The 57,671-nt window shown below is 58.3% G+C and carries 47 protein-coding genes and 3 pseudogenes (1 of these 50 running past the window's edge); 33 read left to right on the top strand and 17 right to left on the bottom strand.

The genetic code is table 11. The annotated features are described in order from the left end of the window. A protein-coding gene (gene ccoN / locus F758_RS0135320) for a cytochrome-c oxidase, cbb3-type subunit I (protein WP_024512280.1) crosses the window boundary here: on the top strand, positions 1–1,294 show its 3' portion. The gene continues 353 nt to the left of window position 1, outside the view; 1,294 of the gene's 1,647 nt are visible here — the last part of the coding sequence; its start codon lies off the left edge, out of view; the stop codon is at positions 1,292–1,294. 326 nt (positions 1,295–1,620) lie between these two features. Then, positions 1,621–2,507 (top strand): annotated as a pseudogene (locus tag F758_RS45270) (5-methyltetrahydropteroyltriglutamate--homocysteine S-methyltransferase); the annotation flags it as partial. A gap of 1,206 nt (positions 2,508–3,713) precedes the next feature. Here F758_RS45270 and F758_RS0135310 read toward each other — a convergent pair. Continuing rightward, positions 3,714–4,565, bottom strand: a complete 852-nt coding sequence (locus F758_RS0135310) for a xanthine dehydrogenase (protein WP_024512278.1) — start codon at positions 4,563–4,565, stop codon at positions 3,714–3,716. A gap of 457 nt (positions 4,566–5,022) precedes the next feature. Here F758_RS0135310 and F758_RS48555 point away from each other — a divergent pair, with 457 nt between their 5' ends. The 12 genes from F758_RS48555 (at position 5,023) to F758_RS0135245 (ending at position 16,209) form a co-directional block, all read left to right on the top strand. Continuing rightward, the gene (locus F758_RS48555; RefSeq protein ID WP_084305908.1) at positions 5,023–5,217 is read left to right on the top strand and encodes a 4Fe-4S binding protein; all 195 of its coding nucleotides are present in this window, start codon (positions 5,023–5,025) and stop codon (positions 5,215–5,217) included. A gap of 705 nt (positions 5,218–5,922) precedes the next feature. Next, positions 5,923–6,138, top strand: coding sequence for a hypothetical protein (locus tag F758_RS46810; RefSeq protein ID WP_024512276.1), 216 nt, complete (start codon positions 5,923–5,925; stop codon positions 6,136–6,138). Positions 6,139–6,740: 602 nt separating this feature from the next. Continuing rightward, on the top strand, positions 6,741–8,243 hold the full coding sequence (nifD, locus tag F758_RS0135290) for a nitrogenase molybdenum-iron protein alpha chain (RefSeq protein WP_024512275.1): 1,503 nt from the start codon (positions 6,741–6,743) through the stop codon (positions 8,241–8,243). A gap of 62 nt (positions 8,244–8,305) precedes the next feature. Continuing rightward, on the top strand, positions 8,306–9,865 hold the full coding sequence (gene nifK / locus F758_RS0135285; RefSeq protein WP_024512274.1) for a nitrogenase molybdenum-iron protein subunit beta: 1,560 nt from the start codon (positions 8,306–8,308) through the stop codon (positions 9,863–9,865). A gap of 94 nt (positions 9,866–9,959) precedes the next feature. Further along, complete coding sequence (gene nifE / locus F758_RS0135280) at positions 9,960–11,627, top strand: nitrogenase iron-molybdenum cofactor biosynthesis protein NifE (protein ID WP_024512273.1); 1,668 nt, start codon at positions 9,960–9,962, stop codon at positions 11,625–11,627. A gap of 11 nt (positions 11,628–11,638) precedes the next feature. Then, positions 11,639–13,039 (top strand): nitrogenase iron-molybdenum cofactor biosynthesis protein NifN, encoded by a 1,401-nt coding sequence (gene nifN, locus F758_RS0135275; RefSeq protein WP_024512272.1) that lies wholly within the window; start codon positions 11,639–11,641, stop codon positions 13,037–13,039. Continuing rightward, positions 13,036–13,431 carry a nitrogen fixation protein NifX gene (gene nifX / locus F758_RS0135270; RefSeq protein WP_024512271.1) on the top strand — a complete coding sequence of 132 codons (396 nt, stop codon included), beginning with the start codon at positions 13,036–13,038 and terminating at the stop codon, positions 13,429–13,431. The genes nifN and nifX overlap by 4 nt, the downstream gene beginning before the upstream one ends. A 7-nt stretch (positions 13,432–13,438) precedes the next feature. Then, positions 13,439–13,909, top strand: coding sequence for a NifX-associated nitrogen fixation protein (locus F758_RS0135265; RefSeq protein ID WP_024512270.1), 471 nt, complete (start codon positions 13,439–13,441; stop codon positions 13,907–13,909). A 9-nt stretch (positions 13,910–13,918) separates the two neighbouring features. Beyond that, a complete protein-coding gene (locus F758_RS0135260) occupies positions 13,919–14,119 on the top strand; it encodes a CCE_0567 family metalloprotein (RefSeq protein WP_024512269.1) in 201 nt (66 codons plus the stop codon). A 13-nt stretch (positions 14,120–14,132) separates the two neighbouring features. Beyond that, complete coding sequence (gene fdxB, locus F758_RS0135255) at positions 14,133–14,432, top strand: ferredoxin III, nif-specific (RefSeq protein ID WP_024512268.1); 300 nt, start codon at positions 14,133–14,135, stop codon at positions 14,430–14,432. Positions 14,433–14,966: 534 nt separating this feature from the next. After that, positions 14,967–15,512 carry a GNAT family N-acetyltransferase gene (locus F758_RS0135250; RefSeq protein WP_157450314.1) on the top strand — a complete coding sequence of 182 codons (546 nt, stop codon included), beginning with the start codon at positions 14,967–14,969 and terminating at the stop codon, positions 15,510–15,512. A gap of 289 nt (positions 15,513–15,801) precedes the next feature. Further along, positions 15,802–16,209: a Rieske (2Fe-2S) protein gene (locus F758_RS0135245; protein ID WP_035724212.1), complete on the top strand. Its 408-nt coding sequence runs from the start codon at positions 15,802–15,804 to the stop codon at positions 16,207–16,209. Between the two features lie 9 nt (positions 16,210–16,218). Here F758_RS0135245 and F758_RS0135240 read toward each other — a convergent pair whose 3' ends face one another. After that, positions 16,219–16,809: a hypothetical protein gene (locus tag F758_RS0135240; RefSeq protein WP_024512265.1), complete on the bottom strand. Its 591-nt coding sequence runs from the start codon at positions 16,807–16,809 to the stop codon at positions 16,219–16,221. A 270-nt stretch (positions 16,810–17,079) separates the two neighbouring features. Between F758_RS0135240 and F758_RS0135235 the strand changes: the two genes are divergently transcribed. From F758_RS0135235 to F758_RS50180, 15 genes are all read left to right on the top strand, one after another. After that, entirely contained in the window at positions 17,080–17,400 is a 321-nt protein-coding gene (locus F758_RS0135235; RefSeq protein ID WP_024512264.1) for a HesB/IscA family protein, read from the top strand. Between the two features lie 19 nt (positions 17,401–17,419). Continuing rightward, positions 17,420–17,710, top strand: coding sequence for a NifU family protein (locus tag F758_RS0135230; RefSeq protein WP_024512263.1), 291 nt, complete (start codon positions 17,420–17,422; stop codon positions 17,708–17,710). A gap of 17 nt (positions 17,711–17,727) precedes the next feature. Then, positions 17,728–18,900, top strand: a complete 1,173-nt coding sequence (nifS, locus tag F758_RS0135225) for a cysteine desulfurase NifS (RefSeq protein ID WP_024512262.1) — start codon at positions 17,728–17,730, stop codon at positions 18,898–18,900. Positions 18,901–18,915: 15 nt separating this feature from the next. Beyond that, on the top strand, positions 18,916–19,140 hold the full coding sequence (gene nifT / locus F758_RS0135220; RefSeq protein WP_024512261.1) for a putative nitrogen fixation protein NifT: 225 nt from the start codon (positions 18,916–18,918) through the stop codon (positions 19,138–19,140). Further along, positions 19,137–19,988: an SIR2 family NAD-dependent protein deacylase gene (locus F758_RS0135215; RefSeq protein WP_024512260.1), complete on the top strand. Its 852-nt coding sequence runs from the start codon at positions 19,137–19,139 to the stop codon at positions 19,986–19,988. The genes nifT and F758_RS0135215 overlap by 4 nt, the downstream gene beginning before the upstream one ends. A 278-nt stretch (positions 19,989–20,266) precedes the next feature. Then, positions 20,267–21,817 carry a nitrogenase cofactor biosynthesis protein NifB gene (gene nifB / locus F758_RS0135210; RefSeq protein WP_024512259.1) on the top strand — a complete coding sequence of 517 codons (1,551 nt, stop codon included), beginning with the start codon at positions 20,267–20,269 and terminating at the stop codon, positions 21,815–21,817. Positions 21,818–21,827: 10 nt separating this feature from the next. Continuing rightward, positions 21,828–22,067 carry a 4Fe-4S binding protein gene (locus tag F758_RS45260; RefSeq protein WP_035724193.1) on the top strand — a complete coding sequence of 80 codons (240 nt, stop codon included), beginning with the start codon at positions 21,828–21,830 and terminating at the stop codon, positions 22,065–22,067. A 305-nt stretch (positions 22,068–22,372) separates the two neighbouring features. Beyond that, positions 22,373–23,275 carry a hypothetical protein gene (locus F758_RS51145; protein ID WP_024512258.1) on the top strand — a complete coding sequence of 301 codons (903 nt, stop codon included), beginning with the start codon at positions 22,373–22,375 and terminating at the stop codon, positions 23,273–23,275. Then, positions 23,272–23,589 (top strand): nitrogen fixation protein NifZ, encoded by a 318-nt coding sequence (locus F758_RS0135200; protein ID WP_024512257.1) that lies wholly within the window; start codon positions 23,272–23,274, stop codon positions 23,587–23,589. The genes F758_RS51145 and F758_RS0135200 overlap by 4 nt, the downstream gene beginning before the upstream one ends. Beyond that, positions 23,586–23,843: a nitrogen fixation protein NifZ gene (locus F758_RS0135195; RefSeq protein ID WP_024512256.1), complete on the top strand. Its 258-nt coding sequence runs from the start codon at positions 23,586–23,588 to the stop codon at positions 23,841–23,843. The genes F758_RS0135200 and F758_RS0135195 overlap by 4 nt, the downstream gene beginning before the upstream one ends. Then, complete coding sequence (locus F758_RS0135190; RefSeq protein ID WP_024512255.1) at positions 23,840–24,199, top strand: DUF3024 domain-containing protein; 360 nt, start codon at positions 23,840–23,842, stop codon at positions 24,197–24,199. Before F758_RS0135195 ends, F758_RS0135190 begins: the two co-directional genes overlap by 4 nt. 32 nt (positions 24,200–24,231) lie before the next feature. Then, positions 24,232–24,498: a DUF6129 family protein gene (locus tag F758_RS0135185; protein ID WP_024512254.1), complete on the top strand. Its 267-nt coding sequence runs from the start codon at positions 24,232–24,234 to the stop codon at positions 24,496–24,498. Beyond that, positions 24,495–25,691, top strand: coding sequence for a DegT/DnrJ/EryC1/StrS family aminotransferase (locus F758_RS0135180; RefSeq protein WP_024512253.1), 1,197 nt, complete (start codon positions 24,495–24,497; stop codon positions 25,689–25,691). Before F758_RS0135185 ends, F758_RS0135180 begins: the two co-directional genes overlap by 4 nt. A 38-nt stretch (positions 25,692–25,729) precedes the next feature. Further along, on the top strand, positions 25,730–26,038 hold the full coding sequence (locus tag F758_RS0135175; RefSeq protein ID WP_024512252.1) for a 2Fe-2S iron-sulfur cluster-binding protein: 309 nt from the start codon (positions 25,730–25,732) through the stop codon (positions 26,036–26,038). Between the two features lie 25 nt (positions 26,039–26,063). Further along, positions 26,064–26,765: a hypothetical protein gene (locus tag F758_RS50180; RefSeq protein WP_157450313.1), complete on the top strand. Its 702-nt coding sequence runs from the start codon at positions 26,064–26,066 to the stop codon at positions 26,763–26,765. Between the two features lie 69 nt (positions 26,766–26,834). Here the strand turns inward: F758_RS50180 and F758_RS0135165 are convergent, their stop codons facing one another. Next, positions 26,835–27,647 (bottom strand): hypothetical protein, encoded by an 813-nt coding sequence (locus F758_RS0135165; RefSeq protein WP_157450312.1) that lies wholly within the window; start codon positions 27,645–27,647, stop codon positions 26,835–26,837. A 12-nt stretch (positions 27,648–27,659) separates the two neighbouring features. Next, positions 27,660–32,900, bottom strand: coding sequence for an NACHT domain-containing protein (locus F758_RS0135160; RefSeq protein WP_157450311.1), 5,241 nt, complete (start codon positions 32,898–32,900; stop codon positions 27,660–27,662). A 215-nt stretch (positions 32,901–33,115) separates the two neighbouring features. On the opposite strand from F758_RS0135160, the gene F758_RS0135155 reads away from it, so the two are divergent. Both F758_RS0135155 and F758_RS0135150 read left to right on the top strand, forming a co-directional pair. Then, a complete protein-coding gene (locus F758_RS0135155; RefSeq protein WP_024512249.1) occupies positions 33,116–34,285 on the top strand; it encodes a type II toxin-antitoxin system HipA family toxin in 1,170 nt (389 codons plus the stop codon). A gap of 152 nt (positions 34,286–34,437) precedes the next feature. Beyond that, positions 34,438–35,283 carry a transcriptional regulator gene (locus F758_RS0135150; RefSeq protein ID WP_245286676.1) on the top strand — a complete coding sequence of 282 codons (846 nt, stop codon included), beginning with the start codon at positions 34,438–34,440 and terminating at the stop codon, positions 35,281–35,283. A gap of 61 nt (positions 35,284–35,344) precedes the next feature. On the opposite strand, the gene mdcG is transcribed toward F758_RS0135150, so the two are convergent. The 4 genes from mdcG to F758_RS0135120 all read right to left on the bottom strand — a co-directional run bounded on the left by mdcG (position 35,345) and on the right by F758_RS0135120 (position 42,149). After that, the gene (mdcG, locus tag F758_RS52300) at positions 35,345–36,697 is read right to left on the bottom strand and encodes a malonate decarboxylase holo-[acyl-carrier-protein] synthase (RefSeq protein WP_245286679.1); all 1,353 of its coding nucleotides are present in this window, start codon (positions 36,695–36,697) and stop codon (positions 35,345–35,347) included. Between the two features lie 226 nt (positions 36,698–36,923). Then, the gene (locus F758_RS0135130; RefSeq protein ID WP_157450310.1) at positions 36,924–38,171 is read right to left on the bottom strand and encodes a hypothetical protein; all 1,248 of its coding nucleotides are present in this window, start codon (positions 38,169–38,171) and stop codon (positions 36,924–36,926) included. 19 nt (positions 38,172–38,190) lie between these two features. Then, positions 38,191–39,753: a CHAT domain-containing protein gene (locus F758_RS0135125; RefSeq protein WP_024512244.1), complete on the bottom strand. Its 1,563-nt coding sequence runs from the start codon at positions 39,751–39,753 to the stop codon at positions 38,191–38,193. Further along, on the bottom strand, positions 39,750–42,149 hold the full coding sequence (locus tag F758_RS0135120; protein ID WP_024512243.1) for a GAF domain-containing protein: 2,400 nt from the start codon (positions 42,147–42,149) through the stop codon (positions 39,750–39,752). Before F758_RS0135120 ends, F758_RS0135125 begins: the two co-directional genes overlap by 4 nt. A gap of 429 nt (positions 42,150–42,578) precedes the next feature. Here F758_RS0135120 and F758_RS52295 point away from each other — a divergent pair. Next, positions 42,579–42,760: pseudogene (locus F758_RS52295) on the top strand (hypothetical protein); the annotation flags it as partial. A gap of 1,346 nt (positions 42,761–44,106) precedes the next feature. Here the strand turns inward: F758_RS52295 and F758_RS0135105 are convergent. From F758_RS0135105 to F758_RS0135055, 9 genes and pseudogenes are all read right to left on the bottom strand, one after another. Then, positions 44,107–44,397, bottom strand: a complete 291-nt coding sequence (locus tag F758_RS0135105) for a hypothetical protein (protein WP_157450309.1) — start codon at positions 44,395–44,397, stop codon at positions 44,107–44,109. Between the two features lie 46 nt (positions 44,398–44,443). Next, complete coding sequence (locus tag F758_RS0135100) at positions 44,444–44,917, bottom strand: helix-turn-helix domain-containing protein (protein WP_024512240.1); 474 nt, start codon at positions 44,915–44,917, stop codon at positions 44,444–44,446. Positions 44,918–45,194: 277 nt separating this feature from the next. Further along, positions 45,195–46,235 carry a DEAD/DEAH box helicase gene (locus tag F758_RS52290; RefSeq protein ID WP_245286675.1) on the bottom strand — a complete coding sequence of 347 codons (1,041 nt, stop codon included), beginning with the start codon at positions 46,233–46,235 and terminating at the stop codon, positions 45,195–45,197. A 58-nt stretch (positions 46,236–46,293) separates the two neighbouring features. Next, positions 46,294–47,067 (bottom strand): annotated as a pseudogene (locus tag F758_RS53525) (UvrD-helicase domain-containing protein); the annotation flags it as partial. Positions 47,068–47,665: 598 nt separating this feature from the next. Next, positions 47,666–47,881 carry a TOPRIM nucleotidyl transferase/hydrolase domain-containing protein gene (locus tag F758_RS51135; protein WP_198026640.1) on the bottom strand — a complete coding sequence of 72 codons (216 nt, stop codon included), beginning with the start codon at positions 47,879–47,881 and terminating at the stop codon, positions 47,666–47,668. A gap of 116 nt (positions 47,882–47,997) precedes the next feature. Further along, entirely contained in the window at positions 47,998–49,011 is a 1,014-nt protein-coding gene (locus tag F758_RS51130; protein WP_283805895.1) for an ATP-dependent nuclease, read from the bottom strand. A 66-nt stretch (positions 49,012–49,077) separates the two neighbouring features. After that, positions 49,078–53,325 carry a YCF48-related protein gene (locus tag F758_RS0135085; RefSeq protein ID WP_024512239.1) on the bottom strand — a complete coding sequence of 1,416 codons (4,248 nt, stop codon included), beginning with the start codon at positions 53,323–53,325 and terminating at the stop codon, positions 49,078–49,080. Positions 53,326–54,041: 716 nt separating this feature from the next. After that, complete coding sequence (locus F758_RS53520; RefSeq protein WP_157450308.1) at positions 54,042–54,209, bottom strand: hypothetical protein; 168 nt, start codon at positions 54,207–54,209, stop codon at positions 54,042–54,044. A 2,163-nt stretch (positions 54,210–56,372) separates the two neighbouring features. After that, complete coding sequence (locus F758_RS0135055; protein WP_024512237.1) at positions 56,373–56,786, bottom strand: thioredoxin domain-containing protein; 414 nt, start codon at positions 56,784–56,786, stop codon at positions 56,373–56,375. Between the two features lie 658 nt (positions 56,787–57,444). Between F758_RS0135055 and F758_RS45230 the strand changes: the two genes are divergently transcribed. Next, on the top strand, positions 57,445–57,671 hold a 227-nt coding region (locus F758_RS45230), incomplete at its 3' end, for an AAA family ATPase (RefSeq protein ID WP_157450114.1).

Here is a 57,671-nt window from a genome sequence, read left to right as displayed (position 1 = left end):
GCCGTGGCTGAACTTTGGCCGTCTTCGCCCGCTCCACACGTCGGCAGTGATCTTCGCCTTCGGCGGCAACGTGTTGATCGCCAGCTCCTTTTATGTGGTGCAGAAAACCTGCCGCGCCCGGCTCGCGGGCGATCTCGCGCCCTGGTTCGTCGTACTCGGCTACAACTTCTTCATTCTGATTGCCGGTACTGGCTATCTGCTCGGCGTCACGCAGAGCAAAGAATACGCTGAGCCGGAATGGTATGCGGACCTGTGGCTGACCATCGTCTGGGTCGCCTATCTGCTGGTGTTCCTGGTCACGGTCATCAAGCGCAAGGAGCCGCATATCTACGTTGCCAACTGGTTCTATCTCGCCTTCATCATCACCATCGCGGCGCTGCATCTCGGTAACAATCTCGCGTTGCCGGTGTCGATCGTGGGCTCGAAGTCCTATGTCGCCTGGGCCGGCGTGCAGGACGCCATGTTCCAGTGGTGGTACGGCCATAACGCGGTCGGCTTCTTCCTGACCGCAGGCTTCCTCGCCATCATGTACTACTTCATCCCAAAGCGCGCGGATCGGCCGGTCTATTCCTACCGGCTCTCCATCGTGCATTTCTGGGCGTTGATCTTCCTTTATATTTGGGCCGGCCCGCATCACCTGCACTACACGGCGCTGCCCGATTGGGCGCAGACGCTCGGCATGACCTTCTCGATCATGCTGTGGATGCCCTCCTGGGGCGGTATGATCAACGGCTTGATGACGCTCTCGGGCGCCTGGGACAAGCTGCGTACGGACCCGGTGTTGCGCATGCTGGTCGTATCGGTCGCCTTCTATGGCATGTCGACTTTCGAGGGTCCGATGATGTCGGTGAAGGCGGTGAACTCGCTCAGTCACTACACCGACTGGACCATCGGTCACGTCCACTCGGGCGCACTAGGTTGGGTCGGCTTCGTCTCCTTTGGCGCTATCTACTGCCTGGTGCCTTTGTTGTGGAACCGCAAGGGCCTCTATAGCCTCAAGCTCGTCAACTGGCATTTCTGGACCGCAACACTCGGCATCGTCCTCTACATCTCCGCGATGTGGGTGTCGGGGATCCTGCAGGGTCTGATGTGGCGGGCCTATACCTCGCTCGGCTTTCTCGAATACTCATTCATCGAGACCGTCGAGGCGATGCATCCCTTCTACATCATCCGTGCCGCGGGCGGCGCGCTGTTCCTGATCGGCGCGCTGATCATGGCCTATAATCTAGGGATGACCGTACGCCTCGGCGAGGCTGAAGTGCAGCGGCCGTCGAACCTGAAGGTTGCCAAATGAGGAGTTCGTTCAGGTGTTCCGGAGACTCGACCTCAAAAGTCAACCATCATGCTTCTCGGCGTGCTGAGGTGATCGCGATCGTGAGGCCGTTCGAGGGCGTTCACCCATTGGGCGCGCAGCCATGACCTTCATCAGCCAACCGGATCAAGCTCCAGGATCTATTTGATGAAATCCTCATCATCAAGCTGCGATTATGAGGAGCTCGATCACCGCATTCTCCAGCTATTCCACAGAGCGCGTGCCGCTAATGCGAGGAGCTTGACGGAGCGGCGCTTTTGCAGATAGTCGAGCGCGTCGTGGTTCTCCGGGCTGCACCTTGGCCCGATCTGGCGATATTTCCAACGACGACGATCGGATCGTTCCCGCAGACAGTGCATGTTCGCAATGCCCGGGCCGCCCATGCCAAGTGAACATTGAATGACGCGCAATATGAGGAGCTTTTGAAAGAAGAAACTGCGCGAGCAGTGTGCTGGCAAGAAGAGATCGGGCTCGACGTGCTCGTGCATGGTGAGTTTGAACGCAACGACATGGTGCAATGTTTCGGTGAGCAGCTGTCCGGCTTCAGGTTCACCAAATGCGGTTGGGTTCAATCTTATGGCTCGCGCTACGTCCGGCCGCCCATATTGTTTGGAGACGTGTCTCGGCCGAAGCCGATAACCGTCGAGTGGTGGCGCTATTCTCAATCGCTGACCAAAAAGCCGGTTGAGGCGATGCTAACAGGACCCGTGACGATCCTAAACTGGTCGTTCGTCCGCGACGACATCTCTCGCAAGGAAGTCTGCCGGCAGATCGCACTGGCTATTCGGGACGAGGTGCTCGACGTTGAGAAGGCGGGCGCCGCCATGATCCAGATCGATGAGGCCGCCCTGCGGGAAGGACTGCCGCTGCGCAAATCGCAGTGGAAGGGCTATCTGGATTGGGCGGTGGACAGTTTCCGCATTTGCTCGTCGGGCGTTGCCGACGAAACCCAGATTCACACCCACATGTGCTATTACGAGTTCAACGACATCATCGATGCGATCGCAGCGATGGATGCCGACGTCATCTCGATCGAAACGTCTCGGTCGAAGATGGCGTTGCTTGATGCTTTCAGAGCATACAAATACCCGATTGCGGCCTGAAAACACGCCAATGGGAGGAGGTGCGTCCCGCACTGGCGAACATGGTTGCCGCCGCCCGTCGATTGCGGGCTATCTTGACCCCGCAGACATAGCGCGGAGCCGAGTTCGTGCGGCATGATTGCGCTTCTCAAGTTGTGCGCTCTATGCTGTCAGCTAGGCACTCGCTTGATCGGCGCTGATACTGGGCAAAGCTCGGGGAGCATCCGCAGCAGAATGATAAGGCGGCCGAGCCTGATACAGCGCCGCACGTGCGCAGGTATGATTCGGTTGTACGTTGAGTAGTGTGCATCTAGGTTTGGGGCCGAGATCACAGACGGCCAAGCTGAGCGTGACATCCAAGGCTCTGCACCCGTATGATGGAACGAGTGTCTCAAAGGATGCGCGATCACGGCCGAGCTTCAACGATCTGATAAGGAGCCCAGCAGTATGCGCAATCGACGTCACTTGCGATCTCGGCGGGCGACAGCATGGGCAGGGCATGCCCGATCGCGCCGACCCCGTCAGAAGAATTCGAGCCCAGGGATACATGCCGATGACTCGGGCGTCGGCAATCTCCCGATATACCTTAGCGATGCATCATCAAGGTAGATCTGCCAGGGCAGGCGTTTACCTCTGCACCATGATGAGTTAACGCGGCATGAGCTCGCGTCTGGCTTAAGCACCACGTTGATGATCCGAGCTCACGATAGAAGTGATCCACTCCTCAGTTCGACGCGACTAGGTCCGTGCCGTCCGCCACAGCCATAACAAGTCGTACAGGCTTCCAGCATCGTCCGGACGGCGAGACGCGCTAAGGTAGTCGGGTTCGTCTCACCGGCTGCCGCCAAGGTTAGAATCTTTTCAGCAAGGCACGCCTTCAATGACGAACTGCACCGTGCTTCTGGTACCATCTGCACAGCATCTTCCAGGACCGCTCTCAAGAAAGCAGATTGACTGGCGCGCAAGGATTTTCGAGAGATCATGTGGGCTAATTCACGAAAAAGATGGAACCTACCCTTTTGTCGTTCGGCCTGCTCAGCCGGTCTATCCGGAAACAAAAGTCGATCAAGCTCGCCATCCCGACAGTCGATTTCGTTGCGCGAGCAGGGAAGTCACCGTTGCAGACCATCACACCGACGAATACAACAAATGTGCTTAGGTCATGTGACGCCGAGCCGTCGCAGTAAACTATTTTGACTTAATCCCCAGCCGTTCAAGTTGATGCGGCACGGAACGCGTCCGCTAGCGAAAAGTTGTAAGTGTTGCTTGGAAGATTACCGTGCATGCTAAGCAGCGCTGGAACGGCATGGCCAACGTTCTTAACGCAACCGATTGAGCTTCAGACGTTCCGCTCCTCGGCAAATTGCGCTTAGTGTTGCATTGGCGATTGCCCGGCCGCGGTTGTCGATGCCAGTCCATTGCGCCAACGGGCCGCGCGTATCAACCTCTAAGAGCTTGACTCCCGAAGGAACCTCGGTGCCATCACGTACGATGCCGCGCAGCGTACCATCGAGCGGCGCCGCTACCGGCACGCCCGACAAATGACCGATTACAAGACCTTTGTAGATCGGTGTGCCGATTGCGGCCGATGTCTGCCAGCGGCCGGCGATGTTTGAATAGACAAAGCGCTCTGCGCCGATGTCGCCCAGCCGGCTTGCAACTCCATCGGGGGCCTCGGTCCAACTGTCCTGGTCGGCGAGGCCGATCTTGCCCGGTCGGGTTTCGATCGCCACATCACAGTTTGAGCTTGCGGAAAAGCCGGGACCGACGCCGATTGACAGTGCCGCGAGGCGCCGCAGATCGGGGCTGATAGCGCGCTTGTGCAGACGCGCGTCGATGAGTACGTCAATAGGAGCAATTGGGAGCAGGTCGAGAAGACCGAGCCGAGACACAAGAACGGACGCTCTCCTGCTGGAATGCCCGCGAGCCGCTTTCAGGACTTGGATCCTATCGTCAACTCGTTCACCCAGGATCTCTTCGATCTGGGCGCTGCCGGCAAAGAGCGCGTCATGGAAGGCCATCTTTCGACGAAGCACGGGTCGATCTGGATCATACGAGAGCAACACACAATCCCCGGCGCGCGCGAGCTGGACGGCAATAGCGGACGCAATCTCGTTCGTGCCGAGAATGATATCGAAGCGCCTTTTTCGGCCATCAATTCCCAAAGACATTTGAGCCAACTCGCCTCATAATTGCGTGCTGTACTTGACATCCCGCAAAGCCTTCCCCCGTCAGGTTGCGATCGCAGCAAGAGACGGGCCAAATGAGCGCGTTCGGCAGGGCGGGCAGTCACTTCGATTCGGTCAGATTGGCGGTGCTGTCGCCCGTTGTGGTCACTGCGATGCCGAAGGCGCAAGTTGTCGATCCCGATCCTGCAGGGGACGAAGTTGAGAGGGTCCTAGGGGCAGTGCTTCATCCCGCTGTATGGTTGGGTACATGAAAGCGGTACTTGCTCGGATGAGGCTATCTTTGGCGTGAGGCACATCGGGACAGCGTGTCGAACACGACACGTGTTGGCCGACGACACCTTGCAAGATGAAAAAGCAACCGGCTTGTGCAGGCGCAGCCTCTGGCACGAGCCTTGAATGGAAGAGGCGGTTCCGCATCATTCTCAAGGAAGTGAACTGTATGGCTTACAAGATAATTGCGTCCCAGTGCACCGTCTGTGGCGCATGTGAATTCGAATGCCCGAACGCAGCAATCAGCCTCAAGAACGACATTTATATAATTGACCCGAAGAAGTGTACCCAATGCGAGGGGCAATCCGAGACGCCGCGATGCGCCGATGTCTGCCCAGTGCCGGACACGTGCGTGCAGGCATAAGGAGCGCCAAGAAAAAGGCGAGGGGTCCTAGCCGGATTGAAGGAGATACCTGCTGCCGGCGCCGCCTTTCTAGTTCACCGCGTGATTTGGGCGATTGTCGGATGCCGAGCTTACGAGCTGACCCCTCGCATTTCGCGAGAAAGCAGACAAGGGGCCCCTGACCTGAGATAGCAGCATTTTTCCTGGAGAGAGCGGAAGAGAAAGGCAAAATGATCAGGCGGGCGCTGCCGTCCGACCAGACCGAAGCCGACAACAAGCCGGAGCTGGAGATCTTGAGCTGCGCCTTGTGCCGCAATGTTGAGCGCAGTCTCAGTCTCCTTTCTGCGGGCCGCGCGGCCTACTCCAGAAGGAGGTGCAGGCGCGCTCCTGATACAGGCCTGGCTGGGGAAGCCGTCGCGCAGATGGCCGGGGACAACCTGCGCGGCTTGCTCGCCAGTCAGGCCGAGCGGCGAATGGAGGTGTGGCGATGAGCAACATCCGCCTGTTCTAAAGCGTGCTTACCATCTGATGCGCGTGCGCGAGGAGTTTCCGCGTGTCTACGGCACTGCCTGGTCCATCTTGATAATGCCGCTTAGGCCCAGAAACCGAGAGCGGTGCTCGATGAGTAAAGCAGGTCTATGCCAGCGAGTGTACCAATGTGCATCGCAGCCTACATTCCCTCGCCAATGGCGCGACCCAGGCCTATGAGGGTACGCGCAGGCGAAGGTGGCGCAGCACGTACAATGCCCGCCCAGTCAGGAAATCATCTTCGCCCGCAACCTCACCGATCCAACCAAGCTCGACTCCGAGCGCGAGCCAAATATCGGCGAGAGCGAGAGGGGCGTGCGCTCGATCATGGAGCACGATTCTAGCATCGTGCCGTGGCATTTCCGTAAGGAGCGCCATGGCGCGATGATCAAAGGAACGGTGTCGATGTGGTAGCATTGCGTCCTCGAGGAGTTCGAGAATCTTCTGACGCCCGCACCGAGCCGATCGCGATCGCCCAGACGTCGAATGCGCTCGGTACCGCAGCTCTTATTTCCCGCTTGCCCAGCCCCCGGAGGACGCTCTCCTGGCACTCGACGGTAGCAGCCTGGTCGAAACGCGGATTTAGACACAGCCGATGTCTTGCCCGCATTGGTGACGAGGTGAGGGCGCCCCGGCGGCACGGAAAAGGTTTGTCCGCGCGCAAGGTGAACATGCTCCTTCGGGTTCTGCAGGAAGATCTGCAGTATGGTCGGCTGCCACAGGTCCTGGAGGATCAACGTAAGCGCCAGTTCTCGCACCGCGGTCATGTCCGCTAGCATCAGGGCAAAATGATCGGGCGGGCCGCGTCGTCGTTTAGTTGCTGACAGACCAGGCGAGACGTTTTCCCGAGGCGGTCGGATGTCAGGTTTGCAACAACAGCCCCTCTGGGCCCGCGGTGGCGCGCTATCTGCTTCCGAATGCTCTCATTTTTGTGCGCTGACCCTGCTGGCATGCTCGTTGCAAAACTGCCGGGCGAAGGCCGTCATCGATAGCGGCAAACCTTTGAGGACATGAGAATGAGTCTCGCCAAAGCCCAGAGCATCGCGGAAATCAAGGCCCGGAACAAAGAGCTGATCCAGGAGGTGCTAAAGGTCTATCCGGAGAAGACGGCGAAACGGCGCGCCAAGCACCTCAACGTTCACGAGGCCGGCAAGTCGGATTGCGGAGTGAAGTCCAATATCAAATCTATTCCGGGGGTGATGACGATCCGCGGCTGTGCCTACGCCGGCTCCAAGGGTGTGGTCTGGGGACCAATCAAGGACATGATCCATATCAGCCATGGCCCGGTCGGTTGTGGACAGTACTCGTGGGGCTCGCGGCGCAATTACTACACGGGCGTGACCGGCATTGATAGCTTCGTGACGTTTCAGTTCACCTCCGACTTTCAGGAAAAGGATATTGTTTTCGGCGGCGACAAGAAGCTCGTAAAACTGATTGACGAGGTCCAGGAGCTGTTCCCTCTGAACAATGGCATTACTATCCAATCCGAATGCCCGATCGGTCTGATCGGCGACGACATCGAGGCTGTATCTCGAGCAAAATCGAAAGAATATGGCGGCAAGACCATTGTGCCAGTCCGCTGCGAGGGCTTCCGCGGCGTATCACAGTCGCTAGGCCACCACATTGCCAACGATGCTGTGCGCGATTGGATATTCGACAGGCTCACGCCAGAGAATAAGCCTAGGTTTGAACCGACACCATACGACGTTGCAATCATCGGTGACTACAATATCGGCGGCGACGCATGGTCGTCCCGAATCTTGCTGGAGGAAATGGGGCTTCGCGTAATCGCGCAGTGGTCGGGTGATGGCTCCCTGGCCGAACTCGAGGCCACGCCAAAGGCGAAGCTGAACGTGCTGCACTGTTACCGCTCCATGAACTACATTTCGCGTCACATGGAAGAGAAGTTCGGTATTCCCTGGTGCGAATACAACTTCTTCGGGCCAAGCAAGATCGTGGAATCACTGCGCAAGATCGCGGGGTATTTCGACGACAAGATTAAGGAAGGCGCCGAGCGGGTAATCGCGAAGTACCAGCCGCTTGTGGACTCGGTGATCGCAAAATATCGCCCGCGGTTGGAGGGCAAGAGTGTGATGCTGTACGTAGGCGGACTTCGTCCCCGGCACGTGATCGGTGCGTATGAAGACCTCGGTATGGAGGTGGTCGGGACTGGCTACGAGTTCGCGCATAACGATGACTATCAACGAACCGCACAACATTACGTGAAGGATGGCACGCTGATCTACGACGACGTCACTGGATACGAGTTCGAGCACTTCGTCGAAAAAATCCGGCCGGACCTGGTCGGCTCGGGCATCAAGGAAAAATACGTGTTCCAGAAGATGGGTGTGCCATTCCGGCAGATGCACTCTTGGGATTATTCGGGGCCTTATCACGGCTACGACGGCTTTGCGATCTTTGCCCGCGACATGGACATGGCCATCAACTCACCCATCTGGAAAAAGACCAAGGCGCCCTGGAAGGATGTCGCCAAGCCGAGGCTCTTGGCTGCGGAATAACTCGCCGGTGCTCTGCCGAGAGGCGAGCCGACATATCTCACGACATCTGAAAGGGCTAACCAATGGCGCAGAATGCAGAACGCGTGCTCGATCACTTTGAGCTATTTCGCGGTCCGGAATACCAGCAGATGCTGGAAAACAAAAAGAAGATGTTCGAAAATCCCCGCGATCCTGCGGAGGTCGAGCGTATTCGCGAGTGGACGAAGACGCGCGAATACCGCGACAAGAACTTTGCTCGAGAAGCGCTGACCATAAATCCAGCCAAGGCCTGCCAGCCACTCGGCGCGGTGTTCGCTTCCGTTGGGTTCGAAGGTACGCTGCCTTTCGTGCATGGCTCGCAAGGTTGCGTCGCCTATTATCGCAGTCATCTGTCAAGGCATTTTAAGGAGCCGACCTCGTGCGTCTCTTCGTCGATGACCGAGGATGCAGCAGTATTCGGCGGCCTGAACAATATGATCGACGGCCTCGCCAATAGCTACAACATGTACAAGCCAAAGATGATTGCGGTCTCCACCACCTGTATGGCGGAGGTCATCGGCGACGACCTCAACGCGTTCATTAAAACATCAAAGGAAAAGGGCTCCGTTCCGGCGGACCTCGATGTGCCATTCGCGCATACGCCAGCCTTCGTGGGCAGCCACGTCACGGGCTATGACAACGCAATCAAGGGAATCCTGGAGCATTTCTGGGACGGTAAGGCGGGTACCGCTCCAAAGCTCGAGCGCAAGCCCAATGACAAGGTCAACTTCATTGGCGGCTTCGACGGCTATGCCGTCGGCAATCTCCGTGAGATCAAGCGCATCTTCGAAGTGATGGGCATTCAGTACACCGTTCTGGCCGACAACGCCGACGTCTTCGATACGCCGACGGATGGCGAGTTCCGGATGTATGACGGGGGCACCAGTCTGGAAGACGCTGCGAACGCCATTCACGCCAAGGCGACAATCTCCATGCAGCAGTGGTGCACCGAGAAGACCCTGCCGTTCATCGCAGAACACGGTCAGGAAGTTGTATCATTCAATTACCCGTTGGGCGTATCCGCAACGGACGAGTTCCTCATGGCCTTGTCCCGCATCACGGGCAAGGAGATTCCGGATGAACTCGCGCGAGAGCGCGGCCGCTTGGTAGACGCGATCGCGGACTCGAACGCTCATATTCACGGCAAAAAATTCGCGATTTATGGCGATCCCGATGTCTGCCATGGGTTGGCGGCCTTCCTGCTCGAACTTGGCGCCGAACCGACCCATGTGCTCTCGACCAACGGCAACAAGGCCTGGCAAGAGAAAATGGAGGCCTTATTTGCGAGCTCGCCTTTTGGGCAGAACTGTCATGCCTATCCGGGCCGAGATCTCTGGCACCTGCGCTCGCTGCTGTTCACCGAACCCGTCGATTTCCTGATCGGCAACACTTATGGGAAATATCTGGAGCGTGACACCGGCACGCCGCTAATCCGGATCGGCTTCCCTGTGTTCGACAGACATCATCATCATCGCTCTCCCGTATGGGGCTATCAGGGCGGCTTGAACGTGTTGATCAAGATCCTCGACAAGATCTTCGATGAGTTCGACAAGAACGCCAATATTCCGGGTAAGACCGACTATAGCTTCGACATCATTCGTTGAGCAACGCGCGTGAGCCGTCGCCGGCCAGCACCGGCGATGGCTCGCGCAAGTTGGTATCGTGTTTCGCCCCAAGATCATCTGAGAGAAGAAACGGATGAGTTCGCTATCGGCCACGCTCCAGGACATCTTCAACGAGCCAGGTTGCGCGAAGAATGCCAACAAATCGGATGTCGAGCGCAAGAAGGGCTGCACCAAGCAGCCCCAGCCGGGCGCCGCCGCGGGCGGCTGCGCTTTCGACGGCGCCAAGATCGCGCTACAGCCGTTTACTGATGTGGCACATCTGATCCATGGTCCGATCGCCTGCGAAGGTAATTCATGGGACAACCGCGGTGCTGCTTCGTCTGGCGCCAGCATCTGGCGCACCAGCTTCACGACCGATATGACCGAAACCGACGTCGTATTCGGTGGCGAGAAGCGCCTTTATAACGCAATCAAGGAGATCATCGGAAAGTACAAGCCGGCCGCGGTCTTCGTCTATCAGACCTGCGTACCGGCGATGATTGGCGATGATATCGATATCGTCTGCAAGGCGGCTTCGCGGAAGTTCCGCAAGCCGGTCATTCCCATAAATGCGCCGGGGTTCGTCGGGTCGAAAAATCTTGGCAATAAGCTTGCCGGCGAAGCCTTGCTCGAGCACGTCATCGGAACGGAAGAGCCGGACTACACCACGCCGTACGACATCAACATGATCGGTGAATACAATCTGTCCGGCGAGCTTTGGCAGATCAAGCCATTATTGGACGAGCTCGGGATCCGAATCCTGTCCTGCATCTCGGGGGATGGCAGATATCACGAGGTGGCTTCGTCGCATCGGGCTCGCGCAGCGATGTTAGTATGTTCGAAGTCGATGATCAATGTGGCTCGCAGAATGGAGGAGCGGTACTGCATCCCCTTCTTTGAGGGCTCATTCTACGGCATCCAGGACTCTAGCGCATCATTGCGCGAGATTGCGCAACTTTTGGTCCGGCGCGGGGCACCGGAAGAACTTATCGGGCGCACCGAGGCGGTGATCGCGCGAGAGGAGGCGCGCGCCTGGGCCGCGATCAGGCAGTACAAGCCCCGCTTTGCCGGGAAGAGGGCGTTGTTGATCACCGGCGGGGTGAAGTCCTGGTCTGTTGTGGCTGCGCTCCAGGAGGCTGGGCTTGAGCTTGTTGGCACCAGCGTCAAGAAATCTACTGAGGAGGATAAGGAGCGCATCAAGGAGCTGATGGGGCTGGATGCCCACATGATCGAGGATATCTCGGCTCGCGAGATGTACAAAATGCTGAAGGACGCGCGGGCGGACATCATGCTGTCTGGCGGAAAGTCGCAGTTCGTGGCGCTGAAGGCGGCGATGCCCTGGCTCGACATCAACCAGGAGCGATCTCATGCCTATTTGGGTTATGTCGGCATAGTGAAGCTGGTCGAGGAGATCGATAAGGCACTATTTAACCCGATTTGGGAGCAACTGCGTCAACCTGCACCATGGGATACTGTGTGCAAGAACACGCACTCCGACCCGATGGGGCAGGCAGCTGAGAGCGCCTCGCATCCGACACCGGCGGAGAGGGCTCGTCGCTCAAAAAGGATCTGCTTCTGCAAAAGGGTCGACCTCGGCACGCTCGAGGATGCGATCCGCTCGCATGGCCTGACCACCGTGCGCGAGATCAGGCAAAAGACCAATGCGTCCGGCGGCTGCGGCGCGTGCAAGAGCCGGATCAGACACATTCTGGCAAGTAGCCGGGAGTCCTCGGCGCCTGCCGTGCTCGATGCAGCGGAGTAAGGCCGCCTCTCATGGCTACCGTAACCATGTCGAAGAAGGCCTGCGCGGTTAACCCGTTGAAAATGAGCCAGCCAATTGGCGGTGCATTCGCGTTCATGGGCCTGCGTGGCGCGATGCCTATTCTGCATGGCTCGCAAGGCTGCACATCGTTCGGGCTCACACTATTCGTACGCCATTTCAGAGAGCCGGTACCGCTACAGACAACCGCGATGAGTGAGGTCGCGACTGTGCTCGGAGGCTATGATAATGTCGAACAGGCCATTCTCAACATCTACAATCGTAACAAGCCGGAAATCATCGGGATCTGCTCGACAGGAGTGACCGAAACGAATGGCGAGGACGTCGACGCCTTCATCAAGCTCATTCGCGAAAAGCATCCGCAGCTCGCGGACTTTCCTCTTGTCTATGTGTCGACCCCCGATTTCAAGGACGCTTTCCAGGATGGCTGGGAAAAGACGGTCGCACGCTTGGTCGAGGTCCTGGTGGACGTGCCGCCGGCCGAGGCCGAGCGCGACCCCGCGCGAGTGAATGTCCTTCCGGGATGTCACCTAACGCCTGGCGACCTCGATGAACTCAGGACCATCTTGGAGGATTTCGGGCTGACGCCATCATTCCTTCCTGATCTGGCAGGGTCACTGGATGGACATATCCCCGACGAGTTTACGCAGACGACCATAGGTGGCGTCGGAGTTGACGAAATCGCGACCATGGGGCGGTCCAGCTGGACCATTGCCATCGGCGCACAGATGCGACAGGCCGCAGAAGCGATGCATTCCAAGACGGGAGTGCCATTTCGCCTATTCGAACGAATGTGTGGCCTGATGCCGAACGATGAATTCCTCGCATTCCTGAGCGAGATCAGCGGGCAACCCGTGCCATCAAAATATCGGCGCCAGCGCGGGCAGCTCGCCGATGCGATGCTGGACGCGCATTTCCATATCGGCGGCCGCAAGCTTGCGATCGGCGCCGAGCCTGACCTCTTATTCGACCTGTCCAATATGCTCCATGATATGGGAGCACACGTTAGCGCTGCAGTGACGACCACACACTCGCCGGTGCTTGAGCGGATCAAGACGAATGAGGTCGTGATCGGAGATCTCGAGGATCTGGAAGAGCTAGCCAAAAGAAGGGGATGCGATCTCCTGATTACGCATTCGCATGGCCGGCAAGCCGCGGGACGGCTCAACATTCCGTTTCATCGCGCGGGATTTCCAGTATTCGACCGGATCGGCGCGGGACATCAAGTATCGGTCGGCTATCGGGGTACGCGCGACCTCATCTTCAACATCGCAAATCTCGTGATTACCGATCGTGAAGTCAATCATCAGCCGACGCCCGATAGCTGGCGGCCGTCCAACTTGGCCTCACGGTCTCGCCGCATCGCCAACGCAACAGAGAGGTCGGTTGCATGAAGGTCGCATTCGCTACCCAGGATTTGAGGCGCGTCGATGCGCATTTCGGCTGGGCCAGAAACATTGTCATCTATGATGTTGGGCCAGGCGGGCACGTCTTTTTGAAGGCAATCGAGTTCGACGGCGATCTCAAGGAAGATGGCGACGAGGACAAGCTCGCGCCCAAGATCGAGGTCCTCAAGGATTGCGTCATCCTCTATGTCGCTGCCATCGGTGGGGCCGCCGCCGCGCGAGTTGTGGCGAGCAATATTCATCCCATTAAGGTGAACGAGCCCGAGAACATCTTGGCACTTTTGGGGAGGCTGGAGCGCGTACTGAAGGGTACGCCGCCGCCCTGGTTGCGCAAAGCGCTGAAGAAGGACCAGGCGCGCGCGGTCGAATTCGAGGAGTGAGGACGACATGGCCGAGGCCACAGAGATCGCGGGAGCTGAAGCAGCCGTCAATGCGCCCTTCGTGAGGGAGCTGGTCAATATCTGGCGCGCGCAGGACTCACATGGTGCCTGGGAGAACAAGAGCGATCTTGACTTGCTCGAACCCTATATCCTGGACGAGAATAAGCGGCGCGCGCTTCCGATCGTCGGCGATCCCGACCCTGACACGGTTTGGCGGCTCGAGCTGTTCTTCGATGCTGTCGCGCTGTCTATCGAGAAAGCCACCGGTGTGATGATCCAGCCGATGCTGAAGATGCACCATGAAGGGTTTGGCCGCATGGTGCTGATCGGGGGGCGGCTGATTGTGGTCAACAAGCAGCTGCGCGACGTGCACCGGTTCGGCTTCCTGAGCCTCATTAAGCTCGCGGCCGAGGGCGATAAACATGTCAGAGGCGGGATCGAGATGATCCAGAAGTATCCTGACGTGGCAAATTATTGAGGATAGCTCATGACCGAAGTCGATCAACTGAAAGCTGAGATCAAGAAACTTTCTTCCAAGGCGTCGCAAGCCAAGATGGACCTGCATGATCTGTCGGAGGAACTGCCCCTCAATTGGTCCTCAATCATGATGGTGGCGCAGAAGGCGTACGATGCTTTTGCCGAACTCGAGCGTAAGCGCCAGGACCTGAAGGCGATGGAAAAGGTCTAAGAGGTAGCCGATCATGTCATTTGCAACGCGTGACGGTCGCGCCTGGACGCCAGAGTTCTTGATCTCTATCGATCCCAACCATTGCATCGGGTGTGGCCGCTGCTTCAAGGTCTGCGGTCGGGACATCATGACGCTCAAGGGCCTCAACGAGGAGGGGGAGCTTGTTGATCTGGACGACGAGGGGGACGATGAAATCGAAAAGAAGGTCATGGTGATAAAAGACGAGGGGGCGTGCATCGGGTGTGGCGCCTGCGCCAGAGTGTGTCCCATAAACTGTCAGACCCACATGCCCGCTGAAGCGACAGCGGCGTGATTCTGCCCCTTCGTGATTTGATGACGCGCAGACGTGAAATTCGCGGGGAAGGGGAAACTCTAGATTGGTCTACACCTCCTCACCGCGGCCGCGCCTCAAGGGCGTATCTCCCAAGATCAGATAATGACGCGCCCGTGGCGTTCTACGAGTTGACTGCGGTATGAGGCGTGGCTTTCAGAGGCGACCCGGATCGCGGGCAGGTACAAATGAGGCCGGAGCAACGACACGCGGTTCACAGCGCGGACTTGTCGTGCAGACCCGGTCGTGTTGTGGTTGAGCTTATGGTGGAGCAGCAAGCGGGTCGAGCGATAGCGGAGGGCAATATACATTTCCAGAGATGTGATCTTCGCTGTTGCTGTTATGATGAAGTCGCCGCCGATGCGAAAGCGTCGAAAAGGTTGCTGCTCGAGTGAGCGGAAGCTGTAGTAGTTCCTTGTGGAACCAGCCGTGTTAGCAGCGAGTGACGAATTGGACAGGGCGACTGTTCGTTTGGTTGAGGCGTATGAGGGGGTAGGCGTCTTATGAGCTGTGAGAGTGCTGAAAGCGGATGGTGAGCGCCGGATGACGCTTGTAATGCGATGGTGCGATAGCTCGGTGAGCCCGCAGCTGCTGGCGCAATTCTTTGTTCGGCACGTAGGACCGGACTATGTCTCGCATGAAGAGATCCAGTCCGGACGCGCACATCCTGATGGAACTTGGAGCACCAAGCTCGCATCGGTTGTCGGGGACGAGTTTTCAGCAGCCCTTTTTCCGCAATCTGTGCAGTTGCCGCACCAGACTCGGGCTTTCGCGGGCTACGATGATAGCGAATTGGTGTGTGTCGGACTCATTAGATTCGAGTTCATCGAAAGTGGCCCCTATGCTGTGATCGAAGATCTGGTCGTTCATTCTGCGAAGCGTTCTGCCAAATATGGCACGCAAGCTTTGGCCTGGGTTGAGGGATCGATCAGCGAATTCGGAATTGCCACGCTTTTCTGTGAAACAGCGATCGGCAACCCAATGGCTCAAAAATTCTTCAGGCGGCGCGGCTTCCGACCAGTCTCTGTTGTTCTTCTAAAAAGGCTGCTTCCCTCGCGGTGATCGTAGATCTCCCAGAGATGGCGTAGGAGGGCGGGGCGGCTCAGCCGCCGTTAGGAAGAAACACGGGCCGGCGGCGGTCAAGCGCTGCTTGGGCCGGTGATTGTGGCGAAACCAGCGGAAGGCATTCAGAGCCAGCACAGGCGTGCATCCGTCGGTCCTGCTGCGATTGCCTCAGCCACGCTGGGATTCGCGCCGAGGCCAGACCAGCGTATGTCCAAAGAGCCTCGAAGATATCCGCTTGCGCGATTCTTGCAACGCTGAGCACGGGTGATCAATGACGGAGGCACGCATGCCTGAGCATGCCACTCAGCTGAATACCGCGTATGCCGTCTGCGGCTTCAATGATATTCCAACCCAGCGCGCCAAGGGCTTTGTCCTCGTGATTATCGACGAGGATGGCAGGCGCAGACCATGGCCCATTGTCGTGGTACGCTGGGGCAGGCGCGTGTTTGGTTATCTAAACAAATGTCCGCACAATCAGGTTCATCTCGACTGGGAACATGATCAATTTCTCGACCCTACTGGCACGCGACTGATGTGCGGGAAACATGGGTCGACGTTCGAGCTCAGTACTGGCCGTTGCGTGGACGGGCCGTGCAAGGGGCGCGAGCTCACGCCGGTCGCGCTGACGCTGGTGGACGGTGAGATCTGTGTGACCGGCGTGCCACTTGTGGAGGAGGGGGATGATGCCAGCTGAGGCCGGCGCTCACACTGGCCGGTTCTCGTTGCGGTTTTTCACGGGACCCATCCTCTTTAGCCCTTCTTCATAAGTGATCTCGTCATAGGACGCGTCGATGGTCCTGGCTGCGTCGAGCAGGTAGTCGAGCTTACCAGGCGCAGTGAGCTTTTTGATGTCGTCCTTGTTGACCCCTAGCAGATCCATCATTTCCTTCCAGACCGTGGATTCATCGCAGGGCAGCACGTAGAAAGGGATGGCGCCGACCTTGGTTCGATATTTCGCGAGTAGATCTATGTTGTTGCAGAACATGAAGTAGGTTCCATCGGGACTGAGTGCACCGTCGAGAACTTCTGTCACATCGCTGAGGTAAGCGAATGAGTGCAGGTACCCGGCCAGCACCGGAATGGTGCTTTCGCCTTCCTGCGCCACCGCCAGGACCTGCTCAATCGAATAGTCCGGCGGCCGTTTCTCATCTGCGACCTGCGCCTGGAATTTTAGTGCAATGTCACCGCGAAAGCCGAACCGGCCCGGCTTTGTGGTCGCGCCTTTGAGTACGGCATTGAGCAGACGGCCTTCCTTTTCAAGGCGGCCGAGCGCGGTGTTATCGATTGCAGTCATGAACAATGGTTCCTCGATCTAAGACAATCGCCGGACGCTCCGGCAAGCCGGAGAGGCAATGCAAATTGTTTGCCGTCGCCCTGTAATGGTCGGGAGCATAAAGCCCAGAGCACCAAAAGGGCCTGCGGTCTCGCAAACGTTGTCAGGAACACGACAAAGGGCGAGAAGCCCACGAGCGCAGTTTGGAAATTGTGAGCACTCGCAAGCGCCTACGTAGTGGCACACGACTTGCCAAACCAGCTGCAATGGCTCGGGAAAAAAGGAAGACCTATGATCAATATGACCGACAGCGCGGTAAACGCGGTCAGGTTGGCCATTTCGGCGTCGGCGCAGCCGGCAGGCGGCTTGCGAATCATGGTCGAGGCGGGCGGCTGCGCTGGGCTGAAATACAGTATGGGTTTGACGGACGAGGCAAAGCCCGACGACATCGTGATCGAACACGGCGGGGTCAGGGTGTTCGTCGACAACGAAAGTCAGCAGCACCTCGCCGGTACGACCATCGATTTCGTGGTGGGAACGAACGGTTCCGGCTTCACCTTCGACAATCCGAACGCGAATTCGAACTGCTCCTGCGGCAAATCCTTCAGCTAATCACAGGACAACTCAACGCATGCTGGTCGAAGGCGAACAACCGAAGCAGTTGCGAGTCACTGACGCTGGTCGGGAGCAAATCATACGCGCCGTGATCGAGGAGATTCGGCCCAATCTGCGGCGCGATGGCGGCGACTGCGAGCTGTTTGAGATCGACGGTAACAACGTCATGGTCAAGCTGACGGGAGCCTGCATGTTCTGCAAGTTCTCTGGCGCCACCCTCGAAGGAATTCAGGCCCGCCTCATCGAGAGGCTCGGCGAATTCGTTCGCCTGATCCCGATCGCCAGCGCTGGCAAAGCGCGACATTGAAGCCGAACGAGGGGTTTGTGCTCGTTTATCTCGACAACAATGCAACGACGCGAACGGATCCGTCTGTTGTCAAAGCCATGCTGCCGTTCTTCACAAAGCAGTTCGGTAATCCGTCTTCCGTCCACGCCTTCGGGAACGAGGTCGCGGGCGCCGTGAAGCAAGCCCGCCACGGTCTGCAGACTCTGCTGGGTACTGCCTACGATCATGAGATTGTTTTCACGTCCGGTGGAACCGAGTCCAACAACGCGGCCATATTGTCCGCGCTTGCGACCCAGAATGGACGCAACGAGATCGTCGCCAGCTCCGTCGAGCATCAGGCCGTCCTGGCGCTACTCGAACACTTGTCGAAAAAGGGTACCAAGTTCCATTTGATTCCGGTGGATTCACAGGGCCGGCTCCGAGTCGAAGCTTATCGGCGGGCACTTGGACCTCGCACGGCAATCGCCTCGGTCATGTGGGCCAACAACGAAACCGGAACCATCTTCCCAGTGAAGGCCCTGGCCAGAATGGCCCGCGAAGTCGGCGCGCTGTTTCACACGGATGCGGTTCAGGCCGTCGGTAAGGTGCCGATCAGCTTGGAAGAGAGTGAGATCGACATGCTCTCGTTGTCCGGGCATAAGCTCCACGGCCCCAAAGGAATCGGTGCGCTCTATGTGCGCAAGGGTACGAAGTTCGCGCCGTTGATCTGGGGCGGGCCACAGGAGCGCCGAAGGCGCGGCGGGACCGAGAACACGCCGGGTATCGTCGGGCTGGGAAGGGCTGCAGAGCTTGCGACGGAGCGGCTGGAGCCGGAGCGCATTCGCATCAGTAAGTTGCGCGACCATCTCGAGCAAAAGATATTGCAATATGGCAATTGCGCGGTGCTTGGTGATGTCAAGAACCGGTTGCCGAATACGACAAACATCGCATTTGAGCATGTCGATGGCGAGGCGATTGCTCATCATCTCAATCGCGCCGGCATTGCCGTTTCGCTCGGGTCGGCTTGCAGTGCCGGGCGAATGGAGCCCTCCCACGTCCTGAGCGCGATGAATGTAGCACCGACGAGCCTGCACGGCGCAGTTCGGTTCTCGCTCTCGCGTGAGACCACCATCGAAGAGGTTGATCAGGTCCTGCGCACGCTACCGGGCATCTTAGCTCACTTGCGCCCCATGTCGGGAGACCTCGCGATCTCGCCGCGAATTTCCCTCTAAGGACGAGTTGAAGTGATGAAAGTCATGATTCGCCGCTCTCCGGATGCTGGCCTGTCCATTTATGTGCCAAAAAAGGATCTCGAAGAGCCAATCGTTGAATCGGAGCACGAGACGCTGTGGGGCGGATGGATAAGAATAGCCAATGGCTGGGTGCTCGATTTGCCTGAGATGGCGAGTGACACGCCGCTGCCGATCACGATCAATGCCAGAAAGCGTGGTGGGGATGGGGATGAGCGATGAAGATGCCCCCGCTCAATGCGGGTGATCCAGAGACCATTCTCTTCGAGCTCGGCCGCAGGCTGCGCACCCGTAGCATCATTCCCTATCTCGGCCCCGGGCTGGCCCAGTTGTCCAATCCGGATGTGCCGATGACCCCAGAGGCGTTGGCAGCCTTCTTCGCTGCCAACGTCGCGCTACCTCGTCGGGCCAAGGGCAATGTCTGGGCGGCCGCGCAATACATCGAAACCAGCAGGCATCGCTCGGCGCTGACGACATTGATGGCGCAGGCCTTCGCTTCACCGGTTGAGCCAACGCCACTTCATCGTCATCTGGCCGCGTTGGCTTTGCCTGTTATCGTCGACACCTGGTATGACGGTGCCACCTGTGCGGCGCTTGCCAAGTACGAGCGATGGGGCGAGATCCAGGGTGTGCCCCGCGCAGGCACCGGGAAGGGCCAGTGGTATCGGTTCTACGATGCACGAGGCAAGGAGGTCGATTGGGTTGCTGCGCAGAACTGGACCACGGTCCTCTATAAGCCACATGGAGCAGTGGCGCCTGCCGGGAACTGTCTTATCTCTGATGCTGACTATGTGGAAGTGCTGACCGAGATCGACATTCAGACGCCGATTCCGCCCGCGGTGAAAGAGCGACGAACTGGGTCCAGCTTCCTTTTCATTGGTTGTCGCTTCAACGATCAGCTGCTTCGAACCTTTGCGCGGCAGCTGCTGAAGCGATCCGCCGATGTTCACTACGCGATCCTGGATCTGAGCTCGATGACGAGAAATGAGCGAAAATTTCTCGCCGAACAGAGCATCGTCCCGCTCGCAATCGCGCTTCCGCGCGCAATCGAAATCCTGCTCTGTCACTGACACATCGCCCTGTTCTGATCCCGGCGCGGCAGCGCGGGGAGGTGTTTGCGTGGCTGCGCCAGATCGCCCGCGGCGCTCAGCTCCGTTGGCGAGCTGACAACGTCTGTCACAGTTTGGACAATGCCAGTGCCATGAAATACGGGGGTCAATTTCGGGGCAAATCGGGGAAACACTCAACTCATTCATGCAACGGCGAAGATTACTTGCGATCCCGATATGGCACGCGAGTTGCAAAACTTCCTTTAGTTTCCGCCTGCAGCGAGAAAGGAAAGACAGGCGTGTCAGTACTCAAGAACGCAAGGTCCGAACGTTGTGCAATCGGCAGCATAGTGCAGCCAACGGCCGAGCATAAGGGCTGCGGGGCGTCCGGGGGCAGGGGTAAGCTCAGCTGCGGCTCGCAAGGCGGCCAAGGCGATCTGCCGACCGGTGTCTGGGAGAAAATCAAGGATCACCCCTGCTACAGTGAAGAAGCCCATCACCACTATGCCCGGATGCACGTTGCGGTCGCGCCCGCCTGCAACATCCAGTGCAATTTCTGTAATCGAAAATATGATTGCGCCAATGAATCGCGCCCGGGAGTGGTAAGCGAGAAGCTGACACCTGAGCAGGCGGCAAAAAAGGTGTTGGCTGTCGCCTCCGCCATCCCGCAGATGACCGTCCTCGGCATTGCCGGCCCCGGCGATCCCTTGGCTAATCCGGAAAAGACTTTCAAAACCTTTGAGCTTGTGACCAAGAATGCGCCAGATCTTAGATTGTGTGTCTCGACCAACGGCCTCGCGCTCCCCGACCATATCGACACGATCGCCCGCCTTGGGATCGACCATGTCACCATCACGATCAACATGATCGATCCCGAAATTGGCGCGCAGATCTATCCCTGGATCTTCTATCGCCATAAGCGGTACACCGGCCTTGAAGCCGCGAAGATCCTCGCTGAACGGCAGCTGCAAGGCCTTGAGATGCTGACCGCGCGCGGCATCCTCTGCAAGATCAATTCGGTGATGATCCCGGGCGTCAACGACCGGCATCTGGTCGAGGTCAACAAAGCGGTTAAAGCGCGTGGCGCCTTCCTGCACAACATCATGCCACTGATCTCCGCGCCTGAGCACGGCACCGTGTTCGGCCTGAAGGGGCAGCGGGGCCCCAGCGCGCGGGAATTAAAGGCTCTGCAGGATGCCTGCGAAAGCGAGATGAACATGATGCGACATTGCCGGCAGTGCCGGGCGGATGCCGTCGGCCTGCTCGGCGAGGACCGGAGCGCGGAGTTCACGACCGAGAAGATCATGTCCGTTGACGTCAGATATGACGTCAACGCACGCCTGGCTTATCAGGGCAAGGTCGAGCAGGCGCGCGCCCAAAAGCTCGCGGCTAAGCAGGAGGGGTTGGCGGAGCTTGCCGCGGAAATGAGCGAACTTAAGCTCCTGGTTGCGGTGGCGACGAAAGGGGATGGACTCATCAACCTGCATTTCGGTCACGCCAAGGAGTTCCAGATCTACCAGCTTTCGACCGCTGGCCCCAAATTCGTCGGCCACCGCCGCGTCGACCTCTACTGCCAAGCCGGTTATGGCGAGGAGGGAAGGCTAACCACCACAATAGGGGCCATCAATGACTGCCATGCGGTGTTCGTCGCAAAGATCGGCGGCTCCCCTAAAAGCGAACTATTGCGGGCAGGGATCGTGCCAGTCGACGAATATGCCCATGAGTTCATCGAGAAATCGGTGATCGCGTGGTTCAAGTCCTACCTCGAGAAGGTGCAAAGCGGGGACATCCAGCACGTCGAGCGGGGCGATGGGGCGATCCGCCAGGGCGCGCTGAGTTCGGTCGCTTAAGGGGGAGCCGATGCCGTTCAAGATTATTGCCTCGCAATGCACGAGCTGCTCGGCTTGCGCTCCTGAGTGTCCGAATGACGCAATCGCGGAGAAGAATGGGACCTTCGTCATCGATCCAAAGAAATGCACCGAGTGCATAGGCTATTTCGATGAGCCACAATGCGCCGCCGTATGCCCTGTCGATAAAACCTGCGTCATCGACGCCTCATTGCCGCGCTATGACGCTCCAGCGAACGGGCCGCGTCCGTGAGCTTTGCCCTGACGCCCCGCTGTGAGAGGGGCACGAGGCTCTTGATGTGGGACAATAACCGCTTTCTGCACATTGGGGGTACCCGCTGCGGCCGGCGCTTGCTCGGGACTGTCAGCCGCTCGCGCTTTGGATCGGCTTTTGCGGACCGCTCCGCAGCTGAACTGGCGCGCGCGCCTCAAGCCTCTCCTCAATTCCGAGAGCTGGGCACGGTCCTGAGCTGGCGGAGCCGATCTAGCGGTCGCTGCCAGAACCGAGTTTATTTTCCCGCCAGCGGGCCTGCGGCTCCAGCAAAATCTCAAATCCGCTTGCTCGAGCGGGAAAAGCTGCTGATAAACCCCGATGTTACAGGTAATCGGCATTCGTGGAGCGAAAGGGCGCCGTTAGCGCACGCCCCCTTCGGCGAAGACTTGCCTCGGAAGGCCCAGGAGCAGTTACACCTGCCAGCTCTCTCCTATCATCGGGAGAAGATCGCGGAAAAACGGCCAGATGCACTGCTGGCCCTGGCGCCGGCGCATGCTGCCGTCCTCCTCGCGCTCTATCGCTTCTATTTCTATAACGGGCGTTTGGCGGAGGCGTTGGAAGTCGCAACGCTCTGCATTTCCAGGGCGGTGCACAAAGCAGGCGTTTCGAAGGACTGGCCCGTGGCCAGCGCAGGTGACTCCGCATTCAGCATCTACGAATATCCTGCTGCGCTTCGACTTGTTCTCGCCCAAAGGGTAAGCCTACTTGTAAATGCCGTTGGGCCGCTGGAGGAAGCCCGCGCCGCCATTGCGAAGCTTATGGAAATTGATCGCACTGTCGGCGCCGAGGTATCCCTGGATGTGCTGGCGCGTAGGGGCGGGACGATGAAGGATGACTTTTGCCCCCAGCTACCGGTGCTGGGCCGGAAGGCCCCGCCGCTCGGCGCAATCACGAGTAACAGCGACTCCGACGGGAGCGGCGAGCTTGCGTGCCGCATTCCGGACAACCGGCAGCCCGCCATCATCGACGATCGGCATCAGGCCGTATGGCTTGAGATCGCCAGGAGGTGTCCCGGGATTGGCTCATCGCGCTCCGCCATGATGCGGATGGGGTGGTCCGCCGTGAGTAGGCAGTCTGCCTCGCTCGAGCGTGCAGGCTTGGCCGAAGACGAACACCGCGTGGTCCAGGAAGTGGCGAGCGCGCGGTTGGCCATCTGTATCGACGGACCAGGGGAGAGTGGCGCATGAGCAACATCGTTCGGGACAGCGATCTGGTCGAGCTCTCCGCTCCACCATGCTTCAGCTTCGGCGAGAAAGTACGAGCCAAGTTCACCATCCGAAATGACGGAACCTATGCCGGTAAGGAAATTGGTGAAATTCTCGCCAGGAAGGGGGAGGTCGGTTACGTGGTTTCGATCGGGACCTTTCTGCAGCAGTTCTACATCTACGGCGTCGAATTTTTCGAAAGTGGCAATCGGGTCGGCATGAAGCGCAAGGAGCTCGAGTCCGTACTGGAAGGCGAGCTTGAAGACCCGCCATTGCCCGAAGAGGCCGTACAATGATTGAACCGAGGCTGCCGAAGTACCAGTGGGGCCAGCGGGTGAAGGCAGCCATTGACCTCGTCAATGACGGATCGTTTCCGTGCGCCCCAGCGGACGCACTGCTGGTCGGCGCAGGCGGTGTCGGCGAGATCGTTAGGGTCGGAACACAGACCGAGGCGAACTTGCCGATCTATCTGGTTGAGTTCGGCGAACGGCTGGTGGTCGGCTGCCTGGAAGAAGAGATCACGCCCGTCGAGGGAGCGCAGGGGCGATGAATGCCGCATTCACAAAACGACCGGTCGCTCGCACCATCGCCCACCCGAACGAGCTCGATCGCAAGCGGATCGAACGTGCCTTGAGATCGCGCAAACGCTATCTCTATGTATCACCGGACGTTAAGCCAGTGAGAGGAGGGTATCTCATCGAGAGTCCCTGTTGTTCGCGCAACATCGATCAACAGGGAGGCCCCATTGACGTGGCGCTTATTCATCATGACGCCGTGAGCACCGTCTGGAAGCTCTTTTCCAAAGACCACGAGCGCGGAATCTGGAAATTTCACAGTGTCCATCCCCGGCTCAACGCAGCGCTCGACGAGCTCAATGCCGATCTCGACCGCGTGTTCTGGAAATGACGTGTGTTTCCATGTGCAAGGATAGGACAGGGATGGCAATCGGTGCTGATGAACTGATGCAGATCGAGCAGCTTCTTGCGGCAGAGGTCAGCCCAAGCCCGATCACAGAGCTGCGGCGGCGCTTTCCGCATCTCGCCCTGACACGTTGCGATGCGTCGGATGTAATTGAGCCGCCGTTCCGAAGCTTTCGGCACTACGATCTGCATTTGATTGACGGCTCCGATCACTGCGTGCAGATCACACCTGATCCGGCGTGGGCGACCGGCATCGTGCTCGCAGCAAAGGCTGCGAGGCGATGACTGCGCTCGCGCCCCCTGGGGCAGGTCTGGTGCAAGCCGCCGAATTGGATCCATCGTTCATCCGGCTCTCGGATCCTGACATTACCGTTGCGGAGCTCTCCGCCGTCGATGCCCTGCTTCGCTCGCCACGGATTTCCGGTGGGCCCGTGACCGAAGCCTTCGAAAATTCATTCGCCGCGTATCTCGGGCGCAAATATGGCGTTGCAGTCGGAAGCGGCACCATCGGCCTTCTGCTCGCGCTAAAAGCGCTCGGCATTACTCCGGGGCAGGAGGTGATTGCTTCGCCATACGGATTTCGCGAGACGGTGCACGCCATCAGTCTTGCGGGTGCGCGGCCGGTATTCGCCGACATCGATTATTGGTCGGGGGCGTTGTTTTCGGCCAGTGTCGAAGAACGAATAACGGCTCGTACGCGTGCCATCGTCGGCGCGAATCCGAATGGCCATCCAGGCCAGTGGTCGGAGCTTCGAGCATTGGCGGAGCGTCACCGATTGCCACTTATTGAGGACTGCACCGAAGCTATCGGTTCAAGATACAAGGGAAAGCTTGTCGGCACCTTCGGCGACATAGCCGTCTTCGATTTCGCACAGCCGTCTGCCCTCACCTGTGGAGAAGGTGGAATGGTGGTGACCGACGATCTCAATACGGCCATGGCGCTGCGCCGTCATCGCGGGCGTGGGCTTGACGAGCGGGGGTCCGTAATCGTCGGCAGTGCAGCGCCCCTTCAAGGGGGGATGAGCGATCTGGCCGCGGCCTTGGGCCTGGCACAGCTCGATCGGCTTGATCAGATCCTGGAGCGGCGTCGGCTTGTCGAGCAGCTCTACGCCCTGCATATGCAATCCTTTGAGGGGATCAAACCGCCCTATGTCGGGCCTGATGTGACCGAGGTGAACTGGTTCCTCTATCTCGTGCATCTTGGGACGCGTTTCAGCCGGTCGAGCCGCGACGCAATTCTCGATGATTTGAGGATGGAGAAAATCGAGGCCGCCGCCTATTGCCATCCGCTGCACCTGCAGCCTCACTACTCTGAATTTGGGTATCGGCGCGGCGATTTTCTGGTCACAGAAAAAATTGCTGATCGCGCCGTAGCGCTGCCATTTCACACCCATCTCACTGACGGACAGATCGAGTTCATCGTGGAGAGAATGAAGGATGCCTCCATCAACGTGGGCGCGGGCGCAGCGATCTACTAGGACCAGCGAACTATCAGTACCAAACAAAAGGAAAGTTAATGTCGATCGTTACGGTCTTTCCGCAGGGTAAGATGATTGGGGTCAGCGCGCACACCTCACTTTTGGCGGCGCTGCTCGGCGCTGACCTTGTCATTCCTCACAAATGCGAGGGAAAGGGAGAATGCGGATCATGCCAGATCCTCATCCGGAGCGGCGGCAGCGGACTTTCGAAGATGAGGCGATCTGAAAATCAGAGGCTCAATAAAATGGTCGGCATCGACCCCAAGTCGCGGCTCGCCTGCCAGGCGAGGGTGCTCGGAACAAGAAACATGGTGGTCGACCTCCAGGGCTCCGCCCCGCCTCTCTAAGCGGTGCCAAAAAAGCGGCGAGGACATGGACGCAGCAGGCCACTTCCCGCTTGTTTCGAATGTCGCGCTCGTTCGGACGGCGAGCCGACCGATCGTCAAGCCGGACTATTGCTTGATCTTTCAAACATCAGGTCAGGGACGAGTGGCAGTACTGGTTCTCGGGCCTTTGATGTTTCGGCTGAAGTCGAACCCACAGGCGATGCGTTCAAAGGAAAGCGTGAGGATGGGCATGAAAGAAGAGAACATCGGTGACAGTCATGAAATCGAGGTCTTCGTCGTCTGTCCTGCCGAGGCCATCGAGCGGGGCATGCTAGAGCTTTCAGCCTATCGCGGATTGAGAACGACGGCGCAAACAGGCCATTTCCGATCGTCGCGGGGCGGACCACCGGCAATCACTTTTACGGCTATGTCAATCGCTGCCCGCACGATGGCGTGTGGCTCAACATCGGTTCCGGGGAGTTCTTCGCGCCGAACCGCTCCTTTCTCAAATGTGGTCGGCACGGCGCAATGTTCGAGCTCGACAGCGGCTTTTGATTCCACTCGAGGCGACCATTTTTGTCGCTTCAATCGCTACCAATCAGTCCAAAAGATCCCGTATCAATTGCACTTAGTACGATCCGCTCCGCCAATTTTGGCGCGATGCGGTCTCCCAGAAATTCCCCTTTGTTTTCAATGGCTACCAATCCGTCCCGGCGATTCCGCGCGACATGGACGCGACATGAAATAGGAATGGTCTTGTGTTTGCAGGCCGTCGTCGCCGCGCGGCTCTAAGGACGTTTCATGTGTCTCGCACGCACTATTCAGTCAGCCCGCTCTTGAGCGATGCCTCATATGCCTTGTTGGCGGCGAGGTCGGCAAGGGTCTGTGAACGTGTCCTGTAGTCGCCAGGAAATGCCGTGTAAATCGACATGACGGGCAGCTTCATGGAGATGCCGGTTCGCCAGTCGCGATAGCCATATTGAGTGAAGCCAGAAATGTCGACCAAGTTCGGCTGTGGCGGTAGCATGTCACCGAGCGTCATGACGAAACCAAACGGAGCAAAGGCAATCTCCGAAAAAACATGGAGCTTCGAGTTGCCGGTGCCAAATCCCTGGATGGAGCTCGATGCGCCGGACGAGCGCATCCGGTTCGAGAGCATATAGAAAGCGTAGATCCGTACGTCAGGAGGGATCTGCCGGACCTCCCGGTTGAGCACAAACCTCACGAGGTCGGGTTGCGCCTGCTGAAACCGAGGATTGTTGACGCTGAAGAACATGCAGACGATTTGCTTCAGAACTCTTAGCGGATACAGATGAAATGGATATTCCAGTGATGGCTGACCTCGCGCGGCCATGAGCAGACGCATCGCCTGTTCGGCCCATTTCACATACGAGTCCGCGTACCATGCGCCGGTATCGCTGTTGCATTTCCCACAGAGTGTATACGCGCCGGACCCTCTCTGCTGGATCTTGCCCTGCAGATCATCGAGATCTTCGTTCATCACAACCCGTTCGAAACTGCTGCGAAGGATCGGGTTGGTGTTGAACGCCGCCCGCGGCGGTACGTGCTCGAACGAGAGTCGCTTGTGCACCCCACACAGATGACAAATGCCGAAGATCGGTGTTGCCATGCAGCACCCTAATTAGCCGGCTCGGCGACCACCTTCAGGATTCGCGAGCCTTTCCTCAAGAATGCGCGCTTGCGCTACGCCCGACTGAACAAGGATATCGAGGCACTTGAAGAGTTCGTCAGCGCGGTCGGTCAAAATAGTATGCCACGCAGCATCATTCGCGAGAACCGCATCGAACCAGACACACACGCGGCTGCCGATGTTCCTCTCCGCCCAGAAATTCCGGTCGACGCCATAGGCCGAGCACCAAGCCGTCATTGCCCGAACGACGAAAGGAACGAGTGCTTTGTCATGCGACGATTTAATCAGGTTCAGAAATAGGTCCGCCACATAGCCCGACGTCGGCGCTCCGACGACGATATCCGTGAGGGTAGGCATGGTTGCCTGCAAGCCGGGCCAATTGCTTGGAAGCGTCGGACCTACAGTGCCGGCCCAGCGCGAAGGTTGGTAGAACATTGCGGTCAGAGCATCGCCGGCGTGGGTTTCGCTTGTAAATCCCTTTTCACGCCCCAACCGCCGATAGTTCCAGCCGCGCTTGATGCGATCCGCGAGCAATTCGCGAACCTGGACCGGGTTCTGAGGATCTCGCGTGTCCGTTGCCACCGTCGCGCGATCATACCCGCGAAGAAAAGAAGCCATCGCGTGATAAAAGGCTTCCTCATTGAAATTCACGATGCGATTCAAGAATAGGCCAACGACTTCCGCATGCGGCAGCGCAACGCTCAACACCCCAACAAAATCGAAAAACGCGATATTCCAAGTGTCCGGGCGATGGTCGCGCTCGCGCACGTCCTCGCCATGCGGGCCATTCGCTTCTTCGGTCCACGCCATCAAGTGAACAGAGAGGTCCTTGACCCACACGGGAACGCCGTTGATCGTGAAGCGGATGAGATGATGGGCAAGCTTGGCGATCGCTTGTTCGTAGACATAGTGGCTCGGCGGCTCGTCGTCATTGTCGTCTTCAATATGTCCATCGTCGCCCAAACGAATGCCCCGACGTGGCCTCGACCGCCACGACGCCAGCTCGGGCCATGACGGCTCCGCACCTTCTTCATCAAGCCAACCCCGTTCGGCAGCAATCGCAGCATCGATCGACTCGCGGTGAAGGCGGTCATTCGCCTTCTGCTGCTCGATATCAAGGGCCCGGCGGGGATGGACTGCGGTGACCATAACGATGCGGACGATGGACCGCGGAATTCGATCGTTCGCTTCACACAAACGCAACAGGTTCTGAGCCAACGCTTCCAGCACCGCAGGGTGTTCGTGGCCTGATAGCTCCAGGATCATATTGCGCGTCGTCTTGTCTTGATCTCGAAGAAAGAGAGCGACAAGCCCAAGGGTGGCAGAAGCCGTCGTGTTGTATTCGATCTGATCATTGCCGAAATATTCACGGTCATTTTGTTCCGATGCCGTCAGCAAGATCGGTCGAGCCCAAGTCAGCGCATCCTCGCGATCTGCGGCTTCATAGTCGCGAGCGATGAGCGCCGCAGCCATCACCACCGCGCGCCTGTTCCACCCCGCATCGTAATTTTGATCATCTTCGTCCGAGCTCGGTTCAGCTTCCAGGGGCTGAGCCTTCGCCCACGCGAGTGCTTCCTCCAAGAGTGCCGGTGTCGTCGAGCCGGGCTCAAGCAGAGCGGACTGTATCCGAAGCCGGATATTCATGCGCTGAAGGTCGGCGCTCGCGCGCGACGCTTGGTCATCTCTCGTCTGTTGTTCTTCGGGAATTTCCCTGAACTGATAGGCTTCGATCTGAGTGCCGTCCTGCAAAGTCCTAGTCATGGCCTCCCAATTTGCTACATCCAACATGCGAAGAGCGCGCACAACCGTCGCGCGGAGCTCCGCGATCCGATTTTCATTGTCACTAGCTTGATTGTCGAGTTCGTCGCGGGCTTGTGCGAGAGCGGTCCGAAGCTGCGTGAGAGCTGTGGCGTCCTCGCGGAAGGCATACCGCCCGATCATGTCGAACAAGCGCGTTCGTCGCGACGGCTGGGCATCAAGATCCACGCGAAGAGTTGGTTGAATTTGCTGTCCTGTGGCACGCGGCTGGCGATTGACCCCGCTGATATCATGCCTGAAGCGGTCCTCATCGAATTGAAGCAGCCGAGGATTGGCAAACAAGGGCCAAGCTGTATCAACGGCGGCCGACCAATGCGACAGTGCAAGGTCAATCGCGACGGCAAGAAACACGATGCTTGAGCCGTCAGGACCAAGAACATCATTCAAGACATCATTGAACTGTCGTCCCGCTTCAATCTGGAGGTGACCCCAGGCTTCAAGTGCTCTCGATGCCGTGGCTGTAATCAACGAGGGACCTGTGGCCCGTGCCCAGCGATAGACGGTGAGATCGCCTTCGAACGTTCTCTCATTGCCGAGAAAAGGGACCTTGATCTGCGGAAACGGCGTTCTCTCTTCCTGATATTGCTCGCGTCGCCATTGCGTCGCGTGCTCGACGATTCCGCGAACGAGCCGCAATCCGTCCTCGCGGGAAGCGTTGAGAACCGAGAGGAATAGGCCGCCGTCGGGTGGCACATCCAAAAAGACATGCTCGTGAACCTCAAACGGTCCGTAGTCACGGCGTCGCCTATAGTAACGGTCTGGATCATCCTTCTCGATCAACGTTCCCAGTACGAAATCGGCGAATGGCCCAGGGGCGGCCTCCGGCAATGTTCCGGGCGATTTGAGAAGAGTTTGCTGATCATGATAGGCGATCGATTCTGAATTGAGGCCGGTCAGATACTGTGCGGCGGCAGACGGATTCAGGTTGGCGAAAGTGAACGCGATCATCCGGATGTCGTTCCGCACGTCGTCTAGATGATCGATATTGAGGCTCGGTGGAACCTCGCTGATGTCACGATAGGCGCGATGCGTCACACGAGCTTCGACGAGCGCAAGCCAATCGAAAAGAATCTCGACAATTTGAGCATTGATCGAATGATTGTAACTATGCGTGGTCATTAGCCACGCCTGAAATACCTTGACGGCCTCTGGGATGAGTTCGGTCGGCAGAGACCTGGCGGATATCGTAAGCCATACCACGAGCGGAGCCCAACCGGGACCTTTCGGCGCGATGAAGTCTCCACCGCCTGCCGCAGGTAGAGCGATGTCTGGCCTTACCCGTGCGATCAAGGCGGCGAGAGGTTCAGACTCGACCGCGATCATAAGTCGAATGATGTCGCGCAGACGGCGCCCACCCGATTCCAACAAGACGGGTGTCAGTGCAACAAAAAATGTCAGAGAATCTTCAGAGCGCGGAAGTGCCAGCAATATGGGCCGCTTCCAGCTCCCATGGCAGCCGTCGCGTTCGGCAATGGCAAGCAACGCCAGCCAGCGCTGTCCGGTCGGATCATCGGCCAATGCCAACCGTGCCGCGATCTCCAGTCCACGTCCCAAGACGGTCGGTAGCGGCCGCTCCATCGGTTGCGCTACCAACAGGTTGGCGTCTTCGTGGAGCTGAAATCCAATCGTCCAGTCACGCAGCACATCGTGGCGGAACGTTACGCTTGCGCCTTGGATCTCCTCGCGCAGACTTTCGAGACGCAACAATTCGGCGACGGTCGCGGAATCCAGATTGTCGACATTGAATGTCGCCTGCGATGGATTCGAGATCGCTTGCGCGCCGATCGCGCGCAACAGCTTCAAGCGTGCAAATCTCCGATCGTCCTCCGATCGTCCGCCGCCGTAGCACCACCACAGACGCGCAAGGTCCAGTTCGGTTGCAATGCCAGAGTCCTGCCCGACACCGAGTTCGACCAGGCGCGACAAATAGAAGAGGTTTTCCGCAATTCCCTTGGCCGGATGGCCATCGGCCAAAATCAGGGCTAGTGCCTGGTTCTGCGACGATAACTCGGCTTTTTCCTCATCCGACAGGGCCGCCACCACCAGACTGCCGATGCCGGCCGCTCTTACGCGCGCGGGAAGTTTCGTCTTCCAGTCATCACTTTCGACGCCGCAGGTCGCAACGACGCGCCAGCCCTGGCTGCGAGTGGCTTGCGAGAGCAGATCGGTGACAGTGGCCCATTCGCCAGTATCGTCGATCTGGTCGATGTTGTCGATGAACAGTGTCGCTCCGCCACCCGCCCCGAGCTCATTGAATAGTTCCGCTTGAGAGCCGGCCCAGCCGATCGTGTGAGCCATCACCGACCAGCCGCCGGAAATAATCCGGCCGCGGCGCAGAGCTAGGACGCAGCCCTCCGCTTGCAGGTGCACGGCAAGATGCTTCATGACCGCAGATTTGCCGACACCGGGCCGACCCTGGATCAGCATCACCGGGTGTTGGCTGAGGAGGTTGTCCGCTTCATCGATCAGCCGGTTTCGCGCAAGGCGCACGCCACCAACACTTTCGTCGATCTCATCGAGAGCCTGCTCAGCGGCTTCCGTCAGGCGCTCATAGACGGGACGCACATAAGGATGCGCCGTGAAGCGAACTCCATGCTGCTGCTCGAGTGTCGTGACGACCGTAACCCGATCCATTGCGCCGGCCGCGCGAGCGCTTGCGCCAACAAGATCGATGAGAATCGGCCAGAGGTCGTTAGCGCGGTCAGTCTGGTCGGGAGCGAGTATCCAACGCAAATGTTCGCGCGCCCGATGGTCATAGTCCGAGCCGATTGACTCAAAATCAAAAACCAAAATCTTGAATCGACAAAGCAACCGCCAAACCGTCTCGTCGTCTGTCGGCGCGCCGACCAGCGCAAGGTTGGTGCGAAAGACGTCGACGAAACTGCGCATCGCGGCCGATGCGAAGCTCGGGCGGTTGATATGCGCGGCGAAGGTCGCGCCGTCCGGCAATTGGCGCGCCCAGTGCAGGGCTTCCTGGCAGGCGTGCTCGATACGTGTTGTCGTTTGCGCGATCGCGGCGGCCACCTCGTATCGGCTGGTCGCAAAGTCAGGCTTCTGCGCCGCTTCCCAGATTTGTCCGACGACGTCCTGAAACTCCGTATCGGAGGCGGTGAAGGTCAGGCTGCGTTTGACCTGGATCTCCAACGTGGCCGGGGAGCCGTCCCGATTGACCGCGTTAACCACCACATCGTCGAGAGGGTGTTCCGCAACCCGCTGCTGAAAGGCGACGCTGCGAACGGAGGTACCCGGCAGGCCGCGCGGCTCGCCACCGGACAGCAGCGGCAGAACGTAGAACGCACCAACCTTGGCCTCAAACTGAGGGCCGGCCCCGCCCGTCGCCGCCGGGGCCGCAATTTTCGCTGATTGGTGCGTTTTTTTAGCCATATGGCATTCTGTTCCGTATTTGTTCAGCAATCAACGCTTCTTGTGCTAACGTCTTCTCCTAAGGGGCGCTCATCCACAGGTAAGTTTTTGAGAAATATAGCGATATTGGTAAACTATAGCTTCTTAATCGAGCCTTAGGCCATGACAGGTAATCTATGGATTATTGATATATGGAAAATGGTCAAGAAGGAAGCTATATTTTATCTTCTTGGTGAAAATCTCCCTGAACTAAGGCAAAGCTTAACATGGCCATCAGAAGCGCAGAGATCCTGTTCAAAGACAAAGTTGCCGGAACCCTGGAGGAAACCGCCACCGGAGGTTCGCGCTTCACCTACAACGCCGACTGGAACACCGAAATCGGCTGCTGCTTTCCTGTCAGCCGCCGCGAGCACGAATGGAAGCAGGGATTGCACCCCTTCTTTCAACATCTCGGCCCCGAGGGCTGGCTTCGCGATAAGCAAACCCACGTCGCCCATCTTCAGGAACAGGATGATTTCGGACTGCTGTTACGGTTTGGCGCCGATTGTATTGGCGCCGTCAGCGTGCGCGACAAGAACTGTGCTGCTCAAAACCTTCCGCTGGTCAAGGAGGCCACCGCCAATCCAGGCCGCACGATCTCCGGCGTGCAGCGCAAGTTGCTTGTTGTCCGAGACGGCGATCATTTTGCCCCGGCGGCCGCGACCGGCCCGGCTCCTTACATTGCGAAATTCAATTCGGAGCGGCTCGACAGCCTTGTCCGCAACGAAGCCCTGAGTTTGCGATGGGCGGCCGCTTTGCTTGGCGCCGATGAAGTGAACACCTTTACACAAGGGCAAGTCTCAAAGCTCGACGAAGTGGGCCTCGTCGTCACGCGCTTCGACCGTACACACGATAATCAAAAGCTCCGGCTTGAGGACTTTGCGCAGATACTGGTCAAGCCGCGAGGAGCCGATTTTAGCGGCAAGTACGACGCCTCCTATGAGGAGGTCGCCACGGCTCTCAAAAAACATTCCATCCGACCTGAAATCGATCTTTCAAAATTCTTCCGTCGTGTGATCGTTTTTGTCCTGGTCGGCAATTGTGATGCTCATCTGAAGAATTTCTCGTTGCTTGAAACCCCGCAGGGTCTTCGCCTCTCGCCTGCCTACGACATCCTCAACACCGCCCTCTATGACGGCTACGATCAAAACATCGCGCTTTCGATCGATGGTAAGAAACCCAACCTGGACGAGGTTGGGTGGCCCCTGCTGTCTTCATTCGGCCTAAGCATTGGCCTGTCTCAGGCTGCGGTCGACCAAACGCGTACAGATATCAAAGCACGCGTCAAAAAAGCTGCCCCCATCATCGAGCCCCCGCGCGGCGAGCCGCCCGATGGGTTCGTTCATCGGTATTCTGACATTGTGAGGGGCGCATGCCTGCGAATCCTGGAAGAGTAGAAGCTCTAAATTGGAAATCGGTTGTCGCAGAGGCGATCCGCCGCCGGCGCGCCGAAAAGCTCACGCAAAAGGAGCACGCCGCATTGGCGGGCGTTTCCATTCCGACCATGGTCGCCTTCGATCGTGGTGAGGAAACGCTCACACTTGCCAAGGTGTTCGACATCCTGCGCGTCGTTGGTCTCGTCGTTGAGCGCGATTCCAACAGCGTTCAGGGAGCCTTTGTATCCGACGCTCTCACGCGTTGGCGCGAGTTGACGAAGAAGCTTCCCGACAATTCGCCGGGACGGTTTCCCAATGGCTCGTATCAATTTGACTACGCGCTCGAAGGTGATCTTCCGACCTTCGAGCTACGCAAATTCAAAGACCTTCTGGAGAAGGCCGTCGTTCGGCACACGGGTTGGCCCCTGTTCTTGTTTCTTACCCGGCCCGAACTCGCGCCTCGCGAGCAAGACGGCACAATCGAATGCTGGCTGAAGCCGACGGATGAGACGGGCGCGAACCGTCCCCTGGGCGATCCCGCCCATTGCGATTTTTGGCGTGTCGCTCCAACTGGCCGCGCCTTTATTGTCAGAGGCTACCAGGAAGATTCGCAGGACACTTTTGCGCCGGCAACAATCTTTGACACGACGCTGCCGGTCTGGCGCATGGGTGAATTGCTCCTGCATGCAGCCGACCTCGCAACGCTCATGAAACGCGACGCGGCGGACATTAAGGTCCGCATGCGCGCGCATTACTTAGGCCTCATGGGGCGCGTCCTCCGGAATTGGGGAAACCCGTCCAGCGACTTGATGTTTGAGGGTGGGGCGGCACGAAGCGACGAAGCCTTGCTCGAAACGACCGTCACGGTTCAGGAGATCAAGGAAAAGCTTGCCGAAGTCCTGCATCCGCTTGTTGCTTCGTTGTTTGAAAGGTTTGGCGTGAGCGGGCTATCCGTGGAGCGCGTTCGGGCAGAGGTCGAGCGCCTCACGGCGAATTCATTTCACTCGGTCAGGAGCTAGATTGCGGCTGACGAGATTCCGAGGTGGAAATCAAACATGCTCAAGGATGGCCGCAATCTTCTCACGCCGGACCCTTACTACGCCGGCACAGTCGGCTTCGTCGGCAGTACGATCGAAGGGCTACATGGCGACATGAATGCCTTAGCCTTGCCCGATTACGTCCCCGAATCCGTTCGCCGCTGTCACGACGGTATCCGCAACGCTTATATCTACTCATACTTTGCCTACGATCTCCTAACACTTGCCGCCGCTCAAACTTTCCCATGCCTTGAGTTGGCGCTGCGCCTTCGCATTGGCCACCAGTTCGCGGGGCGCACGACGCGTAAAGGAAAGCCAATGCCGCCCGCGATGTAAGCGCGTCCGTCGGGTGCAGCTTCTCAGCCTTGCGACGCCCGGCATTCATGACATGCAACGAAAGTGGAACCTCCGTTTCTTCGGCGTGCACATGCTGGAGATTGATCCCTTCGATGTCCTGCTGGGCTTGTGCCGTCAATTCAAAGAGTGAAACCATTTGGTACATGGCCCTCAAGGCTGCGTCGAAATCGACGGGCGACCCGAATTCCAGAGTCACACGCACGTTGTTGCGCAGCTCGATTCCATTGGGCGACGGAAATTTTCCCGATGTCGCGTTCCAGACGCTGATCTTACCTAACCCGCAGTTTGTTTCCACGATGGGGCCGCGATCCCAATGGTAGTAGAGCCGCAGCCAGCCTCCACGCTTCCGATGGCGCGGCCTCTGCTTCATCCCGCGAAGTATTTCCCTACGCTGTCCAAACGAAAGCTTTCGGTCCTCAAAAATGCTTCCGAATGTTCCCCAATCGTAGAAGAGATGATTCGCGTCCGAAAAGCCGAATGTAATCGATTTAAGGACGCGCTCGGTTGGCTCGAGGTGGCGAGGGCCAAGGGCCAGAAGTTGGGCCGCAAGATCATGTAGTGTCGGTGCTTGCCATGATAGGTGGCGGAGAGTGTGAGCGGGACGCAATGGAGCGAGCAGGTCGAGATCCGAACTGTCCGAGAGATAGGGCAGGCCGGTGAGGTGCTGCCAGGCCACGCTGCCATAGACGCGGGTCTCCGGCAGGAGCTGGACGAGCCTGTCGATCGTCGCGCGCCAGGACGCGGGTGCCGCGGCTGCGGCCTCGGCCAATAGCGGCGGCGGCGCGGCCGCGACGATATCGACTGCAGCGAGGGAGATTGCGATGCGCCGCTTGCCATGGCTCGGCGGCAGCGGCAGTCCGAGCGGAACGAGGCCTGCGGTATCGCTGCGAGCCGGCCGGCGGACGACGAGGGGGCGTCCCGCATGCGCCCAGCCCGCGACGAGCGGCTCGCTGGCGAGTTCCGGATAGCGGTTCATCGCCGCAGCCCATCCCGCCGCAGAGGCCTTCACCATGGTGTGGCGCGCGAGGGCTTCAGCCATGTCGCGCCCCTTGATAGGCGGCCGCCGTATTCGACCAGTTGGCCGAGGCCACGCCGGTGTTCGCGCCCGGCCTCGATCCGAGACGAAGTCGAGCGACCAGCGGTCCTTCGGTGCCATCGGCACTGTCATCGGCGCCCGGGTCCCGATCGCCCTCATGCTCTGGTCCTAGTCTGGGCCAGAATGAACTTCAAACTGGATTAACCGGAAGGGGCAAGGTCAGCAGTTATCAAAGGGCGCGAATGATAGTATCGCCAACAAAACCCGCTGGTGTGTCGTTGAGTTCATAACGAAGCTGACCTGCGCGCATCCACGCACCTGATCCAGATGCCCAACGTTTACGTATTTCGTCAGTGGCGGCGCCTTTGGGCTTTTCCATTAGAGCCGCGTACAATTTCGGAATTCGACTTACCGCTTTGGTAATGTTTTCCCCCGCCGCGCCGCGTCCCTTTGGTTGTGGTGGAGCCAGCTGTCCCAATATCTGAACCGCCTTTTGATACTCTACCAGGTAGCCCGCGAGCAGAGCGTCTCGGTCGCGAGCGATCAAATCTGGCGAACCGTAGATGACGCGCTGCAGTCGTTTGAACGCATCGTGGGCAGCGTCCGTCGATCCCTCGAAAGCTTCGACAACTCGGGTCCAAAGCGTTCCAAAAAGATCAGGAGCGTTGCTGCTGATATCGATTACTGTTTCCCGCCGCTGGACAGCTATTAGACAGTAATCAAATCCGGTGACCACGGGCGATTCCGGTGCCTCACCTTGTCGCAGCCGACCGCCAGATACAAACATCTTTCCTTTCAACGGCGAGTCGTCGGGTGCGTTTGAAACCAGCAGGTAGCCGCTCTTAGTCAGTAAATTTCCGTGAAGAGCCTCTACTTCGGGCGTGACCCCTTTTACCCCGAGTAGCGCAGTAAATCCGTCATATACTTTTTCCGCTATTCCAAACGCAGGCGAGAGCCCTCCAGCGAAGGCTTGGCTGATTGATCCCATGACGTTAAGAAGCGTGCGCGCGATATCGTCACCCGGTACGGCATACAACCCGATGAATGCCTCCAGATTCGCCAAAGACATGGGAGTCGGGTGCACAATTTCGATGTCGCGCAACTCGACCCAGCCGGGATGCGGCTCGGTATCTCCGCCTACGCCGGAAAATGCGGGTTGCAGCCGTTGTCTAATCGTATCCGGACCGAGAGAAAAAGGCACGGCCTGGCGCTTGCCTGATTGCTGAAACTCCGCCAGACAAATGCACAGTGGCAGGACTTGTTGGGCAAAACGTCGCGCATCCTTCAAGTGAAGCCCCGCCAACCGTAATCCGAAATAGCACTCCCCGGGCACGAAAGGTTTTCCATCGACCAGATCAGGCTGGGGATCGTGCCTGATCTGAGCCGCGTCGATCCGCTCGACCAGGCGAGGAAGCGTCGGTGCCGTGCGGATTTTGTCGATCGCTTTCTTGAAACCGAGCATCGTGAGTATCTGCACGACGACCTCCGTCGTCACATTAGACGGTCCATTCTTCGTTCTGTACAACCAGCATCGGCGATGCAAAGGTCGGGGATCCCGGGTATGCTCTCCTCACCTCGCACAGAGCCCCATGGAAAGCGCGGGCCAACGGGATTGCATCTGCCAACGACCTGTGGAGATGACCGGTAAAGCAGGGAGCCTCGCTGTCGTCGACTTCCCACCGAAAGCCAATCACCGCCGGGATACCCGCCTGCGCGAGCCGGAAGACAGCGTCGGGCGTACTGCTCTGGCACGACGACAGCACAACCAGATGCACGCCGGCATCCCGCGCCAAACTTGCGAATTCGCTTATGGCGATCGGAAGTAACTGCCCGGGTTTACGGCCCGGCAAAATCAGATAAACATTTCCATCGTCGGCCTGGACGCTGTGTCCCGTGAAATGGACGATCTCAAGGCTCTGCCCTGCGGGCTGGAGTGCTTTTTCCAATGCTGAGAGAGAATCGGAACCCGCCTCGAGTTCCAGTAGTAACGGCGGTGAGCGCGCCGTTTTAGCCTGGGCGCGTGCTGCCGTTACCTCCTCGAATTCCGTATCCAGCGACTCTAGGGGTGAAAGAACGAGTTCTGGATCGCCCTTAAAACGAGTTCCAGGAATCTCATACGAGCCATGAGCATTCGACTTGATGAAGAGAAGCGGACCTGTGAACGTCTGCGCGCTCGCGAGAGGAGCAGCAATCATGCTTGCAGCGTTCAGGCACATTCTCCGCGCGACCGGGGCCAACGATCGTATGAAGTCACTCTTATCTGTGTCGTAGAGTAACTCGAAAGGAACATGGACGTAAGGATGTGGCGCGTCGAACTTGTCGGCCACCAGGCTGAAGCGGAAGTGCACTCTTTTGAGATCGTCGACCTGCTGAACGCACTGAGCAATCCAACTGCGTAGTTTGTCCTTGTCTAGCTGCTCGGCCAGTTGCTTGCCAACTCGCTCGAACGTCCTATCCCAGTAGTCAGTATAGCGAAATCGTTTGCTGCCATCTCGTTGCAAAAGCGCCCATTTCCTGAACTCATCCTCTAGTTCTTGGAGCCTTTCCTTCCAGGTCGGGGTTCGGTACAGCTCCGTACTAGTGCCCCTGCCATCGACCGTGATGAGAACACGAAGGCTTGCACGGCCGATTTCAATTTCAATTCTTGCGAAGCTAGGCTTTTTACCCGTCCCACCTGAGGCAGCCAGAAGCGCCGCCTTGATCGTATCGAGCGTATCCGTGGTGAGCAGCGATGTATGCTCAAAACGTCGGGCGATATTCGAAAGGTGCTCAGGCGGATTCTCAGCCCACAGCACAATCGGTGTACCAAGTTTTCTGTCCAGACGCAGAGCGGTCAGCAGATCAGTGGCTTCCAACACAGCTTGCTCCTGCGACCGTCCTGAAGTTGGGCCGCTGTGAACGAGGATGCCACCGTAGTGCCCGTCAGATTTACCGACTAACTCAGAGAGAGCATCCTCCTCTGTACGCATGGAAGTTATCTCCATACCCTCAGCCTCAAATTCATGCTGCAGAGAGTCGCTCCACTTGTTGTCAGGCGATACCACGAGAAGGCGTGTCATGAGGTCCTCCGGTCGGAGCGAACACTGGTTGCGAACCGTTTTCTCGACCTTCCTAGGCTGGCTCCGGTAAGTCGCAGGCCGCTGATCTTGAAGTAAACTGTCCCGTTATCACCGAAATACTGATCCAGTTGACCGCCATGTGCAGTTACGACGGCCCGGACGGCCTCGAGCCCGTGTGCAGCGACCGCAACAGCACAGCTTTCCGCGTATGCAATTTTGTCGGTTGTCAGATCCTTTTCTCCCACCGAGAGCCGATCAAGTCTGGCAATCAGATTACTTGGCACGCCTGTAAGTTCTATGGCGACTAGCGCCTTGTGCTGCGATGCAGATACTGAAGCCCGTAGCTGCATCCCAGGGTGGCTCAACGCCAAGAGGTAACCGAGCAGCGAGCGCATGGCGAAAGAGAGCCGTTCCGGATCGGCGTCGACGACAATTGGCGCTTCTGGAATGTCGAGCTTCAGACCTTGTGCATCATCAGCAGGCAGGGAGCTCTGGTACTGCAAAAGCATGGCTCCGACGTTAAGAACGCCTTCGCGTCGCCAAGGCGTTCTTATAGCGTCGTAAACGCAAGCGATCCGCTCGTAAGTTAGATCTGCCATCGTGATGCTGCGCATCGCCCGATCGACGAGCGCGTATACCGGCATACCCGGGTCGAGTGTGGACCGGGCGCTGCGGAGCAGCGCTCCGGCTAGGCGAAGGCCGCCATGAGCTTGCGCGGCTACCGTCCGCACGGCAGCCTCCATGTAATGCAGTGCTCCCACCCATTCTGGTTGTTCGACATCGCGCAAGAGCCAGATGCGACGATTGAATGCTTCGTCCCGATACGAGCTTCCAGCAAGTACGCGATGTGCGGTACCGTCCGGGCCTTTCAGCCGAAGAAGAGCACCGGCACTGGAGGGGGAACCCTCCCGGATCAGTTCGCGGGTAGCTTCGTCGGCCGCAAAAGCTTCCAGGTCCGCAAACTCATCATTTAATGGAAGTTTAGAGCCCTCAGGCAAACCCAACAATCGGCGGGCTTCGGCGTTCGCCCGTTCAATCCGGGTTTGCTCGCCCAGCACAACTACTCCTTGTTCGACCAGATTGAGCAGCGCCTTGCACAGCCGCGCCTCGAACCACAACTGAAGGGACCGTTCTACCTCTGCTACGATCTTCTTCAGGGACTCTTGTTCTGGGCGCGGAAAAGCGTCGAATTGAGATGATTCTAGATCCAGAATCCATTCAATCTCGGAATTTCGATCTCGGCCCCGGTGTATGGGCAGACACAATGCGCTAGCTTGCGCCGTCCGGGTCGTTATGTAGTCGTAGGGAGCCGGCTTTTGGCGCACATTACGAGCATAAAGCTCATGCCCTTCCCGCAGCACGTGGCCCAGCATGCCTTTCTGCAGGTCCTGGGTGTACTCCAGTGAAACCTGGAGTTCGCCGTGACGGTCGTGCTCGGCGACCAATTCAAAACGGCCGCGAGCGCGGTTCACCCTGAAAAGCCCGACATATTCGAGACCGTACCCCTCTCCGAGCTTTCGCACGGCTGTCTGCGCGAGTTCTGCGGGGTCGGCCGCAGGAGTAAAGAGGCCGATGATTTCTTGCACCAAATTGCTGGATCGGCGCTCATACGCTTTGCCGATCTCGCGCAAAGCCAATTCCACCCGAAGATTGTCCAACTGGTCCTGATCATAACGATCAAACGGGCGATGCTGACCGGCACGACGACCAAGCGTCAGCACGGCGGTGACACGGCCACCATCCAAGCGAGGCGCAACCAGAAAACTAGTAATTCCTCGCCTCGCGTACTCTTGAGCCACGAGGTTTGATTTCACACGATCGGCTTCGGGCCGCTCTGCGTAAAAGTTCTCTACGTCGGAGATGAAGCGGTCGCCAGATTTATTTTTACCATCAGTGCCTTCTACCCAGGCGACGATTGTAGGAGGCACTTCTATCCAGCGCGCCGGCCACCGAAACTCTTCGCTCCCGTCAAGCGCAAAGCGCGACTGCACAAATATCGGATCGCTGGGCGCCCCATAAGAATACTCGCTGTAGCTAAAAGTATCGAAAGGAATGTGATTCGGAAGGACAGCCAGCATTCTGCGGAGCATTTGCTCCGGCTCGCTCTCCGAAACACATGCGGCGAGTATTTCAGCCGCGCCTTGTGCGGCATCGCCTCTTAACCGCATTGCTAGAATTGCTGCGCGATCAAGTGCGGAACGTCCCGGATCCGTTGAAGGCTCGCGGCCACGAACCTCCTCCACCGCACGCGCCAGGGCATCCCAATCGAAATCTGGGTTGCTAAGTATCCCAGCGACCGAGCGAGCGAGGCTATGTTCGCCTGCGAGGGCCTGCGGCAGTGTCGCAACACGTTGGTCGCTTCCCGAGCCGGGCCTGTCCGTCTTCGAAGCCGCCATGCGCAATACTCCTAGGTGGGCAGCGGAAGCAGCGCGAGTCCACCGAGTAAGGGCAGAACGGAGCCTCTCAAGAAGGGCGAGAAGTTCCTAGGCAGTTTGTAGGTATTCGAGCCGAATCATTCCTTGGCGGCGCACGGCTCCGCTTGACGATCACGGTGGAAGATCAGTACTCGACGGCCGAAATTTTTCCAGATTACGGTAGCATTGCCAGGGGCGAATAATTGTGATCTAGCTTACACAGCAGGGCCATTTTTGGGCTGCTGTACTGATCCAACTGGATCGCGCTCGCGGCGCGGATAGGCTGCAAGCGAGCGCGTGGCACTCCGGCCGGCGCTAAACTGCGTGCAAGACGGCTTGGGGTCGGTGTCTTTCCGAAATCGCAATTCTTAGCGGCTTGCCTTACTGGACTCGCGCGGCCATTCTCCGCGTGTGGGCACCAAATCCCGCAACGGACTGTATGGCACCTCAGTCCGAATAGCGGGTGAGGCGCGCAATGAAGCCGACAAGCTCGCCTGCGATGATTGGAGGAAGCGCATGCTCGCCTTCAAGGGGCCGGCGCAGCCGTCGCCGACGCTCTCAATGCGGGCTACACTTATCTAGAGGTCCGGTGCTTTAGGCGAACGCGATGAATGTCGCGATCTGCTCAATCACTCAGAATCCAACAAGATTCGATCACCATAGTGTCTGGCTCCGGGGGGAAGTGATAGCCGTAAAACGACGCGGTAATGACTATAGTCCACCTATAAGTTACAGAGCCGAGACGGATGACTATGCTCGGCGAGAAGGATGGCTGACCGTTTGGTCCTAGTCCATATCGGATGATCGCTAAAGGCACAAACGAGTACTTCTGTGGGAGTCGTGGACAGGTTGGGGTAGGCAACGCCTCGAGCGCGTTCGGTGAGCTTGCGCTCGTACATTTTTTGGGTTTCAGCCGCGCTGTAGGTGGGATGCCCCTTCGAAATCTCGTGTGCGATGGCGTTTCCATTCTCCAAGAATGAGGCGCAGAGTACGGAGTACATCCAGAGAGCATTGTGGTAATCAGCTCCGCCCGTGTTCCTGGCTGTCGCATGAAACCGCATTTCTGGAAGACGGGCGCCGGGTCGAGCGGAACGCTTCTGCGCGTGATGATGCCTTTGGCGAGATCATCGGCGCCGTATAGCGCTGTGAAGGCGGGATCTGGACCGCCAGCGAAATCGCCTTCGTGCCCCGGCTCAATCACCGGGACGGCGGGCGCCGACGCCCGAGCAGTCACCGAGTTGGAGGGGGCGACGCCACGCAGTACGGCGAGTGCCGCGGGGAAGTCGTACAGGTGACCAAAATGCAAAAGCTCCGCCGGTCTCGGTGGGTCATACTTATGGTTCAACGTCCCCGGTACGCGAAGGATGCGAGCGATGTCCGTCGTGAGCCCCGTGTCGCACTTGATGCCCTCGCGCAAGAGAAGCGCCTTGAGGCCGTCTGGGTAGGGTCGCCAATCGTCCGGCGACATGGGCGTGTGCGATATCCAATATCGGTCGTCTTCAACCATGTTGAGTATACTGGATCTCTTGGCGATGACGACGATTGCGAAAGCGTCGTGAAGGGAGCGTTGGCGCTCTTCGCGGTCGATAAGTTAGATGACGGCAAGCGGCTGTCGAAACTGGTCGCGGGCAGCACGCAGGCTGTTGACACTCTCGCCAGGCTGATACGCAGTCACTTTGGCGTACCCACCTGGGACTTCGGTCTCTGATCCGACGCATGCCATGGCAGAAAAGGCGGTCGTTCACGTGGGTTGAAAGCCCTGATCCTCTTGCGGTGTCCATTTCCGGAGCCGATCCGCGAACTTCGTAAGTCTGCAGCGCTCGGCGATCGATCCGAGATATTCCTCCCAAGTCGGCGGCGGCCTCGCGCGTCGCGGCCTCCACCACGTCCGGTTTGGCGTCGAACAGGTCGCAGAGGAAATCGTCCGGTGATCGTACCGTCACCCCAGGCTTTCGAGTGCCTTGGCATCGAAGTGTCTTAGGTTTTCCGTGACCAGTACACACGGGGCGATTGCCGCTGCGGCCGATGTGACGTGACGATCTTTCGCGTCTGTTGCACCGACTTCGCGGGCGGGATCGAACCCGCCGACAAGCGCATCGGAGAACCAGGTGCGGATGAGCGGGAGCGTGCGAGATTCGATACGCTCCCGCGTCCTGGGCTCCATGTTGCGCAGCCACTCGTCTTCGATCATCGCGCTCCATTTGGCATCGAAAAGATCGTTCTGTGCCAACTGCAGGAACAGGTTGCGCAGGTGGTTCGAATAGAAAACGTTGGCGTCAAGAAGCGCTCTTGGCGGACTCGGCATAATTCTCTTCGAGATCTTCCGTATCGGCGGACAGTGCTGACGCGAAGGAACGTCGTTGATCCTCGAACAGCTTAAGCGCAGCGACGTCGGCTGCCCGAATGCGTCGGTGCGTGCTGACCTGACGGAAGGGCAGCCTGCCTGAATCCATCCGTTGGTAGACTAGAGGGCGGGATATTCCCAAGATTTCCGCCGCCTTTTCAGGCGAGATTTCGGCATCCGACTTAAGAACCAGAGCTTCGCCGCTTTCCGCCAACGCCGCCAAAAAACTCTTCATGGCGGTCAGAAGCGATACCGGCATTTCCACCAGTACGTTCTCTCCGTCTGCCTTGGTCAGAAACAGCCCGCCATGCGACAGAATAGAAGCTCGTTCCAGAAAAGAGACCCCCTTTCTTGCTTCCTCTCGTTCGGTGTCATGGACCTTCAATCGCGTCAGAGCCTCAACCATAGGCGATCTCCATCTGAAATGATTGTAATATCTGTAATATGTGTAAGGGCGGATTTCAAGCCCCAAACAGAATCTCTTTTGTCGCCCCACATTGGACGCAGGTGGCGGAAAGATCCGGCCGACGAGACGGAGCCAGTATGGACGGTACTCCCGGTTCCAGATGCTTAAAAATTGAGTGAATCCGGCCTAGTTCGGCCTGAATGATCGCAGCGGCTATTCTCAGTCTGCCGAGATCGGACTCTTCATGTTGGACGCGGCCCCGCCACCGTCCGGCGTTCTAGCCCTTCTGGAAGGTTTTCACGCCGGCGCGATCGTATTGCGGCCGCCGCGGGCCGCACAATAAGTAAATAAGTAAAAAAGGCGCGCTGACGCGCCCGACTGAAAGCGACGAAGAAGCCTGCCGTCTTTTCGTCGGTCTGGCTTTGAAAATTGAACAGAGCCGTATCCTCGAACCAACGAAAATGATGGTGTGGTATTCAAGACCCTTGCTCTTGTGCACGGTCATAAGCGGCACAGAATCGAGACCTTCATAGCGGTTCAACGCCTCAGTCCAGTATTTCGCCCCGGAGCAAGACGCCTGCAAGTGTCGCGTCGCCGCATCGATCACCTGATCCAGCCAATCGCCATTATGGTAAGCCGGCGAGGCGGAAACGATGTTCTGGCGACCGACAAAATCAATCACGAACTTCACCATCGCATCGGCTTTGTCGGCCGCGGGCATTGGATATGCCGCGCGAAATTGCACCGTGAACAGGTCCAGCTCCCGCGCAGCCCTGGCCTGCTCGGCGGTATTCTCCTCGGTCAAGCCCCACAGGAAACAAAGCTCGTCGATACATGCAGTCCAGCGCGGACCTGCTTGCTCCATTGTCGCCAGGCGCAGGAACACCGTCAGCAACTGCGAAAAATCCTCGGCAAGCAGCACCTGCAGCTCGACCTCACCGACCATTGCGGCCTCGTTTCGTAGCGAAAGTCCCTTTGCCGCGAACGCAGGCTCAAGCACCTTCACGAAATCCGCGGCCCTCATCCGCACAAGCAGGGCGAAATCGCGCGGCTTGAGCTTGTACGCGGCCATCTCGCTTGCCACGAACCACGCGAGCGCTTTGGCTTCCGCGGCCGGGGTCGTGAAATCCCAAATTGCACAACTATCGCCGCTAATGGAACCGGTGGATTTTGACTTCGGCGGGACGGCTTTATCATCAAGCGCCCTGGCGAGGACGCCCTGAATTTTTACGAGCGCCGGCGAAGATCGGTAGTTGTTGACCAAGGGCGTGCGTACGGCGCCAAAATCGGCCTCGTAAGCGCCGAACGGATCCTCCATCCCCATCGCCCCATCGCATGATCTGCTGCTTCTTGTCGCCGACGGCTGTCACGACGGTCTGCGAACCACGAAAGATCGTCTTGAGCAGATCATATTGAACCCGGGTCGTGTCCTGGAATTCATCCATGAACAAAAAAGGGTAGGTGAGCCGCAAGGACTCACGTACGACCGGGGTCGTGCGAACAAGCAGTTCGGTCAGCCTCCTGATCATTGCAAATGTAAGGCTGCTGCGCGCCCGTCCGTGCAGCCAGGACTGCCAGAATTGTTCAACCGCCCATTCCGCGGGGGTCTTGGAGTCGAACCCTTGCTCGGGCAAAGCGCCACGCGCCAGCCGCTTTTCAAACGTCTTGACGGCGATGGCAATGATGTCGGCCCTCTTTCCGATAGCTGCGGGTGGCGCAAGACCCTGCAGAAAATCTCGGATAATCGGATCACGCGCCTGCGCGATCCGGTAATAGGGTGTCGGCCGCCATCGGGCCGGAAGCGCCTGACCGAACCGGTCGACCAGGCTTTTCGCGAAAGCGTCGAATGTCTGCGAGTCAAACCGGTAAGCTTGACTCGGATGGCAGCGTTGTCGAACGCGTGCCGCGATGTTCCGCGCGGCATCGCGCTTGTAGCTGATGGCGAGAATACGCCGCGGAGGTTCGGCAATCCCGCATTGCAGAACGTAAGCGGCGCGCTGGGCCAGGAGCTCTGTTTTGCCGGAGCCCGGGCCGGCGATGACCGAGCGATTATTTGTCGAGCGAACGACATCAAGGGCATTCGCCTCAAGCTCCTCGACGTCGACGGGTTTCCAATCGGCGGGCTGTATCCTTCGGGCGGTTAGCAGCATCGCAATCAGTCCCTGGATGCCTTGTCGCGAATGTGCTTCAGCAGCTTTCCAAGGCTCTGGCAGGTTTTCTGCGATTTGCTCCGGGATCGAGATGGGCGAACGCCTGCAGGTGCGTCGCAGGCTTGCTATACGTCATGAAATGGTAGCGATAGGCGGGCATCAGCGTCTTGAACGCCTCCGCCGGGCCGACATAATCCGGTAGCGCCTTGCCGTCATTTCCGAGAACCGCTTTTGCGGCGGTTTCAACGTCGAGTTTTGGTCCACCGCCTTCGGGGATGATCCTTTTCGTATGCGTGCGGATAGGCGGCGTAGAGCCATATCGAAATCAAGCGGTTGCGAGAAGAAGACGCCGTAATTTTGCAGGTCGTTAATCCAAGCTTCAGGTTCTCGTGGGCTGTTGCCTCCCATGTATGCATCTCGGCTAGATTTTCGTCGGACAAGACTCCGTTCTCGACGGCCAGAACCTTATCCTTGGGCGCGCCGTTAGCGAGGAGCTGCTCGACCGTCGTCTTGACCCGGCCCCATGCGCCGCCCGTCCGGCCGAGATCGAGTAGGGTAGCGTAGGGAATCCCGAGATGTCCAAGCAGGGCCAGAAATCCTAAACATGCCGCCCGCCGAGCGGCGCGATGGCCACGAAGGACTGATCGATCAGCATGTCCTTGCCGGCGGCCAATTTCGGCATGACGACCTGTTCGGAATCGCCCTCGACCAGCAATACGAAGCGCGCAAAGTACAATTCCGGGAATGCCAAGACGGCCTCGCGCACGAACCCGCTGGCTTCCTCGTCATCCTCCGGCAGCTTCACGGACCGCACAGTCGTTTCGCGCGTCTTCGGATCGCAGCGGCAATAACGGACTTCTTGAGGTTCGACACGGCTCAGCACGGCGGGAGAATGGCTGGTGACCAACGCCTGCGCCGAATTCGTGTCGATCAGCGACTCACCTGGCTGATGATCCGCGGCAAATAGTAAGGGTATAAATGGTTCTCAGGTTCTTCGATGGCAAAAATGCTGAGTGCCGGCACACGAAGCGCGTCCGCGTGGAATCCCTTGATCGATTTTGTCACCGCCTTCCGTTCGAGATCAAAGGCCGCGGCGGCTAGTGAGAAATAAAAAAGCGACTGCTGGCCATCGCTGAGTACATCGATCCCGCGCTCGATGTTGCCTGAACCAAATTGAAATAGAACCTGAATCTTGGCGACGACCTGATCGAATCGTTGCGCGATCAGCGCCAGCCGCGGATCAGCGTCGCTGCCATCGTCCAGTTCGTCCCAGCGCTCGGATAGCGCGCCGCTGATGGCCACAATCGCAGCCTCGCCTCCGAATGCGCCAGAAAGTTCCTTTGTGGCTGTGTCGACGGCCTCGCGCGTTTTCTTTGACCACTCGATGGCGCCCAGGAGCCTCGCCGCCAGTGCGCCAGTCGTGGCGCGGATCTGTGCTGCCGCGTCCCTCGCGGCTGGAGTGTAATAGACCTGAATCAAGCCTCGGTCGGTCGCCGCAACCTTGTGCTTATCCTTATCTTCGATGTCGTCATTGAGCGTGTGAACCCAATAAAGCTCCTGGGTCACTTCGCCATCGGCAGTGCCGTCGTCCTCCCATTTGGCCTCAAGCCGCAGGCGGCATCGCGGCACGGACTTTGACCCCTTGATCTGCATGTGTTTGAACACGGGCGCCACGGTATCGGCGGTCGCCTTGCTCAACTCGGGCAGGGAAATGACCACATCGATGAACAACTCACGCGTCGAGCGGTCGTCAGGCGGTGTGTCTGCAGGGAGATGGAAGTCCGCGCGGTAGATGGTCCGCTGTGCCCGGCTGATGCCGAACAGCTTTGTGAGTGCCTGAAGCAGCGCGGTCTTGCCTGAAGCATTTGGGCCAACAATGCCGGTCAGGCCAGCCGCCAAACCAATCTTGTGGACCTCTGGTCCGAAGGACCGGAAGCCCGAAATTGCGATCAGATCGGATATGCACCAATTTCCCTTATAAAGCAGTTGTAGCCGATGCGCTCGAACGCCCTAGTTCGTTGCCCAAGGCAGCTTCACATCCGCTAGCGCCAGAGAAACTCGATAGCTGGCATAGCAGACAGACATAGCGGACAGGAAACCGCCGCATCGCAACGGGTACCCGGGCGCCTCCGTAAGCTCTTTCATGAAATTGCCCCAGGCCTTGCTGCTATCGCCCAATGACTGACACTTGGCGATCGCAGCCATGTATTCCGCGATTGGATCGAGCTGGAACTGGAGCAGCGTGACACCCGCCATATCCTGGCTTGAGAAAATCCCGTTCAAAAGAAGTCGATCGATAATCGCGGAGGGCGCCGCGAGACCTTGACGGTCAAGTACTTTCACCGCGTCAACGCGACGGAAGCTCTTCGGAACGAAATCCAACTGAAGGCTTAGTTCGGCTAACGCGAAAGCCGCCGTTCTTAGGACGTCATGATCAATTCGGTTTGGTGCTTTCGGATCCACCGGGTTCAAGCGGCGCAGGTATTCGAGGTAGACCTCCGGGACGTTGCGCGGCAAATCCAGAGCAGGACCGACTTCCCTCGGGCCCTCCAAGGAGTCGATAAAGAGCGTAACGAGCAGCGGGGTGATCGCCAAACCGCCACCGAGCTTCACAATTCGTACAATATGCTGGGCAAATTCGAACTGTGCCTCGGGTTCAAAATTGCGCGTTAACCCGCGCCTCTTCAGATACTCGAAAATGAAGGCGGTGAGGTCCTTCAAGTCGATTGGCTGCGGTCTAATCGCGACATGATCCACAGGCCCCACTTCAAAATCTAAGCGCGATGTCACAACGAGAGCATTTATCGGGGTATCGCCTCCGTAAAGCGTGGCCAGATGCTGTTGCATTTCAGGACTGCGCTCCGAAAGGCCATCGACGATCACAACGACCCGTCTCTTTGAAAGCAGTGCCGCGACCACGTCCGGCTCCAATTCCTGCTCGGTCCCGAGCATCATCTTTAACGCGGCTGAAGTTGCAGCGAGCAGGTCTGTCGTGTCTGAGGATATCACAACGGGTATCGCTGGAAACGGCAGCAGGCATTCCTCCGGGGCCTGGGCAAGGCACCAACGGGCCAAGGCACAGGCCAACGTCGTTTTGCCACACCCGCCGAGACCGAGAATCTTCACGACCGCTCGATCGCGCAGAAATACAAATCGAAGATCCTCCGGTCCTGGGTCCGTGATAGTGCGACCGTCGGTTTGGTCCCCAATGTGTAAGGACAAGGCGACGAAAATCTTCCGCTTCGCGAAGATGTCCGTTTTTTCCAGCGCTTCCGCAGCTCGTGACCGGCGTCGTTCGACCCACGCGTCCAGAACGTCATCCCTCTTCAGGAAATCCTCGCGAACATCCTTTGCAAGCTTCGCAAGCTCCGTCTCACGCCTACGGTATGTCTCAAGCCACGCGCGGCGTACCCGTGGATGGCGTTTTAGCCATGGAATCGTCAGTTGGCGTATCAACGTCGCCGGAATCTTTGTCCAGGCCAGTCCACCGTCCGCAAGAGATCCCATATCCAGGTCTCCAATTCCAGCGAGCGCAAGACGGGCTGGAGCAATCGAGAAAAATGCAGCGATCGGCAGAAGATAGATGGCAAGAAGCGATAGTCCACCAAGGACAGATAGAGCTATGGTTTTGTGATCAGCCCAAATGCGATCCCAAAGTGTTCTATAGGTGATGTCTTTCAACATGAGTGCCCCCAAGACAGGGCCACCATCGTTGATTGAGATTCGATGGCGTATGACCACGCCATCCGCAATTCCCTCGCCCTGGGGAGACCAGCTCGCTCGCCAGAACCCATCGTGCTGGGACCTTTCCAAGGTCTTTGGAAGTTTCTTCCACGTAAGGGGTCCCTGCTCACCAACAACGGCGTATTCGGCAACGACGTTCTTGATGGGATCACCCTCGTCATCGGTCAATTCAACCTCGACCGCAATTTCATTGCCGATCGTCTGATGGACGGCGCTTTCCCAATTCTTCAAATAGGGGGCATAATTGGTGCTTACAGCGGCTAGTCGTACACCGCGCTGCCCAATGATAACAGCGCCTCTCTCGTCCTGCGCTAGTACGATCTTGCTTAAGGCGACTCTCTCGATATCGCGTGCATCGGATTCGGCGTCCCTCGACCAGGTCTTGCCGTTGTCCCGCGTGCTAAGCACGGTTCCGGATTCGCCGACAGCGAGGCCCGTCGTCGCGTTTGCGAAAGCGACGTCGACGATTGACGCCTCCATATGGTTTGGCACAGTCGCCTTTGTCCAGTTGTCCCCACCATCGTCTGACTGCAGGATGGTTCCGTTACTTCCGACGACGACCACGTCGTTGGGGCTGGCAAAAGCGACGGCATGCAACCGAGTATCCATCTCTGGCGGCAGTACAGGCTGGCGCCAATTTTCCCCGCCGTCCTTTGTCTGCAGGACGATCCCGTCTTCGCCTATGATGACGCCCGTCGCGCCGTTGGCGAAAGCAACGGCGCGCAACGAGGAGGCCACGGGCGATGCTAGCTTTACACGCTCCCAGTTTTGTCCAGCATCGCGGGTCCTGAGTACTGTTCCGGAGTCCCCAACGACAATCCACTTTGCCTTATCGACGATGGCAATCGCCGACAGCGGTCCTACGTTTATGGGAAGCGTCGCTTGGGTCCAGCTCTCACCGCCGTCCAGCGTTCGCAGTATTGCGCCTCCGGTCGAAATAGGCTCAGTTGCTCCGACAGCTACGCCGGTCTTCCCGTCGACGAAAGTCACCGCCTCGAGCTTCGAGATTCCGGGTGGAACGGTCTTGCTGCGCTCCCAATGAACGCCAGCATCGTGCGTCCGCAGAATGGGTCCTTCACCCACCGCAACGCCCGTTGTGGGATCGGCGAACGAAATGGCTTGAAGCCTTGAATCGACCCCCGGAGGCGTCGTGGAAGCTGCCCACGTCTGACCACCATCTTGCGTCCGCAATATGGTGCCGGCATCGCCAATCGCCACGGCGACGTTCGGGCCGACATTTGATAAAGCGTGAAGATCGGCTTCAAATCCAGAAGGCGTCGACACTGCGTTCCAGACGCTGCCCCCATCTTCTGTTCGCAGTAATCCACCGCCTTCGCCGACCGCTAATCCCACGGTTTCATTATAGAAGGATACGGCTAAGAGGTCGTGCTCGAAATAAGAGGGCCGGCTCGCCGCTGCCCAGTCCTTGCCGTCGTTGGTCTTATAGATATACCCACCGCCGCCCACGGCCACTCCAGCAGTTTGCCCGACGGAAGAAACGGCATATAACTGCGCGAAGCTGAACGTCGAACCGATTTGCCAGGTCTCGCCGTCCTTCGAAAATAATATTCCTCCTCCCGCCACCGAAGAGCCTCGCACGCTGCCGTCTTCGGATAACCAGACAATCAAGCGATCACCCACGGCCAGCTGGATCTTTCCCGGGCGCGCCGTCACCGCACGTAAGTCAAAACCCATTCGCGGCGGAGGCGTCACGGCAATCCACTTGTCGCCGCCATCTTCGGTCTTCAAAAAAGTGGGTGTGGCGCCCCTCCATGGACCCGCCATTTCGCTAAGGACCTGGTCCCGATACCGTACGCCGACCACGATCGCGCTGTTGCCGTCCACGTACGCCAAGGCTCGAAAGTCGGTCGCGATGTTCGGGGGCGCAACGCTTTTCCAACTTCGGCCTTCGTCCGTGGACCGAAGAATTGTGCCGTCGTTGCCGACCGCCAGGCCAGTTGTCGAACTGCCGAACGCAACATCCGTGAGGGTCGCCTCTAAATTCGGCGGTGTGGCTGCCCTAGACCAGCTTTTTCCGCCGTCTTCTGTTCGCAAGATCGTTCCTTTGTCCCCCACGGCAACGCCGGAAGTCGCGCTATTGAATGCCAGCGCAGTAAGGACTGCATCTAAACCAGCCGGGGAGGTCGCAGCCTCCCAGCTTTTCCCGCTGTCCTCCGAATAAATGATCTTTGCAAGATCCCCGACAGCCACGACCCTTGCTTGGCTGACGTACCTCACGGCGGTGAGAGCTGCATCCGACGGATGAACGATCGTTGGCTTGCGCCAACTCTTCCCTGCGTCCTCTGTACGAAGAATAGCGCCGCGATCACCGACAATCACCCCACCCAAGCCGTCCGTCGCTAGCGCAAGAGCGCGTAACGTCGGGGCTGGAGGAACAGCGGTCTTCAACTCGAACGTGAAAGGTCTGTCGGGCCCGCTGCGCGGCGTCGCACTCAACGCCGTCACCATGCAAATAAGCGACAGGGTCACCGCCACCGCTTGACGAAGGGACATGACGTTACGTCCTAAACCGAGACTCGGATCAAATGGTTACGTGAAGCTAACGCGCTGATCGGGGAAGCTATTTGTAGCTTCAGCAATTCGCAATCGAAAATTGCGCCGATCCGAACTCAAGTGCCGTAATTGTGGTGGCTATCGCACTGGATCGTAGGAGGGCATAGCGTTGCCCGGTCCGAAGAGACGGATTGAGGAGATAGCCCAGCAGATCAAGTTCGGAGAATAATATATTTCCCTTCGTCGTAGAGTGCTTCCTTCTTCCGTAGGTAATCGAGAAAGTCGGCGACGGTCGAAAGCTCGGCCAGGATGAGGGGAAGGGTAGTGTCATCGAAGACATGAACCCAGCCATGCGTATTGCTGAGGCGTCCGACAGCGAAATGGCCTCTCATCGTCCAGCGTTGGCGACGAGAGCTCTAGCGTGGCGTATCCCATCCCGGTCTTGCAACGTTCGGCGGCGCCGAGCGCGATGCAGACGCGGGTGACACGCATCTGATCGGCGGGCGGCAGCGGGATGGGCCAGGGCTGCTCCGCGAGGATTTTCTCCGAAGCCGCCAAACCACGTGCCTTCACAAATCGCATGATCACCTATGACCAAACACTGCGCTGGCAAGGTCATGGGTAGCGAGCTTTTTGGAAACGGCCGCCAACCTATTGATATCATTAGAAGCCATTTTCGGCGTTTTTTCCAAATGCACCTTGAAATCGTTGAATAATCAGACGGATTTTGCATCAGTGGTCCTTGCAGCGGAAAAATCCTTGAGCCGCTCGCGGTCGCCGTAATCGGCGGTGATATCTGCGTATGCGGCGTGAAGCTCGTCGAAGACGACCAGCTTCCCGATGCGTTCGATGCCGCCGACGAAACCATGGACATCATGATTCACCCAGACTGAACGATTTTATGGCTTGGGCCCTGCAACAGCTGCAGATGTAACGGAAGGCCACGTTCGCATGATCCTGGTGTAAGGACTTTCGCGCGCTATGGCCAGATAGTTGGAATCCAGAGATTGAGCCCGCCCCAGCTCTCGACGCACATTTGGGCTATTTCCTTAGGCTGGCCTTAGTCGCTGAGAACGCCTGGTGTGGCCTCTGACACACTAGCTGATCCCGACGGCTTCGCCGACCCTTAGGTCTAGCGAGGCCGTTCAGCCGTAGATGGGTTTGCGCGATGCGCCACTGTATTGATCCATGACATGGATGCTACTCCGACCTGATACCAGCACGAAGCCGCCGTTAGCAAAGCGGCAACTCCAAAAGGGACGAGATCTTGCGTATACGGGAACGCGAAGCACATTAACTGGCGCTGTCGATAGCAATCGTAGTCGCAATACTCACGCCAGGTTGCCACATCTCGCAGGTATCCCGTACCAAGCGGGCGAGAACATCCGGTGCAGGCTCTGTCGCCACGCGGGGTTCTATGATTCACGAGGACAAATTTCATACCGTAAGTCCGCTGGTGTGCTCCATTTCGGTCCGAGATCTTGTCAGTGATCCGAGCTTTGGAGGTCGCGCTGAATCCCAGATCTTCCCAGAGCGACGCTTATGGTGCGCCGATTTGTCTCTTACCAGCTGGTAGCAGCAGTAGAATCCTACCCTACATCGAGCTGGTCTCGAGTTCTTGGATTGAGCTCGTGGCGATCATGATCGCTGGAAGATAGCCTCCGGCCCCGATCTCGTGGATAATTGCAACTCCCCTCGCTAAGGTGAACCGATGTCTTCGGAGACTCGGCTTTCCGCATCAGAGATTTAGTGCATGGCATTCAATCCATTCCCCTTCAAAGTCTGTCTGGTGCGCGCGACCATGTATTCAACAAGTCGCGACCAGCGAACCATTTTTGGTCGGCCGCCCGGCGCGCCATGAAGCGGTCGACGCATGTCTTGGAGCAAAGGGGTGTTCGCCAGTAGTAGTGACGGATCAGCCCGAACTTTCCGCCGCACATTGCGCAGCGATTTACCGAACCGTGTCGGGAACTCTGGAAGCTGTTACGCATTGTCGCCTCCTGTCGGAGCTACGTCGGTAGCGACCTCGATTTTTTTTCACCGCAGAACCGCGCCCGCCCGTGACGCGCGGCGCCGGCCATTCCAAGTCTCACGGCATGCACAGACATGGGCACAAGAGTTTCGACTCATGCGCCTCACAGGCGTAGCCCAGTGCTCCACTGGAGGTGCTTCGCCAAGCGCTCTGACCATACTGAACTTTCGCTCGTGATTGATGCAATGAGCGTGGAATCTGTGCCAAAATTCTGCGCGACAGACGCGATCCTTGAGGGAATTCAGCTGATCAATCGGTTGGAGCGCGCGGAAACCGCCTTTACGGAAGGCAAGCTGACAGTATTCCCCATCCGATAACTCGATGTGAGCGGGCCTCCGGCTGGCGACCAAGCGCCTGACCCCTGAACTATAGATTGCATAGAGAAGTGATGCGGAGCCGCTAGTGGCGAGGGCGCCGAGGTCCACAGCCTGTAGACGATTGCCCGGTGATCAGCACCGGAATGTACGGATCGGGTTGTGTCAACTCCACCTGCATCAAAGCGCGCCGCTCTGCATACGGAAAACCGGCTATCTTTATCAATGACAGCGGGCTGCTCGCGTGGGAGCCAACGACCAAAAGCCATGCGCTGACCGACGCGCTTGGACGCATCTAAACTGCCGCCAGTGCTGGAAACGTTCATGAGCGCGAGGGAGCCCGCCGCTTCCTCATCATAGATGATCGACCGAAGAGGATCATCGACGAGGCACTGACGCCAGAGGCCCGCGGCAGGAAATCATGCACCAGCGGATCAATGCGGCATGCCCCCAAATCCGACCCGCAAGCATGCACATTGCTACAACAAAGCGCCTACAAGGACGGCAACGTCAGGGAAGGCATGTTTTGCCGTCTCAACCAATTCGGTCGTACCCCGCGCGACACGAGAGCGCCGCACACGCCCGTAGCGAGTGCAGCCCATGCTGCCGGAGGACCGGCGGCCGACCCGCAGTTGCCGCTCGGGCAGGCCTTCTCGCCGATTCTGCGCCATGTATCCGAGCTCAGTGACTTCTGAAGGTTCTCACGTCCCCGGGCATTGCGCCCCGGTTCCCTCGCGCGAACAGCCCTGCAGATCATTTCGGGTGCTCCCCGCAAGTAGCGATAATGCCGGCTCACGATCGCATCCCGCGCATCGTGCACCATCTGCGTCGATCAGCGGTCGCCGGATCAGAAGCGGATAGGCCAGCATCAGCGCGATCGCACTTGCCGCGTCGCATGTGTCCGGATTGATTTCGCCTGACTTGACGCGGCCCGCGGCGCGGTTGAACCAGGATGCGACCGGCGTATCGCCGAAGAAGGAGCGCAGCTCGTCCTCACACCACGGCTGCTGTGAGATATCCTTTGCAATCACGTTGTGGCCGGCCGCGTTCAGCGCCTGCATCTGGCGCGCATTGGTCGCGCATCCGGGCTTTTGGTAGAAAATAATGGTGGTCATCGCTAACTGGAAGCTGCACGATCGGCGCGGCGCGGTCGCGTCCGACAATGGTGATGAGTTTCCTGGTCGGCTTGCATCCTCAGCATTGGTGAGCTGCACTGTGCAGTCCGGCCCCGCTGCCTTCAAAAACGGTGGTCACGTCAGGCTTGTCGCAGACGATCAGGAGGCGGGTGCAAGAAAAATGCCTCCACACTTCGGTGATCGACGCACATGTGTTGCTGCGCGGCTTTCTGTCTGCATGAATGCTCTCGCGGCATGCCGAAGTACTCGCGAGCACTCACACATGCGACTTCCGGATAGCAGTTTCCATTCCGCACGTGAGCGTGCTGTCAGTCGAATTCTGCTGTTTGAGGCCAGCGATCGAGTGTCGGGTTTCTGACAGCGGCAGGGTTTCGGTCATCTTCAAAACACCGGGCGTAATCGGGCACCGCGCGAAGTGTTGTCCGTGCGAAATCAGTGGCTTAGAGATCCGCGGAGAGCACTGGCACGGCCATTGCTATTGTGCTGCAGCAACACTGAGTGAGGGCTGAGTGCACGCAGACGCGCAAGACGAGCGATGCTCTCCTTCCCTTGAACCCGTGTGCCGGTTTCTCGGAAAGAAACAAGCTCGCGCGCGAGGAGCGCGCAAACTTTGGCAAATCGGTTGATGGAGAGCAACATGGCTTCACTGCGGCAGATCGCATTCTACGGGAAGGGCGGTATCGGCAAGTCGACGACCTCGCAAAACACGCTGGCNGCGCTGGCCGAGATGGGACAAAANATCCTGATCGTNGGCTGCGATCCCAAGGCCGACTCGACCCGCCTGATCCTGCACGCGAAGGCGCAGGACACGATCTTGAGCCTCGCGGCGAATGCCGGCAGCGTCGAGGACCTCGAGCTCGAGGA

The organism is Bradyrhizobium sp. ARR65 (assembly GCF_000472385.1).
GTDB lineage: Bacteria > Pseudomonadota > Alphaproteobacteria > Rhizobiales > Xanthobacteraceae > Bradyrhizobium.
The sequence above is the reverse complement of the archived record's forward strand: the minus strand, read 5'-3'. Positions and strand labels throughout refer to the sequence as shown.

Bases quoted from the DNA above. Each gene is read 5' to 3' on its own strand.
- nifX (WP_024512271.1), top strand. From the start codon at position 13,036: ATGAAGGTCGCATTCGCTACCCAGGATTTGAGGCGCGTCGATGCGCAT.
- F758_RS0135185 (WP_024512254.1), top strand. From the start codon at position 24,232: ATGGCAATCGGTGCTGATGAACTGATGCAGATCGAGCAGCTTCTTGCG.
- F758_RS0135100 (WP_024512240.1), bottom strand. From the start codon at position 44,917: ATGGTTGAGGCTCTGACGCGATTGAAGGTCCATGACACCGAACGAGAG.
- F758_RS0135195 (WP_024512256.1), top strand. From the start codon at position 23,586: ATGATTGAACCGAGGCTGCCGAAGTACCAGTGGGGCCAGCGGGTGAAG.
- F758_RS0135230 (WP_024512263.1), top strand. From the start codon at position 17,420: ATGCTGGTCGAAGGCGAACAACCGAAGCAGTTGCGAGTCACTGACGCT.
- F758_RS0135155 (WP_024512249.1), top strand. From the start codon at position 33,116: ATGGCCATCAGAAGCGCAGAGATCCTGTTCAAAGACAAAGTTGCCGGA.
- nifD (WP_024512275.1), top strand. From the start codon at position 6,741: ATGAGTCTCGCCAAAGCCCAGAGCATCGCGGAAATCAAGGCCCGGAAC.
- F758_RS50180 (WP_157450313.1), top strand. From the start codon at position 26,064: ATGGACGCAGCAGGCCACTTCCCGCTTGTTTCGAATGTCGCGCTCGTT.
- F758_RS52290 (WP_245286675.1), bottom strand. From the start codon at position 46,235: ATGGAGGATCCGTTCGGCGCTTACGAGGCCGATTTTGGCGCCGTACGC.
- F758_RS48555 (WP_084305908.1), top strand. From the start codon at position 5,023: ATGGCTTACAAGATAATTGCGTCCCAGTGCACCGTCTGTGGCGCATGT.
- F758_RS0135125 (WP_024512244.1), bottom strand. From the start codon at position 39,753: ATGACACGCCTTCTCGTGGTATCGCCTGACAACAAGTGGAGCGACTCT.
- nifK (WP_024512274.1), top strand. From the start codon at position 8,306: ATGGCGCAGAATGCAGAACGCGTGCTCGATCACTTTGAGCTATTTCGC.
- F758_RS0135055 (WP_024512237.1), bottom strand. From the start codon at position 56,786: ATGACCACCATTATTTTCTACCAAAAGCCCGGATGCGCGACCAATGCG.
- F758_RS0135180 (WP_024512253.1), top strand. From the start codon at position 24,495: ATGACTGCGCTCGCGCCCCCTGGGGCAGGTCTGGTGCAAGCCGCCGAA.
- F758_RS0135260 (WP_024512269.1), top strand. From the start codon at position 13,919: ATGACCGAAGTCGATCAACTGAAAGCTGAGATCAAGAAACTTTCTTCC.
- F758_RS0135310 (WP_024512278.1), bottom strand. From the start codon at position 4,565: ATGTCTTTGGGAATTGATGGCCGAAAAAGGCGCTTCGATATCATTCTC.
- F758_RS0135120 (WP_024512243.1), bottom strand. From the start codon at position 42,149: ATGGCGGCTTCGAAGACGGACAGGCCCGGCTCGGGAAGCGACCAACGT.
- F758_RS45260 (WP_035724193.1), top strand. From the start codon at position 21,828: ATGCCGTTCAAGATTATTGCCTCGCAATGCACGAGCTGCTCGGCTTGC.
- nifN (WP_024512272.1), top strand. From the start codon at position 11,639: ATGGCTACCGTAACCATGTCGAAGAAGGCCTGCGCGGTTAACCCGTTG.
- nifT (WP_024512261.1), top strand. From the start codon at position 18,916: ATGAAAGTCATGATTCGCCGCTCTCCGGATGCTGGCCTGTCCATTTAT.
- F758_RS0135215 (WP_024512260.1), top strand. From the start codon at position 19,137: ATGAAGATGCCCCCGCTCAATGCGGGTGATCCAGAGACCATTCTCTTC.
- mdcG (WP_245286679.1), bottom strand. From the start codon at position 36,697: ATGGCTGAAGCCCTCGCGCGCCACACCATGGTGAAGGCCTCTGCGGCG.
- F758_RS0135165 (WP_157450312.1), bottom strand. From the start codon at position 27,647: ATGGCAACACCGATCTTCGGCATTTGTCATCTGTGTGGGGTGCACAAG.
- F758_RS0135265 (WP_024512270.1), top strand. From the start codon at position 13,439: ATGGCCGAGGCCACAGAGATCGCGGGAGCTGAAGCAGCCGTCAATGCG.
- fdxB (WP_024512268.1), top strand. From the start codon at position 14,133: ATGTCATTTGCAACGCGTGACGGTCGCGCCTGGACGCCAGAGTTCTTG.
- F758_RS0135240 (WP_024512265.1), bottom strand. From the start codon at position 16,809: ATGACTGCAATCGATAACACCGCGCTCGGCCGCCTTGAAAAGGAAGGC.
- F758_RS0135085 (WP_024512239.1), bottom strand. From the start codon at position 53,325: ATGTCCCTTCGTCAAGCGGTGGCGGTGACCCTGTCGCTTATTTGCATG.
- F758_RS0135190 (WP_024512255.1), top strand. From the start codon at position 23,840: ATGAATGCCGCATTCACAAAACGACCGGTCGCTCGCACCATCGCCCAC.
- F758_RS0135235 (WP_024512264.1), top strand. From the start codon at position 17,080: ATGATCAATATGACCGACAGCGCGGTAAACGCGGTCAGGTTGGCCATT.
- F758_RS0135245 (WP_035724212.1), top strand. From the start codon at position 15,802: ATGCCTGAGCATGCCACTCAGCTGAATACCGCGTATGCCGTCTGCGGC.
- F758_RS0135200 (WP_024512257.1), top strand. From the start codon at position 23,272: ATGAGCAACATCGTTCGGGACAGCGATCTGGTCGAGCTCTCCGCTCCA.
- nifE (WP_024512273.1), top strand. From the start codon at position 9,960: ATGAGTTCGCTATCGGCCACGCTCCAGGACATCTTCAACGAGCCAGGT.
- F758_RS0135175 (WP_024512252.1), top strand. From the start codon at position 25,730: ATGTCGATCGTTACGGTCTTTCCGCAGGGTAAGATGATTGGGGTCAGC.